Origin of the sequence: Streptomyces sp. NPDC051776, assembly GCF_040681345.1 — a bacterium.
In the GTDB taxonomy this organism is placed as follows: Bacteria; Actinomycetota; Actinomycetes; order Streptomycetales; family Streptomycetaceae; genus Streptomyces.
The window spans coordinates 73,314-123,716 of record NZ_JBFAYQ010000020.1 but is presented as its reverse complement, the minus strand read 5'-3'; the positions used below and the strand labels follow the sequence as shown (position 1 = coordinate 123,716).

Genomic DNA, 50,403 nt, shown 5'->3' with positions numbered 1-50,403 from the left:
CCACCCCCCAGGCCATGCACTCGACAGGGGGACCCAGTCATGCCAGCTCCAGAGGCCGGGAGCCCCATTGCGGGGCCACGAAGAAGGTAATGGGGGTGGCCGGCGCCGGGCGCGTACGAGGGGTCAGGTCGCGTACGGGCCCGGCGCCGTGTTCGGGGGCGGACCGCCGTGCCGGTTCGGGAGGTCGGACTGCCGTGCCGGTCAGGCCGGTCGGACCGCCGTGCCGGTCAGGCCGCGTACGGGTTCTGCCATCCGAAGGCCGGCCACCAGCCGATGCGGTACTCGGTGCCCCATGTGCCCGGGAAGCCGGTCGGGCTGTAGCGGAACCGGGCGTAGCAGGACGTCGCGCCGTACGGGCGCCAGGCGACCGCGGTCCTGATCGGGTACTTCAGGTTGGTCGACGATGCGTTGTCGCACACGATCTGGGCCGTCACAGTGCCGCCGTTGAACTGCGACGCGCAGCTCGACGACGTGGCCGTCGCGTCCGTGACCGCATTGAGGACCTCACCCCCGCCGTCGTACGAACTCCAGGCGCTGACCGTGTAGTTGCATCCGTGGACGTAGTCCCACACCGTCGCCGTGGTGCTCGACTCCGCTGCCTGCGAAGGCGTGGCGAAGAGCACGGTGCCGCCGAGCGCGACGAGTGCCGCGGCAGTGCCGCCGATCGCTCTCGCCCTCAGTTTTCTGGACAAGTGGCCCCCAGTATGAATGACGCGGCCTGTTCGCCGACGTCTGGAATGTCCGGTCGAGTCATCAGAGCACAGGACGTGGACGCGGAGCGTGAGCAGCAGATACTCCATGGCCGCCCCGGCCAGCGGGCCCAGGCCCGTTCCGGGCGAGGGCGGCGCCCGACGCGCGGCGGACGACCGGGCACCGCCGCCCGGTCGTCCGGTCCGCTCGTGGAAGCCCGTTCACCCCGTCGCGTAGACGTCCTCCACGTACCGCCCTTGCGTGATCAGGCCGTGCAGCCAGGCGGCTGCCGCATCGGGCGCCGCTCCTGTCCGCGCCGCGAAGAGGGCGCGAAACGCCTCGCGCACCCCGGGAGCCATGTGTGCCCCGTCACCGCACACGTACACCCGCGCGCCGCGCTCCAGCAGCGACCACACCTCCTCGCCCTCGCCCTCGATGCGGTGCTGCACGAACCGGTGGCCGCGCTCCGGCCGGGCGCTGAACACCGGGCGCAGCGAGACGGCGCCCAGGGCGTCCGCAACCCGCAGTTCGTCCGCGTGCAGGAAGTCACCGTCCGGGGCGTCGCAGCCGAAGTAGCAGAGTGCGGCCGCCAGTTGCTCTCCCCGTTCCGCACGGGCGCGCCGGTCGGCGATCGCCCCGCGGAACGGAGCCAGCCCCGTACCCGCCGAGACCAGGATCAGCGGGGTGGTCTCGTGCCCGGTCACCCGGAACGCCTCCCGGCACGGCTGGATCCGGGCGGCCACGGTGTCGCCGGGCACCAGCCCCGCGAGGAATCCCGATCCCGCACCGGTGAACTCACCGCGTCCCGAGCGCGCCGGGGCGCGCAGCACCGAGACCATCAGGTCCGCGTGGCGGGGATCGGCGGTCGGTGAGGAGGAGATCGAGTAGTGGCGAGGGCGCCGGGGCGGCAGCAGGTCCAGGAGCACCGGCCAGGTGAGGACCTCGCGCAGTGCCGGATGGTCCTCCACGATCTCCAGCAGGGTCCGGGGATCGGCTTCCCGCGCCTCCGGGTCGTCGGCCAGCGCCCGGAGGGCGACACGCTCCGGCGGGCACGGATCGATCTCCGCCAGCTCGGCCAACTGGCCCGCAGTCGGCCGGTCCTGGAGTTCGACGAAGTGGCCGAGCAGGGTTCGTACGGTTACGGGCCGGTCGACGGGGAGCGCACTCCGTGACGGGCGGCTCGCGCGGATGTCGAGGACCGCGTCCGGGTCCGCGCCGAACGCCGCCGCCGCACGGTCCACGAGAGCCGGATCGTTGACCGGCAGGACCGTCAGATGGTCGGCGGTGCGGTACGAGACCCCCTCCGGCAGGGCGACCCGCAGGAATTGCTTGACCCTCGGATACCCGGGCGCGGTGAGCGGACGGGCCTCGGTCACCGTCATCCGGGTCATGCCGTGGCGGGCGGCCAGGGCGTCGAGCGGCCCGCCCGTCAACTCCGTGACGGTGAAGGCCGGTTCGGCCTTCCGGAGCACGGCTGTCGGCACGCCTGAGGCCCTCCCGCCCGTCTCCCCACTGCCGTACCGCTCCAGCAGGGCGTGTGAGAGCCGCTGTGCGAATGCGTCGACCGCGCCGGCCAGATCGCCGGAGGCGTCCGCCGCGCCGCGCTCGGTCAGACGCGTGCCGCCCAGTTCCGCGAGCCGTTCGTCGATGAAGGTGGGCACGTGCTGATAGGTGGCGGCCCAGTTGCGGTCCCCGACGCCCAGTACCGCGTACGTGACTCCCTTAGCCGTGCCGGGCCCGGCCTCTTCGAGCCACTCCGCGAAGGCCGCCGCGTCGTCCGTGGGCCGGCCGTTGTAGGAGGCCGCCACGATCACCACCGCCCGGTCGGTGGGCAGCCGGCCGGCGTGGTCGTCCAGGGGCGCGGTCACGGGCGGGCGGAAGCCGAGGTCCTCGGCCTCATCGGCGAGTTGCTGAGCGAAGCCGCGGCAGGTGCCGTAGTTGGACCCGTGCAGGAGCAGCAGTTCGGTGCCCGGCGCGATCCGTACGGGCGGTGCGCTGCCCGGAACCGCACCCGCCGCCGGGGCCCCGCCCGGCTCCTGGGACGGTGCGGGTCGAGGCCCCGGGAGTGCCGTGCGGTCGGCGACGCGGTCGCCCGGGGTCCGCGGGGCGAGCATGATGGTGAAGCCGTCAGGCTTCAGGGTCAGTGTCTCCTTGATCTCCAGCCGGTAGTCCGTGTGGTCGAGCAGCCGGTAGCGGTGCACCAGCAGCCCCAGCAGCATGACCGCCTCGTGGAGCGCGAACTGCCGCCCGATACAGGCCCGTTCACCCGTACCGAAAGGCTTGTACGCGTGCGGGGACCGCGCCGCCTCCGCCTCGGGAGTGAAACGTGACGGGTCGAACAGCTCCGGATTGTCGCCCCAGGCCGGATCGCGGTGCAGCATCGGGGTCAGGACGATGGCGGGCTCTCCCGCGCGCAGCGGGATCCGCCCCCCGAGCAGGACGTCCTCGCGCGCCTCACGGCCGAACGCCGCGGCCGTCGGCCACAGGCGCAGCGCCTCGCTGACGACCTGACGGGTGTACCGCAGTCGTCCGACGTCCTCGAACGTCGGGTCCGGGTCGGCCGCGTCGCCCCACAGCGCGTCCACCTCCCGCTGGACGAGGCGGAGCACCGTCGGGTCCTTGAGGAGGTGGTGGAGCGCGAACGAGAGCGCGCCCGAGGTCGTCTCATGACCGGCGATGAGGAACGTGATGACCTGGTTGCGGATGTTGGCCGTGTCCAGCGTGGTGCCGTGGGACGGGTGACCGGCGCCCAGCATGAGCCCGAGCAGATCGTCCCCGCCAGGTGCGCCACCCGGGCCGCCCCCGCCGGTCCGTGCGCCCACCACTTCGTCGACCACGCGTGCGAGATAGTCCGCGTCCACGCGGAACGCAGCGTCCTGCACCTCGTAGTCGCCGTCCGGGGAGCTGCCCAGCCGGGTCATGGCCCACTCCAGGCAGCGGACCATCGCCGCGACGAACGGGTGCGCCTCGCTGCGGGCGAAGGACCCGAAATCGTAGCCGAATCCGGCCAGTCCGATCGTGTCGAGCGTCATCCGCGTCATGTCGTCCGGCACGTCGACGGGCCGGCCCGAGGCAGCTGCCGTGTCCCACGAGGCGATGAGCCGCCGGGCGACGCGCAGCATCACCGGGTGGTAGGCCCTCATCGAGCCGAGGGCGAAGGCGGGCATCAACACCCCGTGCGCCTTCGCCCAGTTGGGTTCGTCGTTGTAAGCGGTGAACAGCCCGTCCGCCGTGAACTCACGGACATTCTCCAGCGCGGGGCCCACGTACTTGGCGAACCGGGCCTCGTCCGACAGCTCCGTGACGAGGTCGAGCGAGCTGACGAACAGGGTCTCCATTCCGTGCAACCGGCGCCGGAACACCGGACCGTGACGGCGGGCCAGATCCATGGCCTGCTGCAACGGCTTGCTCGTGGGACCGGTCCTGGAGATGTCCACGACGGGGACGGCGTCGTGGTGCGGGAGGACTGTCGTGTCGGTCGTCATCACCAGTACTTCTTCCGGTGGGGGCTCGATGCGGCGGCGCCCGCCCCGGCCGCCGGGCACCGCGTCGTACTCCGTGCGGTCCGGCCGGCCCGAGGGCGCCTGACTCCACCCTGTCCCCGGTGGCGTACGGTTCCGTGTGCGCCGACTGCAGGAACGTGTAGCGGTTCCCCGCGGTAGGGACTTGCGCGGCGGCCTGCGTACTGATCCGCGCGGGCCGTTCGGCGGGCGGTACCGGGAGATGGGGGCCGGAGCAAGTGGCGGGCAGGGACCGGGAGAAGCGGTGGACGTGGGCCGGGCGAAGGGGAGCGGCGCTGGACCGGGGTGCACGGGCATGCCCGAGGAGCCGGAGGAGGCCGCAGCGGACCTGAGGGCGGCCACCGCGGAGGCGGGTGCAGCGGAGAGGACCCGCTGCGCCGAGGCCATCGCCTGGCGCAACCGCTTCCTCATGCTGTTCGACCGCATGCCCCTGGCCATGGCTCTGTGCCGGACGGACGGCGAGATCCTGCTGGCCAATCCGGCCCTGGGCGCCGAGTGGGGGCTGCCCGCGGGGCGGCTCACCGGCCGCAATGTGCTGGACCTCTTCCATCCGCGGGCCTCGGCCCAGTTGGAGCGGATCGCCGACGCGCTCCGGGTGGGCCGGCGCTCGCGCTACCCGCTGGCGGTGGGCTGGACGTCCGGGGGAGCGGACCGGCGCGGCGAGCTGACCGTCGACCCGGTGAGCGAGGGCACCCACGCGGTGCCCGCGCTGCTCGTCGTGCTCCGGTCCGTCGACGCCGCGCCGCGCGAGGCGGCGGAGCGGGGCAGCCGCCCCCGGGATGACGGCGAGGTCGGCCCGGTGGGACGAAGGGTGCTGTCCCTGGCCGCCGCGGGGCTCACCACCGCGGCGATCGCGAAGGCGACGGGCCTGACCGTGGACGGGGTCAACTACCACGTCACCCGGCTGTCGCGACGCTGGCGGACCCCGAACCGTACGGCGCTGGTGGCCAAGGCGTACGCCCTCGGTGTTCTGTCACCGGGCCACTGGCCGCCCGCGGCCGGACCTGTGGACGCCTGATCGCGGCACAATTACCGGACCTCTGCGCGCATCCCTTTTCGCGTGCTTGCTGTCATGAAGTCATCACTCCACGTGACCGCCCGTACGGCCCGACCGCGACGTCCCGCGCGACCCCTCGACTCGCCTCCCGTGCGCGCTCCCGGCCGGTGGTGATGGCCCCCACTGCCGTTTCCGCCCCATTTGAACCGGGCCTGCTCGAAGAGCATGCTGAAGGCGTAGGGCTTGGCGTCGGCCCAGGGATGTGCAGGCCATCCGGGTTCCATCGGACTGAGGCAGGGCGGTATGAACACCGAAGACGCCCTTCTCCATGGCCGGGAATCTCGGGGAGGGGACTTGTCCCGCTGGGCCTCGTTCATGATCGACGAGGACGGGGTCGTCACCGGATGGAGCCCGGACGCCCAGCGGCTTCTCGGCCACGCCGGGCGGGAGGTCATCGGGCGGCCCGCGACGGACCTCTTCGTACCGGGCAGCGACCCGCCCTTCTGGATCCCGCCACGCACCCAGGACGACTGGGTGGGCGAGGTGACCGCGCGACATGCCAGCGGCCGCCTCCTGCACCTGGCGGCACAGGGCTACCGCTTCCTCCCCGACGGCAGCACGCAGCGTCAGTGGCTTGTGACCGCGGCGTTCCCCGGGGACTCCCTGCTCCTGGGGGAGGAGCAGGCCATGCTGGACTGGCTCTACAGACGCTCCCCGGTCGCGATGACGGTCTACGACACGGACCTGAAGTGCGTGCGCCAGAACGAGACGATGGCGCGGCTGACGGGCGTATCGGAGGCCGACCGGCTGGGGAAGCGCCTGCCGGAGATCCTCTCCGGCCCGGATGCCGTGGTCTGGGAGCGGCGCATGCGGCGGGTCCTGGAGACGGGCGAACCGGTCTATTCGGGGGAGATGCGCGGCCGCATGCCTTCCGATCCCGAGCACGACATGATCTTCTCGGCCGCCGCCTCCCCGCTCCAGGACCGCGGCGGACGGATGCTCGGCATCTGCGCGACCGTCGTGGACATCACGGAACAGGTCCGCAGCCGCGCGCGGCTGAACCTGCTGAACGAGGCCAGTACCCACATAGGAAGCACCCTGGACGTGACGCGCACCGCCCAGGAACTCGCGGAGATGGCCGTTCCCAGGCTCGCCGACTGGGTCCATGTGGATCTGCTGGAGACGTTGCTGCAAGGGGAGGAACCGGGCCCGTTCACCGGTGGTGTGGCCCTGCGGCGGGTGGCGAACCAGTCCGTCAACCCCGGCGCACCGGAAGCCCTGTTGCAGCCGGGGGACGTGGACGTCTACCCGGCGCAGTCGGCCCCCGTGCGCTGTATGGCGACGGGGCGTTCCGTGCTGCAACTGGTGGAGGATCCGGCCACGCAGGCATGGCTGGCCGACGACCCCGTGCGAACGCTCGGCTTCGCGAAGTCCGGCTTCCAGGCGATCATGGGTGTTCCCATCCGTGCGCGGGGCACGACGCTGGGCGTCACGCTCTTCCTCAGGCGGGCCAAGGTGCCGTTCAGCGACGACGACCGGCTCCTGGCCGAGGAGTTGGTGGCGCGGGCCGCCGTATGCCTGGACAATGCGCGCCGCTTCATGCGTGAGCACACCGCCGCCCTGACCCTGCAGCAGACCCTGCTGCCGCAGCGGCTCCCCACGCAGACCGCGGTCGAGGTCGCTTCGCGCTATCTGCCGGCCGGAGGGCGCTCCGGGGTCGGGGGCGACTGGTTCGATGTGATTCCCCTGTCGGGCAAGCGCGTCGCACTGGTCGTGGGTGATGTCGTCGGGCACGGCATCCACGCCGCCGCCACCATGGGCCGCCTCCGTACGGCCGTCCGTACGCTGGCCGACGTGGACCTGCCCCCGGACGAACTGCTGACGCACCTCGACGACTTGGTGATCCGTCTCGCCGCCGAGGACGAGCTCGTCGACACCCAGGCCACGGATCTGGGCGCCACCTGTACCTACGCGATCTACGATCCGGTTTCGCAGATCTGCTCCATCGCCCGCGCCGGACAGCCGCCTCCGGCCGTCGTCCACCCGGACGGGGCGGTGGAGATTCTTCAGCTGCCGGCCGGGCCCCCGCTCGGGCTCGGCCATCTGCCGTTCGAATCGGCCGAGGTGATCCTGCCCGAGGGCACCCTGCTGGCCCTTTACACCAACGGCCTGCTCAACTACCGGGAGCGCGGCATCGACGAGGGCCTGGACAGCCTGCGCCGGGCGTTCGAGAAGCCCGCGTCGTCGCTGAGCGACCGGTGCGAGGCCGTGCTCGACGACCTGCTGCCGACCCGTCCCCCGGCCGATGACGTCGCCCTCCTCATCGCCCACATGCGATCCCTGGACTCCGACCACGTCGCCGTCCTCGATGTGCCGGTCGAACCCGAGTCCGTCGGATACGTACGGTCCTGGGTCATCGACCAGCTCCACGACTGGGGACTCCAGCACGCGGTCCACATCACCGAACTGGTCGCCAGCGAGCTGGTCACCAACGCCATCCGCCATGCCCAAGGCCCCATCCAGCTACGGCTGCTGCGGGACCATACGCTCATCTGCGAGGTGTCCGACGCCAGCAGCACCGCCCCGCACATGCGCCGGGCCCGCCTCTCCGACGAGGGAGGACGCGGGCTCCTCCTGGTCGCCCAGCTCACCCAGCGCTGGGGCACACGCCACTCGCGCGTGGGCAAGACGATCTGGTGCGAGCAGCTCCTGGCCGAGCGATGAAGCGCATCCCTCACGGCATCGGTCTCGGCGTGCCAGAATTCGCCCGTGCTGACCATGGGATCCGTCGTGATGGGCGCCGCCGATGTACGGCGGGCCGCGGTGTTCTGGATGCGCGCGCTCGGCTACGTTCCGCGTGACGGGGACGTCGAGGACGGCTGGACCGTTCTCGTACCGGCCGAGGGGCCCGGGACCGCGCTGTCGCTCGGCCTGAGCGAGACCCCGGTGCAGGAACACCCCCGGTTGCATCTGGACCTGTACGCCACGGACCAGGCCGCGGAGGTCGAGCGGCTGGTCGCACTCGGGGCGGAGCGGGTCGACTGGGACCTCTACGAGGACGACTCCGACTTCGTCGTGCTCGCCGATACCGAGGGGAACCGGTTCTGCGTGATCGACAAGACGTGATCGACAAGAGCTGACGCGTGCGCGTTCGCCGTCGCGCCGGGGTCCGGTGGCGTGGGGGCGCGCCGGGTCAGTGGGCGCGGCCGGGTTCGGCCTGCCGGCCTGGGTCTGCGCGCGCGGCGGGCGCCGGGAGGCCGGGCGCGTCGTGGCCGGGGGCGACCCGCGGGAGCAGGAGATCGACGTCCTGGCCATGGCCGTCTGCGACGGCGTTCTCACCGTCGTGCTCGGGGTATGGCTGATCGCCGCACTGGCCACGGGAGGCCCGTCCTGGATTCCGGGCGGCCTGCTGCTGGTGTCGGCGGTCACCTATCTCGTCGCCATCGAGGTTCTGCGCCGCCGGATCTGACCGGCGCGACGGTCCTACGCGACCGCCGGCGTACGGCTGCCGTCGAGGATCACCCGCGCCACGAGCGCCGGGTCGTCGCTCATCGGCACATGGCCGCAGCCCGGAAGCCGTACGAGACGCGCGCCGGGGATGGTCTCCTTGGCGCGGACGCCCTGACGGGGAATCAGCAGCCGGTCGCGGGTGCCCCAGGCGATCGTGACCGGTACGCCGGGCACGTCATCACTGAACACGACGGGTCGGCCCGCGGCGAGTGTGGGCCAGAAGGCGCTCGCCTCGCGCAGCGCCAGCGTCTCGGCCGCCGCGCCCTCCGGTGAACGCCGCCCGGGCCGCGCGTAGATGGAGCTGACGAGCACCGCGCGGCCCGCAGTGGAGCGGGACAGCCGCTCCACCATGGGCGGTGGCAGAATCCGGGCGCCCGCGCGCATGCCGCGGAGCAGCGCGAAGGCGTAGCGCCGCTCGGCCTCGGACCAGAATCCGGCGGGGGCAAGGGCGGTCACGGACCGTGCGAGCCGGTCGCGGCCCATCGCCAGCGCCAGCAGCCCGCCCAGCGAGTTCCCCACGACGTGCGGCCGGTCGAGCTCCAGCGCCTCGCAGAGTGCGCCGAGCACCGGCACCACTGTGGGGAGATCGTGCGATACGCCCTCGGGCAGTGCGGGGGACTCCCCGAAGCCCGGCAGGTCGATGGCGATCACGTCGCGTTCCGCGGCGAGGATGTGCAGCACCGGGTCCCACCCCTGGCGGTGGTGGCCGATACCGTGCAGGAGCAGCAGCGGCTCACCGGAGCCGCGTCGCTCGTACACCACCGAGACCGGGTACGCGCCGGTGGGTGAGTCGACCGTGAAGGAAACCGTTGCGGACATGTGGTGCTCCTGACCGTCGCCGTGCGACGCCGGTGAACGCGGGGATGGGCGGGTAGACAGGATGTCAGGAACAATTACCGTTCGGTAGCCCCGAGTTCGCGGACCTTTCCGTGAACGCCCCCCGAATCAGGTCAAAACGGTCCCCGCGCGCCGCTGTCGGCTGGACACAGGCCCCGCGGTCGGGTGGGATCGAGACCGTGGCGAGCGATAGTGCAACCGACGTCTTCGAGGAGCACCGACCCGTCCTGACCGGCGTCGCGTACCGCATGCTCGGTCGCGTCGCCGACGCCGAGGACATCGTCCAGGAGGCGTGGCTGCGCTGGTCGGGCGCGGACCACGCGACCGTTCGCGAGCCACGCGCCTTCCTCGTACGGATCACGACCCGCCTCGCCATCGACCGGCTGCGGCAGTTGCAGTCGCGCCGCGAATCCTATGTCGGCCCGTGGCTGCCCGAGCCCATCGCAACCGACTTCGCCGTTACGGTCCCCGATGCCGCCGAACGGGCCGTGCTCGCCGAGTCGGTGTCCTTCGCCGTGCTCGTCCTGCTGGAGTCCCTCTCGCCCCTGGAACGCGCGGTGTTCGTGCTCCGGGACGCCTTCGGCTTCCCGTACGCGGAAATCGCCGGGGTACTCGTCGGCGGGAAGCCGGACAGCGTTCTGTCCCTGGACCTGACCGAAGACGGCCGGATCGCCTGCGTCTACATCGTGCGGAACCCGACAAGCTCGGCGCCGTCACCCCGTGACCGGCCGCGCGGGCGGTCCCGTGCGCTGTCCCGGGCCCGTACCGGCCGGCCCCCGGTACGGCGGCCCCGACTCACAGACCGCCCGAGACGCGCAGCATCGCGCCCGTCGTGTACGACGCCTCTGGGGGAGAGAAGCCAGGCAACCGCGGCCGCGACCTCCTCCGGCTCTCCGGGGCGGCGCATCGGCACCCGCTCCGGGTTGCGCCACGGCCGCTCCGGATCGCCCATCGCGGCATGGATGTCCGTGAGGATCATGCCGGGCTGCACGGAGTTGACCCTGACCCCCTCCGGGCCGAGTTCCTTGGCCAGGCCGACCGTCATCGCGTCCACGGCGGCCTTGGCGGCCGCGTAGTGCACGTACTCGCCGGGGCTGCCCAGCGTCGCCGCGGCCGACGAGACGTTGACGATCGCTCCACCGCTGCCGCCGTACCGCGTCGACATCTCCCGTACGGCGCGGCGGGCGCAGAGCATGGCGCCCGTCACGTTCACCTCCACCACGCGGCGCATCACCTCGGGGGAGGTGTCCCCGAAGTGCCCGAGCGGTCCGGTGATCCCGGCGTTGTTGACGAGTGCGGTGACCTGTCCGAGAGCCTTCCTCACCTCGTCGAAGAGAGCGTCGACCTGCTCCTCGGCGCCGGCGTCCACCCGGACGACGACGCAGTCCGAGCCCACGTCGCGTACGGCGGCGGCCGTCTCCTCGGCGGAGTCCAGGTCCCGCTCGTAGCCGATGGCGATCCGGTGCCCGGCGCGGGCCAGCCGTACGGCCACGGCTGCCCCGATCCCCCGGCTGCCGCCGGTGACCACGGTGATCCGGTCCACGGTGGGTCGCCTCCCGTTCCGCCGGTGACACCTGCTCCGGCGGTGATCGCCGACGGTACACCGCGCCCCGCGGTGGTCACCGGACCCGGGGTTCGAGAACGTCGTGTGAACGCTGGGCGGCGGGGCCGCGGGAGCCGGACGACGGGCCGAGGATTGGTCTTGACCAAGGCTGGGGCCCGCCCTATGGTCGCAGGGATAGTGCAAGAACCTTTAATAAACAAGGGCTTTAATATCCCTGCCCCCGGCCGGGGGCCCCGGGGACACGGAGATCGCGGAGGACAGGGTGGGGACCACGCAGCTCGAATCAGTGCCGGAGCCCAAGTACTGGCACCTGAAGACCGTGCTCAGCGACGCACTGGACTCCGAATTCGAGGTGGGCGAGATCCTGCCCAACGAGCGCGAACTCGCGGCCCGGTTCGGCGTCGCGCGTGCCACCCTGCGCCAGGCGCTCGAGCAGCTGGAACTGGAAGGCCGTCTCCAGCGGCGCCGCGGCGTCGGCACCACCGTCGCCCCGCCCCGTATGGGCGTCAATGTCGGCCCCGAGGATCACGCCTGGCCGGGCTCGGGCACCGACGCCTGGCAGCCGGTCGACAGCGAGACGACCACGCCCCCCGCCTCCGTCGGACGCCTGCTCGGCATCGATCCGGAGGAGCAGGTCCACAGCGTTCGCCGCACCCGCGGGACGCAAGGACAGCAGGTCGCCGCCGAGCTGTTCTACGTCCCCGCCGCATCGGTACCCGGACTCACGGCCATCGACCAACTCGGCGCTGCGGCGCGGGCGCGGGCGGTACTGCGCGAGCTGCAGCGCCTGGAGCTGGAGGGGCAGGACCGCTCCGTGGAACTGGGATCGGCCCGGGCAGACGACGCCAAGCAGCTCGACCGTCTGCCGGGAGCGCCGGTACTGGTCGTCACGGCACGCTACTTCGCGGAGGGCCGTACGGTCGCGGTCGGCGTGGCGACTTACCGCGCGGACACCTGCCGGCTGACGTTCGGCGAGACGGGGTCGGTGCAGATCGGCGACCCCGGCGAGGATCGCCGGGCCTCCTGAGGCCGGAGGACACGTGATCGCGGGCGGGCCCTGCCGTCGCCGGGTCCGGCGGTGACAGGGCCTTTTGCGATGGGGCGCCGGGATCCGGCCCAGCCTTCGTCGTCCGGCCCCCTCCCCGTGTCCCGGTGACCGAGGGCAGGGCCCCGGTCCGGGCGGGGACTTTGCGTCACACGCCGGCCTCGCGAGCCCGGCCCCGTGAGTCCGGCGTCGTGAGTCCGGCCCGTGACCCGGCCTCGCGAGCCCGGCCCCGTGAGTCCGGCGTCGTGAGTCCGGCGTCGTGAGTCCGGCCCGTGACCCGGCCTCGCGAGCCTGGCCCCGTGAGTCCGGCGTCGTGACCCCGCGTCAGGAGCCCGGCCCGTGACCCGGCCTCGCGAGCCCGGCGTCACGAGCCCCTCGTGAGTCCGGCGTCTCGACATCTGCGGGCAGGTGCCCCGAAGCGTGCGGCAGCAGCGGGTCGGAGGCAGAAGAAGAGGCGGGCAGGATGCCGCCGGAAACCGGTGACGTACGGTGCGCCGATCCGGGGTGGGGTTCAGCCGCGTGCGGTCACCGTGCGCTCGACCGCGAAGAGCTGCTCCTCGACGTGGTCCAGGGCCAGGCGCAGCGCGCCCGTCGAGACGGCCGCCTCGCCCAGCACCGACAACTCCACCCGCGGCGGCCGCAGGCAGTAGCGGGCGAGTTCGCTCCGAAGCGGGCCGAGGACCCCGTCGAGCCCGGCCGCCCAGCCGCCCACGACCACCAGCTCCGGGTCGAGGGCGAGCACAAGAGCGGCGACGTCGTGCACCAGCCGCCGGATGAACCGGTCCACGGCCTGCACCGCCCGCTCGTCCCCGCCGCGGGCCTGCGCGAACACCCGTGTCACGGCGGCCTCGTCGAGCGGAGGCAGCGGATCGCCGGTCGGCGACAGCACCTGCTCCGGAGTCGCTTCCCGCCCCAGCAGATGCAGCGCGCCGATCTCTCCGGCCGCACCGCCGTAGCCCCGGTGCAGCCGGCCGCCGATGAGCGAGCCCGCTCCGGGACTGAGTCCGGCCAGAACGAAAACGATGTCATCGGAAGCGGCGCCCGCGCCCTTCCAGTGCTCGGCGACCGCGGCCGCGTTGGCGTCGTTCTCCACCAGCACCGGGCAGCGGAAGGAGCGCTGGAGCCGTTCGCCGAGCCGGAGTTCGGTCCACCCCGGCAGTGCCGTGCACAGCCGTACGGTGCCGTCCGCCTCGACGATCCCGGGCGAGCCCACACCGACGGCGCGCAGCGAGCTGCGCACCACGCCGGTCCTCCGCAGCAGTTCGGCGACCACCGCCCGGACACGCTCCAGCCGCTCGTCGGCCGATGCCGCCTCCGGCACCTCGCGCACCGCCGATCCCGCCACGCTCCCGCTCAGATCGGCGATCACGGCCGCGACCCGGTGCGGCCCGATTTCGATTCCGAGGAGATGCCCGGCCTCGGAGTGGAAGCGGAAGCGGCGCGCGGGGCGGCCCTGGCGCCGCGTCCCGCCTTCGACGGCGGGCGCCTCGCGCACGAGCCCGGTCTCGATCAGCCCCTCGACGATTCCCTCGACGGTCGGCCGCGAGAGGCCGGTGATCTGGACGAGATGCGTCAGCGTGGCCGCTTCGGCGTCCCGCAGCGCGTACAGCACCACCGCCGAATTGATCCGTCGCAGCAGGGACGGATCCCCGCCGGTGAGCCGCGCCAAGACCCGGCCTCCCTCCAGCCCGTGTGAGCCGGATCGTAGCCGCTGAGCTGCGGGGCGGCGAGCCGCCCGGTGACAGCGGCGGGGACCGCCGCGACGGCCCGTACCGGCGTTGCGGGCGGCACCGGCACCGGCGTGCGGGCGGCGGTACCACCGAGTGTGGGCACCGGCACCACCGCGTACGGGTGGGGGCGTCATCGCGTGCGGGACCGCCTGGTCAGCGCGCCCATGACCATTGGCGCGGCACACCCGCGTCAGGTGTGGTTCGTCCTGACGCTTCGCCAATTGTCGGCTGCGCCGGGTTTACTGACGTCATGGACAGCACGACCGCTCACCTGGGCGCCATCGACCGCCTGCGCGCCCTTCCCTTCCCGGCGCGGCGGCGGACCGAGCGCGGCGTCGAGAGCGGGCCGGGCTTCCACGTTGCCCAACTCGAGTACAGCGACCGGTTCGGCGACGACGACTTCACCCTCGTCCGGGACGCGCGGGAGGAGTTCGAGGCCGAATTGCAGGTGCTCGTCCAGGTGCTCACCTACCGGTGGGGCAATCCCGAACTCATGGGCCTGGACGGTCACTTGGAGCGCTCGGCGATGGGTGAGCCGGTCCGGGAGCCGTGGTGCACGCTGAGTGCGTTCGTCGGGGAGGTGCACGCCTGGAGCGTGGACGGCCGCTGGGTCGCGCTCGGCATCAGCCGGGACGAGCCGCAGTCGCCCCAGAGCGTCCAACTGGTCGCCGCCATAGGGGACGAGGCCTTCGTCGATGGTGGGGCGACTCCCTGATGCGACACCCTGGTCAGCGCGGGAGGCCGGAGCGGGCGTCCGGCAGACCGGCGGCCTCACGGAGCCGGGCGAACTCCTCGGCCATGGCGGACAGTGTCCAATGGGCGTTCAGGCCACTGGGGTTGGGCAGTACCCAGATGTGCGTTCCGCCGATCACCGCTTCCTGACGGCCGATTCGCGCCCTGCGGTCGCCGAAGGTGATGCGATACGCGGTCACGCCGACCACCGCGAGCCACTGCGGCTCGTATCGCTCCACCTTCTCCCGGAGGACACGGCCGCCCTCGCGCAGTTCCTCGTCGGTGAGTTCGCCGGCCCGTGCCGTCGTTCGCGCAGCGACATTGGTGATGCCGAGCCGGTGGGTGAGCAGTTCGCGCTGTTCCGCGGGGGCCAGTTGGCGCGGGGTGAAGCCCGAGGCGTGAAGCGCGGGCCAGAACCGGTTGCCGGGACGGGCGAAGTGATGACCCGTCGCGCCCGACATCAGCCCCGGATTGATGCCGCAGAAGAGCACCCGCAGTCCGCCCGCGAGCACGTCGCCGATCGTCCGGCCCCGGGCGGCCTCCAGCTCCTCGGGCGTCGGCCGGGTCAGAGGATCGCCCCGGGTGCGTATCCGGCCGCCACCGGGTGCTGCTCCGCGATCTGCTCGATACGGCGTACGACGGCGGCCACCTGACCGGCCGCGGCGCCGGTGAAGGACAGGCGGTCGGCCATCAGCGCGTCGAGCTGCGCCCGGTCCAGCGGGATGCGCTCGTCGTCGGCGAGGCGGTCGAGCAGCTCGTTGCGGTCGACGCCCTTCTCGCGCATGGAGAGTGCGGACGCCACGGCGTGCTCCTTGATCACCTCGTGTGCGATCTCCCGGCCGACGCCGGCCCGCACAGCGCCCATCAGAACCTTGGTCGTCGCGAGGAACGGCAGGTAGCGGTCGAGTTCGCGGGCGATGACCGCGGGGAAGGCACCGAACTCGTCCAGCACGGTCAGGAAGGTCTCCAGCAGGCCGTCGAAGGCGAAGAAGGCGTCGGGGAGGGCGACGCGGCGCACCACCGAGCAGGAGACGTCGCCCTCGTTCCACTGGTCGCCCGCGAGTTCGCCGGTCATCGAGGCGTAGCCGCGGAGGATGACCGCGAGACCGTTCACGCGCTCGCAGGAGCGGGTGTTCATCTTGTGCGGCATCGCGGAGGAGCCGACCTGGCCGGGCTTGAAGCCTTCGGTCACCAGCTCGTGCCCGGCCATCAGGCGGATGGTCCTGGCGAGGGAGGACGGTGCGGCGGCGAGCTGCACGAGCGCGCTGACCACGTCGTAGTCCAGCGACCTCGGATAGACCTGGCCGACCGAGGTGAACGCCTGCGAGAAACCGAGGTGTTCGGCGATCCGGGCCTCCAGGTCCGCCAGCTTCTCCACGTCGCCGCCGAGCAGGTCGAGCATGTCCTGTGCGGTGCCGACGGGGCCCTTGATGCCGCGCAGCGGGTAGCGGGCGAGCAGCTCCTCCAGACGCCCGTACGCCACGAGCAGTTCGTCCGCCGCGGTCGCGAAGCGCTTCCCGAGGGTGGTGGCCTGCGCGGCCACATTGTGCGAGCGGCCCGCCATCACCAGCTCGGCGTGCTCGGCCGCCAGCCGGCCCAGGCGCGCCAGTACCGCCACCGTACGGTCCCGGACGTGCTCCAGGGAGAGCCGGACCTGGAGCTGCTCGACGTTCTCGGTGAGGTCCCGGGAGGTCATGCCCTTGTGTACGTGCTCGTGCCCCGCCAGTGCGTTGAACTCCTCGATACGGGCCTTCACATCGTGCCGCGTGACCTTCTCGCGCTCCGCGATCGAGGCGAGGTCGACCTGGTCGAGGGCGCGCTCGTAGTCGGCGAGCGCCTGCTCGGGGACCTCGATGCCGAGATCCTTCTGCGCACGGAGCACGGCCAGCCAGAGCCGCCGCTCCAGGGTCACCTTGTACTCGGGGGACCACAGCACGGCGAGGTCCGCGGAAGCGTAGCGGCCGGCCAGGACATTGGGGATGCGGGGCTTGGAGGTCACGGGACCCGAGTCTACTGGGCGTTCCCGCAGGCCAGCGCCCCGGCCTGGGGCGCTGCTCCGACGCAGGCCCGGGCGCCGGTTCGTAGGTCCCCACAACCGCGGTACGGGATGCGGGACGGCCGGAGGCGCGGTGCTCGCGGGGCGCCCCGAGTCTCCCCTCGCGCCGCGACCTCGCTCACGCCTCGTACGGCAGGAGTTCCGCGCGCTTGGGCGGGCGGCCGTCACCGGAGGAGCGCCCGGTCAGCCGCCTGCCGATCCAGGGCACGAGGTGCTCGCGGGCGAAACGGGCGTGCCCGGCCTGCCGTACGTACCAGGGGGCCGGGGCGGCGGGCGGCAGCGGCGTACGCCAGTCCCACTCCGGGGTGTGACCCAGCCCCTGCCACACCGCCTCGGCCACCCGCCGGTGGCCCTCGGAGTTCAGGTGCAGGCGGTCGTCGGACCACATCCGGGGATCGCCGAGCGCCGTGCTGCCGAAGAGGTCCACGAGCACGGTGCCGTGCCGGTCGGCCAGATCCTCCAGGATGCCGAACAACTGGTGCATACGTGGCAGAAAGCGCGTGCCGACCGGTCCGCGCCGCGCCGGGCTGCGCATGAGGACGAGCCGGCGGCAGGCGGGGGCGAGTTCGGTGACGGCGTTCTCGAGGCGTTCCCGGATCATGCCGAAGTCGCAGGAGGGGCGCAGCGCGTCGTTGAGCCCGCCGACCAGAGTGATCACATCCGCGCCCATCGCGGCGGCGGGGTGCACCTGCTCGTCGACGATCTGCCCGATCAGCTTGCCGCGTACCGCGAGGTTGGCGTACCGGAACCCGGGGGAGCGCGCCGCGAGCCTCCCCGCGAGGAGGTCGGCCCAACCGCGGTGGCTGCCGTCGGGCAGCACGTCCGACATGCCTTCGGTGAAGGAGTCGCCGACCGCGACAAGACTGGTGTATGGGGCATTCGTCTCCATGGCGCGGGGATCCTATCCGGCGCGGTTGTGCGGACTGCAGGCGCATCCCCTGGCCGCGTCGTGGCCGCCGTCCCGCGGCGGACGGTTTCGGGCCGGCTGCCGGCCGCCTGCGGAACTCGGCCCGCATGAGGCCGACTTGGGTGCAGGAATCGACGGAGAACCGGCACGGCCGGGTCGGATGACGTAAACGGAATCAGCCGGATTCCGCCGCCGGTGCCGCTACGTCGATTTCCTCGGCATGTGCCGGATCGATGTGCCGCAGAGCGGACACCGTGAACGCCGTGGCGAACTCTCCCGCCGTCGAAGCGTCGAGAGAAGCATTCGCGAGTGCATAGCGCGCGCCCTCGAGCGTCAGTCCCACGATCATCGAAGCGCACAGTTCGGCACTCACACCCCAGCGACCTCTCCCATGGCGTTCTGTGAAGTCGCGAATGCGTACGGCGATTTCCTCGGTGGTGATGCCCGCAAGTCGGTCACGGGTCGTGGTGACGGGTCCGGCGGGGTCGGTTCCGAAGAGCAGCAGGAATTTCGGAGAGTGCTCGGCCGCGTAGCCGAAAAGGGTGGTCATGCCCGCACGGATCTGGCCTTCCAACGGGAGCTCCACGGCTGAGGCGAAGGCCTCGGAGAGATCGGCGCCGAGCGTTTCCGCGGACCACTCCGCGCATCTCCGATAGAGATCGTCCTTGCTGCCCAAGTGGGCATAGAGCGTCGGCTTGGTCGTCCCTGCTCTTGCCGCGATGTCATCCATAGTGGCTGCACGGAAGCCGAGTTCGGCGAATACCGTGCAGGCAGCATCGAGCATGTCCTCGTCACTCGGTCTACCGATCATGTAGTGCACTTTACTTCTCGGTAAAGCCTAATTAGGGTTTACCGGGCAGTAGACCAGTGACAGTGATACGTGTCATTTTCCCGATACGGGGAGCGCCTCACCGTTGGTCGCACCGGGAGCCGGCGTCTCCGCGCCGCCGGCCAAGGCCGCAATGGAGACCCGCGATGCACCACCCACCCATATCCGGGGCCCCGGAGGAGGCCCCTCCGCACAGAGCGGAGGGCAGCGTCCTCGCGGGAGTGCCCCGCCAGGACGGCCGCAAGGCCGGCCCCTGGCATCTGCCCAGTGACCCAGCCGCATGCCGGAGCGCCCGGCGGGCCTTGCGCGCCGTACTCACCGACTGGGAGCTCGAACATCTCGCCCACACCGCGGAGTTGCTGGTGAGCGAGCTCGTGGGAAACGCCCTTCTGCACACCGACGGCCCCCTCAGGCTCACGGTCGAGCGCCACGAGAACCTGCGGTGCCGCGTCGAGGACGGGAGCCGGGAGCTGCCGCACCGGCGAGCGGCCGCTCCGGACGACGAGGGCGGCCGCGGGCTGGAGCTCGTCCACCGCATGTCCACCGACTGGGGCGTGGAGCAGACCGCCGACGGCAAGTCGGTCTGGTTCGAACTCGACTGACCCGGCCCCGCGCCCTTGAGCCACGAGCTGGGACCTCGGATCCCGAGCCCCGGCTCCGGTCTCTGAGCCTCTCCTCGGAGCCGAGTTCTGACCTCGGACCCCGAGCTCTGACCACGGACCCGGGTTCTGACCTCGGAGCCAAGTTCTGACCCCGGACCCGACTTCTTATCTCGGGCTCCGAGCCCTGAGTTCGTCGCGGGGCGAGCCGCATGCCGACGCCGCACCCGGCCCCCGCGCACCGTGGCCCCATGAGCGCGTTCCCCCGGCGCGCACAGCCGAGTGGCCCCGAGCCCTCCACGATCCCCGCACACCCCGGCCCGCACACCCCGGGGGCCGCAGGCCCACCCCCGGGTCCGTCAGACCTCCAGGGGCAGCAGCCGCCCCTCTGCCATCTCCCGCCGCGTGCCCGTGAACCGGGCCCGCAGTCGGCGGTCGTGCGACGCCACCACGAGCGTCCCCGCGTACCCCGCGAGTGCCTGCTCCAGCTCCTCCACCAGCCCCAGCGACAGGTGGTTCGTCGGCTCGTCCAGCAGCAGCATCTCCACCGGCCGGGTCAGCAGCCGTGCCAGCGTCAGCCGCCGCCGCTGGCCCACCGACAGCCCGCTGACCGGTACCTGGAAGTCCTCCTCGCGGAAGAGGCCCAGCGCGGCCAGGGTGTCGGCGTGCTCCTCCGGATCGCCGGCCAGCCCCTCGGCGAACGCGGCCAGCAGCGGACGCCGTGAGGCGATGGCAGGCACCTCCTGCGGCAGCCTGCCGATCCGCTCCGGCAGCCGGACACCGCCCCGGTCGGGTGCCAGCTCACCCGAGAGCACACGGAGCAGGGTCGTCTTGCCCGCGCCGTTCGGGCCCATCACCAGCAGGCGCTCGCCCGCGCCCAGCGCGAGCCGTTCCACCGACAGCCGGCCGGCGACGGCAACCTCCACCAGTTCGGCCACCGGCTGCTCGGCCGCCGCCCCGTCACCGTTCTCCGACTGCCCGCCGCCGATGGCCACGGTGAAGTGCAGCGGGTCCGGCGGGCGGGGCACCGGCTCGGCGTGCAGCCGCTTCAGCCGCTCGCGGGCATTGCGTACCCGACCCGAGAGCTGGCCCTCCGCCGACCGCTGATGCTTGGTCCACGCGGGCCGCTCGCTCATCCGCCAGCCCGTCGTCATCCGTGCCGAAGCCGCCGACGCCAGCTCCTCCTGCCGCGCGACCTCCTCCCGCCACTCGCGGTAGCGCTGCTCCCAGCGGTGCCGCTCCGCGGCCTTCTGCCGGAGGAAACCGGTCCAGCCGCCGCCGTAGCGGGCGAGCGACCGCCGGTCGCCGTCCACCTCCACCACCGTGTCGGCAACGCGGTCCAGAAACTCCCGGTCGTGCGTGACCGCCACGAGCGTGCCCTTGTGCGCCCGCAGCCGCTCTTCCAGCCAGGCGACGGCCTCCTCGTCCAGGTGGTTCGTCGGCTCGTCCAGCAGCAGCAGTTCGGGAGATGAGGTCAGGACGCAGGCCAGCGCGAGCCGGGACTGCTCGCCGCCCGACAGCGTGCCGAGCATCCGGCCACGGTCCAGACCTGGCAGGCCGAGGGCGTGCAGGGCCGCGTCCAGTCGGGTCTCGGCGAGATAGCCGTCCCGCGCCTCGTACGCCGTGACCAGGTCGCCGTACGCCGCGACCTCCTGTCCATCGGCGCTGCCGAGCGCTGCCTCCGCCTCGCGCATCCGCCGCTCCAGGTCGCGCAGGTCGGCGAGGGACTCGTCGATCACCTCGCGCACCGTGGAGCGGGCGGGCAGTTCGAGGCTCTGCGGGAGGTAGCCGGTGCCGCCGTCGGCGGTGACGGTGACCCGGCCTTCGTCGGGGGCCAGGCGGCCGGCGATGAGCCGCAGCAGTGTCGACTTCCCCGAGCCGTTGTCGCCGATGACCCCCACGTGGTCGCCGGGAGGGATGCGCAGTGACACATGCTCCAGCACGGGCCGACCGGGGTAGCCGACCGAGACCGCGTCGATCACGAGCTGGGACGTCATCCGCGATCCTTCCTCCGGTGATGCTCGGTGATGCTCGGTGATGCTCGGTGATGTCGGTCCGAACGTCCGGTGCCCGGCTCCGTACGGCCGATGTTCCGTACGGCCGGGTGCCGGGGGCCGACCGGCCCCGGGGGCCCCGGGGTCGTTCGGCCCGGGGGTCCGGGTGCCGCTGGGCCCGGGGGCCCGGGGGCCCGGGGGCCCGTACGGCCTGGGGGTTCGGGGGCCGTACGGCCAGGGGCCCCGGGTCGTACGGCCTGAGGGTCCCGGGCCCTGCCCCGCGAGCCGGGCGTTCAGGCCGTGGGGGCCTTGCCGACCAGTTCCCGCAGTACGTCCTCCATGGTGACCATTCCGTCCAGACGCCCGTCGTCTCCGATCACCACCGCGACGTGCGTGCCGCTGCTCCGCAGTGCGCCCAGGGCGTCGTCCAGCGGCATCGACGCCGTGATCCGCGCGATCGGCCGCAGCGCACCCCTGGGGAACGGCTTGTCCGGGGGCCGGACGTCCAGTGCGTCCTTGACGTGCATGTAGCCCAGGATCCGGTCGCCGTCGACGACGGGGAACCGGGAGAATCCGGAGTCGGCCGACAGCCGCTCCAGACCCTCCGGCGTCACCGCGACCGGGGCCGTGACCACGCGCTCGACGGGGACCACCACCTGGCGCACCGGGCGGCGCCCCAGCTCCAGGGCGTCGCGCAGCCGCTCCGTGGCCCGGTCGTCGAGCAGTCCCGCCTGGCTGGAGTCGGCCACGATCCGGGCCAGCTCGTCGTCCGAGAACGTCGCGGGCACCTCGTCGCGCGGCTGCACGCGCAGGAGCTTCAGCAGGGCGTTCGCGAAGGCGTTGACGGCGAAGATCACCGGACGCACCGCGCGCGTCACCGCCACCATCGGCGGACCCAGGACCAACGCCGTACGGACGGGCTCCGCGAGCGCCACGTTCTTCGGCACCATTTCGCCGAGGAGCATGTGCAGATAGGTCGCGGCCGAGATGGCGATGACGAACGAAACCGGGTGGATCAGCCCGACCGGCAGACCCGCCACGTGGAACAGCGGCTCCAGCAGATGCGCGATCGCCGGTTCCGCGACCACACCGAGCACCAGCGTGCTCAGTGTGATGCCGAGCTGAGCCGCGGCCATCACGACGGTGATGTGCTGCAGACCCCACAGCGCGCTGTGCGCCCGGCGGTCGCCCCGGTCGGCGAGCGGCTCGACCTGGCTGCGGCGGACGGAGATCAGCGAGAACTCGGCGCCGACGAAGAAGGCGTTGGTGACCAGGCTCAGCAGGCCGACGAAGAGCTGCACCAGGATCATCGGTCGGCGCCTTCCTCGTGAGCCGGTTCGGACGTGTCGCCCGGCGGTTGGTGCAGCCGTACCCGCGCGGCCCGGTGGCCGGTCGCGTCCACGACCTCGATCCGCCATCCGTCCACCTCCACGACGTCCCCCTCCTCCGGGATACGGCCGACCTCCGTCGCCACCAGGCCGGCGAGCGTCTCGTACGGCCCCTCGGGCGCATGCAGGCCGATGTCCTCCATCTGGTCCGTACGGATGGCGCCGTCCGCGTCGTACATCGCCCACCCCGCGGCGTCGATGCCCGCGGGCGCCAGGTCCGGAACTTCGAGCGGGTCGTGCTCGTCGCGGACCTCGCCGACCACCTCCTCGACGATGTCCTCGAGCGTGACCACGCCCGCCGTACCGCCGTACTCGTCGATGACGACGGCCATGGCGTGCTTGGGGGAGAGCCGGTCCAGCAGCCGGTCCACGGCCAGCGACTCGGGGACGAGGACGGGCTCCCGGATGATCTCCGAGACCGGGCGCCAGGGGCGTTCGTCGTCCGGAATGGCCACGACGTCCTTGATGTGCGCGGTGCCGATCACGGTGTCGAGGTTGTCGCGGTAGACGGGGAAGCGGGAGAGGCCCGTGGCCCGGGCCGCGTTCGCGACGTCCTCCGCCGTCGTCCGCGTGTCGAGGGCGACGACCTGGACCCGCGGGGTCATGACGTTCTCCGCCGTCAGCTCCGAGAGGTTCAGCATCCGGACGAACAGCTCCGCGGTGTCCGCCTCGAGGGAGCCCTCCTTGGCCGAATGCCGTGCCAGAGCGACCAGTTCCCGCGGTCCGCGCGCGGAGGCCAGTTCCTCGGCGGGCTCCAGCCCCATGCGGCTCACCAGGCGGTTGGCGGTCGAGTTCAGATGGCCGATCAGCGGACGGAACGTGGTGCTGAACGCGCGCTGGATGCCCGCCACATGGCGGGCCACCGACAGCGGGCGGGAGATCGCCCAGTTCTTGGGCACCAGTTCGCCGACGACCATGAGGACGACCGTGGAGACCGCCGTACCGAGGACCAGGGCTGCGGAGGAGGCGGCGGAGCCGGGAAGACCTGCGGCCTTCAACGGGCCGGTGAGCAGCCTGCCGAGCGACGGTTCGGCGAGCATGCCGATGACCAGTCCGGTGACGGTAATGCCGAGTTGCGCCCCGGAGAGCTGGAAGGTGAGGCTGCGTACGGCCTTGAGAGCCGAGTCCGCGCCACGCTCGCCGTCGGTTGCAGCCTTCTCCAGGACACTGCGCTCGACCGTGGTCAGCGAGAACTCGGCCGCCACGAAGACGCCGCAGGCAAGCGTCAGCAGGAGGGCGACCACCAGCAGCAGCACTTCGGTCATCGGAACACCTCCCATCCATGTTCCGGCAGGGGAGGAAGGACCGCGGAACGATCTGTTCGACGGGGACTGCAGGGAGGCTCGCCCATCGGCGGACGCTCACACCTTTCACGTCATGAGGAATGGACCACCCATGGTAAAGGACAGGCAAAGGGGGGCGGTGCGGGGCCGGACAGCCGGACGTGAGGGACAGCGTGCCAGAGGCCCGGCGCCCGGCCCATGAGGCGCGTCAGCCGGCGAGCAGCTCGACCCAGCGGCTCCACTGCGGCTGCGGGGCATATCCGGCGGCGCTCCAGGCGTGGTGAGCCGGCTCGTTCGGATCGAGTACCATCGCGTCGCCCCGCCGGCCGCCGATAGGGATGAACCGCTCCTCCGCGGCGCGCAGCAGCGCGTTCGCCACACCCTGGCTGCGGTGGCCGGGTTGCACCGCGAGCCGGTGGATGTGGCAGGGCCGGCCGTCGAAGCCGGCGATGGCCCGTGCCCGCGAGAGCGCCCGCGCGTTCGGCCGGCAGGAGCGCCTCCGGGCCACGGCCCGACGCCATCGGAGCAGTCCTCCGGTTGACAGGCGAACGTGCGGAGGATGGGGTCGCCACGTATGGACCGGGGCCTCATTCATGGGCGATCGCCAAGAGCACGTTCATCCGCGAAGCGCGCAGCGCCGGGAGCAGCGCCGCCGCAAGACCCACCACGACGGAACCGGCCACCACCGCCGCCACCGTCAGCCAGGGAACCGCCAGCGCCTTCATGGCCTCGAGGGCCAGCACCTGCTGGACCGCCAGCCCCCAGACGAAGCCGAGCCCCAGTCCCAGCACCGCGCCGAAGACCGCGATGACCACGGACTCCAGCCGGATCATGCGCCGCAGTTGGATGCGTGAGAGGCCGATGGCCCGTAGCAGTCCGATCTCCCGTGTGCGTTCGACGACCGACAGCGCGAGGGTGTTGACGACCCCCAGCACCGCGATGACGATCGCCAGACCCAGCAGTGCGTAGACCAGCTGGAGCAGCACGCCGATCTGGCCGCGGACCAGGTCCTTGTAGTCGGCCTGGTCCCGCACCTGGACCTGTGGGAAGGGCGCGAGGGCGCGTTCGAGCCGGTCGCGCAGCTGCGCCGGATCGGTGCCGGGCGCCGCATTGGCGTACACCGCGGCGTCCTCCGCGCCCGGGAGGTACTTCTCCAGCGTGGCCATGCGGAGGAAGAAGCCGCCCTGGGTGCCGAATCCCTCGCCCGTCTCCATGTCGGTGAGGGCGCCCACGGTCAGGGCCGCCTTGCGCCCGTCTGCGAACTGCGCGTCGATCCTGCTGCCGATGCGGATTCGGTGATCGTCCGCGTACGCCTTCTGCAGGGCGATCCGGCCGGGCGCGAGCGCGGATGCGGTGTTCCCGGCGGCGTACTCCATGTTCACCACCCGGTCCACGCCGGGGTCGAAGCCGGCGCCGGTGGTCCGGACCGTCTTGCCGTCGGGCAGCGTCAGCCGCATCGGCGCGAACCGCTCACGTACGAGCGTGCCGACGCCCTCCGTCCTCCGCATCCGGTCCGTGATCTCCTGCGGGAAGGGTTTGAAGTTACGGTTCTGCACGACGAAGTCGGAGCCCAGCTGCCGGTCGATCTGCTGGTCGAAGGACTTGGTCATCGATTCCCCGGCCACCGACAGGCCGGTGACGAGGGCGAGTCCGACCATCAGGGCCGCCGCGGTCGCTCCCGTACGACGGGGGTTGCGCAGCGCGTTGCGCTGGCTCATCCGGCCCACCGGGCCGAACATCCGAGGGAAGGCGCTGCCCAGCACCCGGATCACCGGCCGTACGAGCAGCGGGCCCGCCACGACCATCGCGACCAGCGTGAGGACGAGCCCCATCAGCAGGAGCAGCGAGGCGTCCGCGGTCACCGTCGCCCGTGCGCAGCCCGCCAGCGCGGCCGCCCCGCCCGCCCCGAGGACCGTGCCCACAATGGCGCGGACCCGCAACGGCCGTCCCACACCCGCCACTTCGACGTCGGCGAGCGCGGCCATGGGGGGGACGCGGGAGGCGCGCCGCGCGGGCAGATACGCGGCGACGAAGGTGACGCCCACGCCCACCACGTAGGCGGAGACCGGTGTCTCCCACCCGAACGCTATCTCGGCCGCGTCCAGGTTCATCCCCAGCAGCGACATCAGCGAGATGAGCCCGGCGGCGAGTCCGATGCCTGCGACGAAGCCGAGCGTCGAACCGACGAGGCCGAGCAGCAGGGCTTCGGTGAGGACGGAGCGCCGTACCTGGCGGCGGTCGGCACCCAGCGCCCGCAACAGGCCGAGTTCGCGGGTGCGTTGCGCGATGAGCATGGAGAACGTGTTGACGATCAGGAAGACGCCGACGAGGACCGCGATGCCGGCGAAGCCCAGCATCACGTACTTGATCACGTCCAGGAAGCCGCCCAGCTCTGCGGCCTGGGACTCCGCCCGTTCGTCACGCGTGGTCAGGTCGTAGCCGGAACCGAGCGCGTCGGCGATGCGCTGTTTCAGCACCTGGTCGCTGAGCCCCGGAACGCCCTCGGTCAAGATCGCCGTTGCGGTTCCGGGCTTGCCGAGGAGCTTCGTCTGCGCGGTCGGGGTGTCGAGGGCGAGGAGAGCGGCCCCCGGATTGGTCGTGGTGAAGGTCATGATGCCGACGACCTCCACCGGGAACGTGCCGGGCTTCGCCACCACGCGGAGGGTGTCGCCGATCCGGACGCCCGCCCGGTCGGCGGTGTCGGCGTCGAGGAGGGCCTGGTGGGGGCCGCGGGGAAGGTGGCCGCTGGTCAGCTCGACCGGACTGCGCTCCGTGTCGTTCCAGTTGGTGGCGATGGTGGGCGCACCGGTCGTCGGACCGACCGGATCGTTGCGCCTGTCGACGAGCGTGACGTTCTCCACCCGTACGTCGACCTGGGCGTCCGCGACCCCTTCGACCGCGGCCACGCGCCGGCGCAGATCGGCGGGAAGAGTCTGCACCCGGCCAGAGGACAGCCCGCCCGCCTCGTCGAACTCCGAGGGCGGGCCCACGGTCACATCGGACGAGGTGGAGGCGAAAAGCTGGTCGAAGGTCCGGTTGACCGTGTCGGAGAAGATCAGGCTCCCCACGACGAAGGCCACCGACAGCACCACGGCGAGGGCGGACAGCAGCAGCCGTCCCTTGTGGGCGAGGAAGCTGCGGAGCGTGGCCCGAAGCACCCGGACTCAGCTCTTCCCGGCGGAACTGATCGTGTCGAAGCGCTTCATCCGCTCCAGCACCGCTTCCGCTGTCGGCCCCGGCATTTCGTCCACGATCCGCCCATCGGCGAGGAAAAGGACCAGGTCCGCGTGGGCGGCGGCGCCCGGGTCGTGGGTCACCATGACGACTGTCTGCCCCAGGTCGTCCACCGCCTCGCGCAGGAAGCGCAGCACCTCCAGGCCCGAGCGCGAGTCGAGATTGCCGGTCGGCTCGTCGGCGAAGATCAGCTCGGGGCGGGAGGCGAGCGCGCGGGCGCACGCCACACGCTGCTGCTGGCCGCCGGAGAGCTGTGCGGGCCGGTGATTCAGCCGGTCCCGCAGGCCCAGGGTGTCGATGACCCGCTCCAGCCACTCCCGGTCGGGTTTGCGGCCCGCGATGTCCATCGGCAGCGTGATGTTCTCCGCGGCGTTGAGCGTGGGCAGCAGGTTGAAGGACTGGAACATGAAGCCGACGCGGTCGCGGCGCAGCCGCGTCAGCTCGCGCTCGCTCAGGCCGGTGATCTCCGTGTCGCCCAGCCACACCTGGCCCGCCGAGACCGTGTCCAGACCGGCGAGACAGTGCATGAGGGTGGACTTGCCGGAGCCGGAGGGGCCCATGACGGCCGTGAAGCGCCGGCGGGCCAGGGCCACGTCGACCGCGTCGAGGGCGAGGACAGCGGTCTCGCCCGAGCCGTAGGCCTTGGTGAGTGCCGAGGCGCGGGCGGCGATGTCCGTCCCCTCCGCCACGCCGAATGGATTCTGTGTCGCGGGTGTGGACAAGGCCGCCTCCCTGGACCGGGCTCACGAACGTCTGTGACCGAGGGTAAGGCGGTGCGGCACGGACCGGCATCCCCCTCGGTACGGTCTGCGGCCGGTCCGCGGGCCGTCCGTACGGCGCCCGCGGGCGCGTCCCCCGGTTCTGTGCCGGCGCGCGAGCCCCGGCCCCCTTGTGTTTCCGCCGCGCGCCCTTGCGAGTGCTAGCGGAAGACCGCTAGCTTAGTGGGGTGGCGAAAACACAGCTGAACGTCCGCGTGGACGAATCGACCGCCGAGACCGCGAGACAGCGAGCGCTCCAGCGGGGCCTCAGCATGAACCGGTACATCGAAGAACTGGTCCGCCAGGACGCGGGCGAAGCCGGGCACGCGTTCGTGGAAGCCGCCTCCGATTTCATGAAGCAGTACGAGCACGTGTTCGCCGACGAGTTCGGCGAGGAGCGCAAGAACCGTTGAGCCTGCGCATCGACCTCTCCTGGCTCCTCATGATCGCCGAACAGCACACCCCGGGGGACCCGCCGGTCACCGACTGGGGCGCTCTCGTCGCCGCCGTCAGCCGGCACGAGGCGGAGATATTCGGCGTTCCCGTCTACACCGACCCGCAGGACCGCGCGGCCTCACTGCTGCAACTGCTGCTGCACGTACCGGCGCTGGAACGGTCCAACGCCATGTTCGCCTCCGCCGTCGCCTACGCGTATCTCGTCGCCAGCGGGGTCAAGGTGACCATCTCGCCGGAGCAGGTACGGGACCTCGCGCGTCTGGTGAAGGACGGCTCGGCGGACGTCCGCGCCATCGCCGACGAACTGCGCACCTGGAGTTTCTGAGGATCCGGTGGCGGGGTGCCCGGTGGGCGGGATATCCGTCCCGACCTCCGCGCGGGTCCCGCGGCGCCCAGGGGGTACGGTTCGCGCCGCCGGCGGTACGGGATCCGACGTACGGCTCCGAGCGGAGAGGCACTGGTCGAATGGCGTCGACGTCCACCTCGACGAGCCAGTCAGGGTCGATGAACCGCGAGACCTCCACGAACGTGCAGGCCGGCCGCACCGACGCGAACCGCTCTCCATGAGCTTGCGCGGCTTCCCGCCAACGCCTCACGTCCGTGAGCATGATGCGGGTCCGGACGACGTCCTCCAGCGAAGCTCCTGCCTCCCGGAGCGCGGCCTCTGCGATGTCCAGGCACCGGACGGTCTGGGCGCGGACGTCGCCCTGACCCACGGTGGTCCCGTCATCCCCGATGGGAGCAGTGCCGGAAACCGCAACATGAGCGCCTTCGCGGACCGCCCGTGAGAAACCGATGCGCGGTTCGAGCGGCGACCCGGATTCGACCGTCTTGCGTACGCGTTCCATCGAGCCAGGCTCCCACAGCACACGCACCGCCCTCCTAGGGAGCCGGTGCCGCCCCCCGCCGAGGTCTGCCCGGTAGCGAGGGGCCCGATCGCATGCACGGACGCCGCGGGGCCCGCCCTTCGGGCGGACGACCCTACTTCGAAACCGGGGCCTGGGGCCGCCGCGCCGTGCCCAGGACATGGAAGGAGGACGGCAGTCGTGGTCCCTGCTCCGGGACGCGAAGCCGCCGGTACGGACCGATCTCGAAGCCGGCTCCCTCCAGTGCGGCCAGCGTGTCCCGGCCCGTGTGACAGCCGCCGAACAGCAGCGGCCACACCGTACGGTCCAGCGCCTGCTGGGTGACCGCCATGGCCCGTCCCTCGGCGCGCCCGTGCTCGTAGAACCGCAGCTCACCGCCCGGCCGCAGGACACGGCGGATCTCCCGCAGGGCCCGCGGCAGGTCACGTACGCTGCACAGCACCAGCGACACGACGGCGGCGTCGAACGCCTCGCTCTTCACCGGCAGCGCCTCCGCGGCCCCCGGCGCGACGTCGACCGGTACTTCGGCCCGCAGCGCGGCCGTCGTCGCCATGCGCCGCAGATTCCGCTCCGGTTCAATGGCCACGACCTCGGAGACCTGCGCGGGGTAATGGGCGAAGTTCAGCCCGTTACCGGCACCGATCTCGATGACGCGCCCGGACAGCCCGGCGAGCAACTCGGCGCGGTGGGCGCCGATTCCGGCCCGCGTCTCGGCGGAGACGCTCAGCCGGGCGTAGAAGCGGGCGAACAGCGGATGGTGCACGGTGTCCTTCGGAGACCTGCCGCTGCGCAGCGCCATGGCGTCACCCCTCGTCCTCCGGTGTGCGGGACAGGAGGATTCTCCCCCGTGTGAGGCCGCTTTCCACCGTGCGCGCGGCTCCCGTCCCGCAAAGTGTGTCCCGGGAAGCGCGGCCGCGAGCATGGACCCGCCGCTCGTATCGGCAGTCCTGGCTGGGCAGTCCCGGCCGGAAAGGCCCGACCGATCCTGAACGCGGCGCTGCCGGGCCACTACCCGGCACCGGCCGGGCGCAAGGGCGGGCACGGACCGGGGCGTGCGGATCGGGCGTGCGGGCAGGGCGTGCGGATCGGGCGTGCGGGCAGGGCGCGCGGATCGGGGCATGCGGGCAGGGGCGAGCGGATCGGGGCATGCGGGCAGGGACGTATGGCCTGCGGCTAACGGGTTCCCGCCTCCGCCGCCGTCCGCGCCGTGAAAGCCGCGGCGTCCCATGCGCCGCCCAGGCGAGGCGCCAGCCATGAGCCCGCGGAAGCGCGGAAGTCGGCGGGGGAGAGAGCCCCCGCGCCCTCCGGGATCGCGCCGAGCAGAGGCGCGTCCGCCGCGGCCGGGAGGTCGGCGAGGTTGCAGCGCTCCGCCAGGCCCGGCGCCGCGGGCCAGCTTCCGATCACCACGCCCGCGCACTCCACGTGCCGGGCCCGCAGCGCCTCCGCCGTGAGCGCCGTGACGTTGAGCGTGCCGAGCCCGGCCTGGACGACGACCAGGACGGGGGCGCCCAGCAGACGGGCCGCGTCGGCGAGCGTGCCGCCGTCGTCGTCGAAGCGTACGAGCAGACCGCCCGCGCCCTCGACCAGGACCATGTCGTGGTCGGCGCCCAGCTTCTTCGCCGCCTCGGCGACCGCCTTCGGGCCCACAGGAGGAAGCCCCGCCCGTCGGGCTGCCGTTTCGGGTGCCAACGGCTCGGGAAACCGGGCGAGTTCGGCCGTCGTCACCTGTCCGGCGAGCCGCGCGACCTCCGCCGCGTCCCCCGGCTCGGCGGCGCCCACGCCCGTCTGCGCGGGCTTGAGGACGGCCACCGACCGGCCCTGGCGGGCCGCGAGCGCCGCCACCGCCGCGGTGGTGACCGTCTTGCCGATCTCCGTGCCCGTCCCCGTGACGACAACAACCGTCATGACCGCTCGCGTGCCTTTCCTCGTTGCCGTTGCCGGTGCCGTGCGGAGTCGCGAGGTGCCGTGACCCGACCTGCCGTGACCCGACCTGCAGTGCCGGGTCTTCAGCCCGCCGTCGCGGCCGACCGTACCGCCGCGCAGATGCGGGCCACGTCGTCGTCACCGGTGATGTACGGCGGCATGGTGTAGAGCAGGTCGCGGAACGGCCGCAGCCACACCCCCTCGCACACCGCCGCCCGTGTCGCCGCCTCCATGTCCGCCTCGTGGTCGAGCTGGACGACGCCGATCGCGCCCAGCACGCGTACGTCCCGGACGCCCGGCAGCTCCAACGCCCCCGCCAGCCCGTCCCGCAGGCCCGCCTCGATCCGCTTGACCTCCTGCTGCCAGTCGTGGGCCAGCAGCAGATCGATCGAGGCCTCGGAGACGGCCGCGGCCAGCGGATTGCCCATGAACGTCGGGCCGTGGGCGAGCATGGGGACCTCGCCGCGCGAGATCCCCTCGGCCACCCGTGAAGTGCACAGGGTCGCCGCCATCGTCAGATAGCCGCCGGTGAGAGCTTTGCCGAGGCACATCACATCGGGCGAGATCCCGGCGTGCTCGGCCGCGAACAGCGCGCCCGTACGCCCGAAGCCGGTCGCGATCTCGTCCAGGACGAGCAGCACGCCGTGTTCGTCGCACGCCTCCCGCAGCACCCGCAGATAGCCGGGGGAGTGGAAGCGCATGCCTCCCGCGCCCTGGACCACCGGTTCGACGATGACCGCGGCGAGTTCGTCGGCGTGACGCCCGATCAGCTCCCGCAGGTGGGCCTCGTACGCCGCGTCCGGCTCGGCCCCGAAGCCGGCTGGAGGTGCGTCGGCGAAGATCTGTTGCGGCAGGACACCGGACCAGAGCCGGTGCATCCCGCCGTCCGGGTCGCACACGGCCATCGGCTGCCAGGTGTCGCCGTGATAGCCGCCGCGCCAGGTCAGCAGCCGCTGCTTGCCGGGCCGTCCGGCCGACCGCCAGTACTGCAGGCACATCTTGACCGCGACCTCGACGGACACCGAGCCGGAGTCGGCAAGGAAGACGTGCTGCAGCGGTTCGGGCGTGATCTCCACGAGTCGGGCGGCGAGCCGGACGGCGGGCTCGTGCGTGAGACCGCCGAACATCACATGGCTCATCCGGCCGAGCTGTGCCTGCGCGGCCTCGTTGAGGACTGGGTGGTTGTAGCCGTGGATCGCCGACCACCACGAGGCCATGCCGTCGACGAGTTCGGTGTGGCCCTCCGCCGGTTCGGCCAGCCGCAGTCGTACGCCCGACGCCGACGCGATGACGAGCGGCTCCTGACGCCCGGGCATCGGACCGTACGGGTGCCACACGTGCTGCCGGTCGAGGGCGAGCACCTCGCCGGTGGTCAGCGTCCGGGGGGCGGGCACGTTCGCAGGCACCGCGTCCGCACCCCCCGACGGCGCCGCTCCCGCGAGGCGGTCAGGCATTGGGGGCGAGGTCAGTGCCCGCGCCACGACGGCGCACCGTCACCAGGTCCGTACGGGCCGCTCCGGCCGCTGCCGCGGGTGCCGGCTCTGGTGCATGCCCGGATGCCGACTCTGGTGCGTGCCCGGGCGCCTGCTCGGGCGTCTCCGTCCCGCCACTGTCGCCGCACGGCCCGCAGCCGCCGCCTCCGCCGTGCGAACCGCATCCGCCACCGACCGCCGCCAGGGATTCGGCCAGAGCCTCCGCCCGGTGCCGGGGAAGCGTGGTCGTACCAGCGCCCTCCACCTCGAAGCCCGCGTCCGCGATCATCTCGAGATCGGCCTTGCCCGCCTGGCCCTCACTCGTCAGATAGTCGCCGAGGAAGATCGAGTTGACGAGGTGCAGTGCCAGCGGCTGGAGCGAGCGCAGGTGCACTTCGCGCCCGCCCGCGAGCCGTACCTCGACGTCCGGGCAGACGAACCGGACCATCGCCAGGATGCGCAGCGCCCTCTGCGGGGTGAGGTTCCACTCCTTCGCCAGCGGCGTGCCGTCGAAGGGGATGAGGAAGTTCACCGGCACCGAGTCCGGGTCCAGCTCGCGCAGCGAGAAGACCACGTCCACCAGGTCCTCGTCCGTCTCGCCCATGCCGGCGATGAGCCCGGAGCAGGCGGACAGCCCGGCGGCCTGGGCCTGCTGCACGGTCGAGACGCGGTCCGCGTAGGTGTGGGTGGTCGTGATGTCCCCGTATGTGGCTTCAGAGGTGTTGAGGTTGTGGTTGTACGCGTCGGCGCCCGCCTCGCGCAGCCGGCCGGCCTGCCCCTCGGAGAGCAGTCCCAGACATGCGCACACCTCGATGCCCTCGTTCTGCTCCTTGATGGCCTCGATGGTCTTCGAGACCCGGTCCACGTCACGGTCGGTCGGACCGCGTCCGCTGGCGACCAGGCATACGCGCTTGGCGCCGCCCGCGACACCTGCGCCCGCGGCGGCCGCCGCCTCGTCCGGCTTCAGCCATGTGTACTTGAGGATCTCGGCCTTCGAGCCGAGCCGCTGGGAACAGTACGAGCAGTCCTCCGGGCACAGACCGGACTTGAGGTTGACGAGGTAGTTGAGCTTCACCCGCCGCCCGAACCACTGGCGGCGCACCTTCCCGGCGGCCGCCACCACATCGAGCAGGTCGTCGTCCGACGTGGCCAGTACGGCCAGGGCCTCGTCCCGGGTGGGCAGCTCGCGTCGCAGCCCCTTGTCCACCAGCGTGTTCAGCAGCTCCATGGCGCTGATCCTCGCCTACGGCACGGCTCCCGGCCAAGGAGGGACCGCACAACAGGCCCCGAATGAGGTGTGTGTATCGCCACACCATGACCAGCGCGTCCGCCCATTACGGTTTGGGGCGCAGCCCAATTCCGGGACCGCCCGGGCTCCTGTGACCGACGCGAGGGACGGCCGATGCCCCACGACCCGTTCGACTGGATCGACGAGCAGGCGCAGGCGCGCCGCCGTGCCGGGCTCGTACGCGCCCTGCGCCCGCGCGCCGCCGACTCGCCGCTTCTCGACCTGGCGAGCAACGACTATCTGGGCCTCTCCCGCCACCCCGAGGTCACCAGCGCCGCCGCCCATGCCGCCCGGCGGTGGGGGGCGGGCTCCACCGGCTCGCGTCTGGTCACCGGCAGCACCGAACTCCACGCCGAGCTGGAGAGCGAGCTGGCGGCCTTCTGCGGATTCGAGGCCGCACTCGTCCTGTCCTCGGGCTACGCCGCCAACCTCGCCGCCGTCACCGCGCTGAGCGGCCGGGACACGCTCGTCGTCTCCGACGCGGCGAACCACGCCTCGCTCATCGACGGCTGCCGGCTCTCCCGCGCCGAGACCGCCGTCGTCCCGCACTCCGATCCGGGGGCGGTGGCCAAGTCCCTGGACGGTCACGACGGGAGGGCCCTGGCCGTCACCGATTCGGTCTTCTCCGTCGACGGCGACGCCGCACCACTGCGGGAACTGGCCGCCGCCTGCCGAACGGGCGGCGCGGCGCTGCTCGTCGACGACGCCCACGGGCTGGGCGTGCTGGGCGAGGGCGGGCGAGGCGCGCTGCACGCGGCCGGACTTGCGGGCGCGCCGGACGTCGTCACCACGGTCACGCTGTCGAAGTCCCTGGGAAGCCAGGGCGGAGCCGTCCTCGGGCCGGCGCGTGTCATCGAGCATCTGGTGAACACGGCCAGGACCTTCATCTTCGACACCGGGCTCGCCCCGGCCGCGGCGGGCGCCGCACTCGCGAGCCTGCGGATGCTGGCCCGCGAGCCGGAGCGTGCGACGCGGGCCCGCGAGGTCGCCTCCGAGCTGTACCGCCTGCTCACGGGGGCGGGGCTGGCCGCTGCCCGGCCGGACGCGTCCGTGGTCTCCGTACGGGCTCCCTCTCCCGACGCGGCGGTCCGCTGGGCCGCCGACTGCCGGGCCGCCGGGCTGGTGGTGGGCTGCTTCCGCCCCCCGTCCGTGCCCGACGGCATCTCGCGGCTGCGGCTGACCGCCCGCGCCGACCTCACCGACGGTCAGATCGCGGACGCGGTCGCGGTGATCACCGCGGCGGCACCGGCGGCCTGAGGGATCGTGCCGGAGCTGGGCACCGGCCCGTTGCGGGGGTCGTCAACTCAGGCCGCCGAACCGCCCCACGCGCACGTCCCGTAAGAACAACTCCCAGGCGGCGGGGGAGAAGAGGAGCGCGGGCCCCGCGGTGTCCTTCGAATCGCGCACGGCCACCCGGAGGCCGGACCGGCCGGAGCCGTCGGCGGATCCGGTGGGGACGGCTGTGCCGACGACGGCAGTCTCCACGCAGTTGTTCATGCCGGTGCTGTGGCTGCTGCGCCGCCAACTCAGGCCCGGCAGGCGGTCAGTGGAGGGTGGACAGGGGGTGTGGGGGACGGGGTGTTCGTGGGGGGTGGGCATTGCGCCTCCTCAGGGAATCGCCGATCGCGGCGATGAAGGCCAACGATTCGTCACACGGGAGGGCGCGCCCCCTCAGCGTGTCGAATGCCTCGCTGTACGCCCTGAGATCCTCATTCCGTTCGAGGTAGAGACTACTTGTCAAATGGTCAAGTACGACCACATCTAGATCATCGCTGAGCGGGAATGAGAAAATAACGAAAGGGCCGGTGACTCCGATGTGCATGCCGTGGGCGAACGGCAGGACCTGGACCCGGACTTGGGGCAGCGATCCGACCGTGACCAGATGTTCGAGCTGCTCGGCCATCACTTCGGGAGACTCGACCTCCCGCCGCAACACCGCCTCGTCCAGCACCGCGTGGAGCTCCAGCGGGGGGTTCGCCCGCAGAACGTCCTGCCGAGCGATCCGTACGTCCACCAGCTCGTCGATGCGCCGCGCAGGCAGCGCCCCGAGCGCGGCCCGCGTCACCGCGCGGGCGTAGCGGGCCGTCTGCAGCAGTCCCGGCACCACCAGCGTCTCCAGCGTTCTGGCGCGTACGGCCTCCGCCTCCAGACTGATGAAGTCCCGGTAGGCGGACGGCAGAAGCTCGCGATAGGCGTGCCACCACGCCCGCTGACCGCCGTTGGCGTCGGAGTTCGCGAGAGCCACGAGCAGCGACCGCAGTTCGGGGTCGGTCACCCCGTACACATCGAGCAGCCGGGTCACGTCCTCGGCCTTGACACCGCTGCGCCCGGTCTCGATCCGGCTCACCTTCGACTGGTGCCACCCGGCGAGGCGACCGGCTTCGCCGCTGGTCAGACCGGCGATGTCGCGCTGGCGCCGCAGCTCCTCGCCGAGCTTGCGGCGGCGCACCGCGGGACCGTACTGCATGGGGCTCCCCCGCTCCTCCAAGCGCCGCTGTCGGGCGGCAGCGTGCACCCGCCCGTGCGTCAGTGTGAGCCCAAATGCGGGTTTCCGGCGCAGAGTTCACCGCATCGAGCGACAGATATGTGCACATCCCGGTGGATCGCACCCCGCACCGGGCGCATCGGTGGCAGTCTGGCCGAAGGAGTCGTCGGAGGGCGGCTCCGGCGTCGTTTCCGTATGCGTACAACGCGTCGGACCACGGCCTCGGCGGGAAAGGGACCGCGTCCGCGATGGCAGACCATCATGAAGCATCCATCACCTACCCGAGCGACCCTGCCTCCGTCACGGCGGCCCGCCGGTATGTCAGCGCCGTGCTCGCGGAGTGGGGTCTGCCGGAGAGCGCGGAGTGCGCCGACACCGTACGGCTCATCGTGTCCGAACTCGCCACCAACGCCGTGGTCCACACGCTCGGCCTTTCGCCCACCTTCACCGTGGACATCCAGCTCGACCGCGACGAGCAGCTGCGCATCGGTGTCACGGACAGTCACCCGCGAAGACCGAGGCGGCTGCCCGCCGCCGTCCAGCAGGACAACGGCCGGGGGATGGTGATCATCCGAAGCCTCACGGCCGAGTCCGGTGGCAAGCTCTCGGTCACGCCGACGGCTGAGGGCGGCAAGACCGTCTGGATCGCCCTCCCCTGGCCGGTCCCGGCTCCGTGACCGACGGCCGTACGTGCCTGTGCGTGTGATCGACGCCGTGCGCGACCGGCTCCTGGGTGCGCTGGCTCCGAGCCTCTTCGGCCCGTGATCCGCCCGGCTCCGTGATCCGCCCGGCTCGGGGCGTCCCCGGCTCCGGGGCGTCCTCGGCTCCGTGATCCGCCCGGCTCCGGCGGTGACAGCGGCCCGTGCCGAACGGTGCCCGTGTGCGACCGGTCCGCAAGCGCCCGCCCGGGCCGCGGCCCGGGCACGTACAGGGCCGCGTGCCCGGGCAGCCGCCCGATGACCGGGCTCCCGCCGAACGTTCCGTCCGCCGGGCTCGTGTGAGGGAGTCTCAGTCCACCCGGCCGTAGGCGACGTCGTTCGACCAGATCGGATCGACCCTCACCACCGAACCGGCCTTGGGGGAGTGCACGACCTTCCCGTCGCCCGCGTAGATGCCCACGTGGTAGACGCCGCGACCGGCACCGAAGAAGACGAGATCGCCGGGGCGCCGGCCGGCTGCCGCAACGCGGCGGGTCGAGTTGTACTGGGCCGAGGCGGTCCGGGGCAGCTGCTTGCCCACGGATTTGTACGCGTAGACGGTCAGGCCCGAACAGTCGAAGCTCTCCGGGCCCGAGGCACCGTAGCGGTAGGGAGCGCCGCGCTTGGAGTTGGCGATCCGGAGGGCCCGGGACCCGAGGTGCTGCGCGTGGCCCGGCTTGGCGGGCTTCTCGGCCTTGGGAGCCTTGGGGCGGTCAGCGGCCGGCTTCCCGTCCCTCGCGGGCCGGTCCGGCTTCGCGTGCTTCGCGGGGCGGTCCGGCTTCGCCGCTTCCTTCTCGGGCGGGTGGTACTGAGTCTGCGGCGCGCTCGGCCGGCCCGGTTCCGCGGAGGGGCGTGCACCCTCCAGTCCGATGCCGGGCGTACCCGGCAGGGATTCCGGTGGTCTACCGGCGGCAGGTCCGCTGAAGGACGGCTCGTCCTCCATGAACTCGAACTGATCGCCGTCGGGCATCCGCTGATCGAATCCGGACGCTTGCGCCCCGAGCATTCCGCTCTGGATCTGGGACGAGTCCGGGCCGGGCGGCGGCACTGCGTACGCCTTCGTGGCGGACCCCGGCGTGAGAAGCGCGCCGCCGACGGCTGCCAGGGTGAGCGCCGATGCGGCGCCGGCCCGGCCGAGGAGGGACGGGACTTGTGCATGCGCGGTCATGCGCACCCCTTCGTCAGCCGCCTGTGAAGGGTGACCTGTCGGGTTCGGGCAGGCGAAGAATGCCCGGCCGCCGAAGCGGCTTCACCCCAAGGAGCGGCCGGTCTCCCGGCGCCCCGGACTGCTCGGGTCCTCCACTCCTGCCGATCCACTGGTGTCGACCGGACGTCCGTGCGGCGGCAGGATTCGGCGTCCGCGCGGACCGCCCCACCGCCGTGGCAGGGGCTTGTCGTCTAACGGATCGTCACGCAACAACCGGCAGATTTCCGATCGAAACGACCTCTTGTTGCCTTAGTCACATTTGACGCATTTAGCCGTCGGAAGGGTTTCCTCGTCGCCGTATCCGACACATCGGCAGGCTCCGTACCAGCGGGAGAGCGGTGTGGGGCGCGTCTCACCCCGTGGTCCGATCGCAAGTCGATCAATGTCATGCGGGACCTGACGGTCCGTCGATCGGGCGAACACGTTCGGCCGTACCGAGCCCCCCGGTCCGGGCGACGGGTCGTCAACTCTCCCCTGCCGGAGGGAGGGTGACCCGGGCCGCCCGCCGCTCGCCGTCAAGCACCCGCAGTGCGCGCGCCAGCGTCGTCGCGTGGATCGAACTCTCCCCCCGCTCATGCATCAGGGTCAGGGCGTCCCGCAGCGCGGCCGCTCTGCCCACCAGGGCCTGGGCGGCGCGCAGCCCGCCGTACGTGTCGGAGGAGCGGGCCGGGTTGATGCGGCCCACGAGGTCGAGCACCTCCAGGAAACGGTCCACCAGATCGCTCTCGGCGTGCGTGAGGGCCGGCAGGGGTGGCAGTTCGGGCGGCAGCACGCCGTTCACCTCCCGCCGGACAGGAGGCCGGGCGCCTTCCTGCGGTTCTCCACGATGCGGTCGGCGAGCCCGTACGCCACGGCCGCTTCCGCGTCGAAGACGGTGTCCCGCTCGATGTCGGCGGTGATCCGCTCAGCCGGCTGCCCGGTGTGCCGTACGAGCAACTCCTCCAGCATCGCTCGTAGGCGCAGCATCTCCGCTGCCTGGATCTCCAGGTCCCTCACCTGCCCCTCGACGGGTTCCGGCAGCCGGGGCTGCTGAATGATCACGCGGGAGCCGGGGAGCATCAGGCGCTTCCCCGGGGTTCCGGCGGCCAGCAGCACCGCGGCCGACGAGGCGGCCTGGCCCAGGCACACGGTTTCGATGTCGCAGCCGACGAACCGCATCGTGTCGTGGACGGCCGACATCGCGGTCATCGAGCCGCCGGGGGAGTTGACGTAGAGCGAGATGTCCCGGTCGGGGGCGGCGTGTTCGAGCTGGATGAGCTGCGCCATCACCTCATTCGCCGTGGCGTCGTCGATCGGCGTGCCGAGAAGGACGATGCGCTCCTCGAGGAGCTCGGAGAACGGATCCGTCGTGCGGGTCCCGGAACCGGTGCGCTCTGTGAACCAGGGCGGGACGTAACGGGCGGTCGGACGGTCCATCGACGACACCTCATCCATCGAGTGGCTTCGAGCCTCTGTAAAGAATGTACAGGACGTACAGCTTGTTAGGATGGGGAGCATGGCGTACGAGATTCCGGTGACGCAAGCGCGCGCCGAGCTGGCCGACCTGATCAACCGCGTCGTCTACGGCGGGGAGCGGGTGGTCGTGACGCGCCACGGCAAACCGCTCGTCGCGCTGGTCTCCGCCGCTGACCTGCAGCGGCTCGAGGAGGCCGACGCCGGGGCCGAGGTCGGTGAGGAACAGGTGATCAGCACGGTCTCGGCGGTGCGGACCGGCGCGTCCGCCCCTGACGAACGGCGCCGCTTCGGCATCGCGGCGGAACACCGCGACCCGGCAGGCGACGACCGCCGTCGGGGGCGCACGGAGCGCTAGATCCGGCCCGCCGTGGAGAGGGACGGCAGGCGCGGGCGGCCACGCTCCGGGAAGCGCAGCGGCCTGCGCCGCACGAGCAGTGGCGCAAGAGCGCCGACGTGCACCCGGCGCACGAGCACCCGACGTGCACCCGGCGCACGAGCACCCGACGTGCACCCGGCGCACGAGCGCCGACGAGCAAAGGCGCAAGAGCGCCGACGGGGCCCGTTCACTCCCGCCCGCAGCGCCTTCGCCCTTCGGCCGGGCCTCCCGAAGACCCCGCGCCGCTGCCGGACGTGATCGCCGGACTCAGACGTCCGTGGACGCCCGTGACGGCAGCAGTTAACGCCACCGAAACGCTGCGGAACTAGGGTCATCCTCGCCAAGGTCTGCCCCGCCGCCGCCCTGGCAAGGCCGTCTGCTGCGTTGCCGGATCAGCCGAGTAGGCCCACTACGAGGCCGATCCGCCGCCCTGCAAACGACCGCACCGGGACGCCTCGCTACCGGGCAAACCTTCGACTGGGGGCGCACCGGCCTGCGCAACGGCGGCGCACACCGAGCGGAGCCGCATGTCGTGTTGGTGCACCGGACGGGCCCGGAGTGCGGTAGACCTGCTGGTCACACCGCACCGGCACCGCGGCCGGGCGGTGCCGCACCGGCGTACGGGAGGTCGACGACAGTGAGGTGCCAAGCGTGCAACTGACCCCGCACGAGCAGGAACGGCTGCTGATCCATGTGGCCGCCGACGTGGCCGAGAAGCGCAGGGCCCGCGGTGTGAAGCTCAACCACCCCGAGGCCGTCGCCCTCATCACCGTGCACATCCTCGAAGGCGCGCGCGACGGCCGTACCGTCGCCGAGCTGATGTCCTCGGGGCGCAAGGTGCTCACCCGTGACGAGGTCATGGACGGCATCCCCGAGATGATCCACGACGTCCAGGTGGAGGCGACCTTCCCCGACGGCACCAAGCTCGTCACCGTCCACGACCCGATCGCCTGAGGGGTGTGTGCGCATGATCCCCGGAGAAGTGCTGTACGCGGCCGGGCCCGTCGTCCAGGGCGACGGCCGCCCCGTCACCCGCCTCACCGTCCTCAACGCCGCCGACCGCCCCGTACAGGTCGGTTCCCACTATCACTTCGCCGAGGCCAACCCGGGTCTGGAGTTCGACCGCGCGGCCGCCCGTGGGCTGCGGCTGAACATCCCAGCCGGCACCGCGGCCCGCTTCGAACCCGGCATCCCCGCCGAGGTGGAACTCGTGCCGATCGGAGGCCGGCGGATCGTGGCCGGCCTGCGCGGCGAGACCGGAGGTCCGCTCGATGCCTGAACTGTCCCGTGCCGCCTACGCCGACCTCTTCGGGCCCACGACCGGCGACCGCATCCGCCTCGCAGACACCGACCTCCTCGTGGAGATCGAACGCGACCTGGCCGGAGGGCCCGGCACCGCGGGCGACGAAGCGGTCTTCGGAGGCGGCAAGGTGATCCGCGAGTCGATGGGCCAGGCCCGTACGACCCGGGCCGAGGGCGCACCCGACACCGTCATCACCGGTGCCGTCGTGATCGACCACTGGGGTGTGATCAAGGCGGACATCGGTGTCCGCGACGGCCGCATCAGCGGCATCGGCAAGGCCGGCAACCCCGACACCATGGACGGGGTGGATTCCGGTCTCGTCATCGGGCCGGAGACCGAAGTCATCGCCGGCAACGGGAAGATCCTCACCGCGGGTGCCATCGACGCACACGTCCACTTCATCTGCCCGCGGATCGCCGACGAGGCCCTCGCCGCCGGGATCACCACGCTCATCGGCGGGGGTACGGGGCCGGCCGAAGGCACCAAGGCGACCACCGTCACCCCGGGGCCGTGGCACCTTGCCCGGATGTTCGAGGCGCTGGAGGCATACCCGCTCAACATCGGGCTGCTGGGAAAGGGGAACACGGTCTCCCGCGACGCCATGCACAGCCAACTCCGCGGCGGCGCCCTGGGATTCAAGATTCACGAGGACTGGGGTGCCACCCCGGCCGCCATCGCCGCCTGCCTGGACGTGTGCGAGGAGACGGGCGCGCAGCTCGCCATCCACACCGACACGCTGAACGAGGCAGGCTTCGTCGGCGACACCCTCGCCGCCATCGACGGCCGCTCCATCCACGCGTACCACACCGAAGGTGCCGGGGGCGGGCACGCGCCGGACATCATCACCGTGGTCGCCGAGCCCAACGTCCTTCCCAGCTCGACCAATCCGACCCGGCCGCACACCGTCAACACCGTCGAGGAACACCTCGACATGCTGATGGTCTGTCATCACCTCAACCCGGCCGTGCCGGAGGACCTCGCCTTCGCCGAGTCCCGTATCCGCCCCAGCACCATCGCCGCCGAGGACGTCCTGCACGACCTCGGTGCCATCTCGATCATCTCCTCCGATTCCCAGGCGATGGGGCGCGTCGGTGAAGTCGTGCTGCGCACCTGGCAGACCGCGCATGTGATGAAGCGGCGCCGGGGCGCGCTGCCCGGGGACGGGCGCGCGGACAACCACCGCGCTCGGCGATACGTCGCCAAGTACACGATCAATCCGGCCACGGCCCAGGGGCTCGACCACGAGATCGGCTCGGTGGAGACCGGCAAGCTGGCCGATCTCGTGCTGTGGGACCCGGCGTTCTTCGGGGTCAAGCCCCAACTCGTCATCAAGGGCGGTCAGATCGCGTACGCGCAGATGGGCGATGCCAACGCGTCCATCCCCACGCCGCAGCCGGTGATGCCCCGGCCGATGTTCGGCGGGATCGGCCGCGCCCCGGCCGCCAACTCGTTCAACTTCGTGGCCCCCGCGGCGATCGAGGACGATCTGCCCGAACGGCTCGGGCTGGGCAAGCGGTTCGCCCCGATCCGCAGCACGCGGGGTGTCGGCAAGACCGACATGCGGGAGAACGATGCCTGCCCGAGCGTCACCGTCGACCCCGACACGTTCACGGTCACGGTCGACGGCGAGCCGGTCGACCCGGAACCCGCGGCCGAACTGCCCATGGCGCAGCGGTACTTCCTCTTCTGAGCCGGGAGCGTACGACCATGAGCAGCACCGTGGACAGCATCACGTGGGAGGCGCCCGGCCCTCCCGGATCCTCCCGTGCGGAACCCGGACCCGCGCCCGGGACGACAGCCGGGCCGGCCGCGGCCCCGCGCCCCGCACGCGCCGCCCTGCTCGTGCTCGCCGACGGCCGTTTCCCCGCCGGGGGGCACGCCCACTCGGGCGGAGTCGAGGCCGCCGTCGCCGCCGGCCGGATCAGGGACGCGGCGACGCTGGAGGCGTTCTGCCGCGGCAGGTTGCACACCGCGGGCCTGACCGCGGCCGGGCTCGCGGCCGCCGCGGCGGCCGGTGTCGATCCACTGCTGGTGGACGACGCGGCCGACGCCCGTACGCCCGTACCCGCGCTCCGTACGACCGCCCGGCGGCTCGGACGGCAGATGATGCGCGCCGCCCGGGCAGCCTGGCCGTCGCCCCTCCTCGACGCGCTGGCCGCGGCGCGGCCACGCGGTGCGCACCAGCCCGTGGTCCTCGGTGTCGCCGCGCGCGCCGCCGGGCTGTCGCCGCTCGACGCCGCGCACGTGGCGGCGTACGAGTCCGTCGGTGGTCCGGCGACCGCCGCCGTACGACTCCTTGGGCTCGATCCCTTCCAGGCCACTGCCGTGTCGGCACGGCTCGCCCCGGAAATGGACGGCGTCACCACGCGGGCCGCCCACGCCGCCGAACGGGCGCGCAGCGAGGGCGTCGACGCACTGCCCGCCGGCTCCGGCCCGCTGTCCGACATCGCCGCCGAGCGCCACGCCGCCTGGTCCGTACGCCTCTTCGCCTCCTAGGGCCCGCCTTCAGGGTCCCGTCCGCCCCCCTCGGGCGGGCGACGCTACTTTGAACACGGGCCCGGGCCCCGACCGTACGGACGCCTGCGAACGGCCCACACCGTCCGTCGCCCCCCAATCCACCGGAGCCGTCATGCATCTCGACCACGCGGAGACCTTTCCCCAGCGGCACACCTACAGCGCCCCGGCCGCCACGCGCCCCGACGGCACACGCCGCGCCCTGCGCATCGGTCTCGGCGGTCCGGTCGGCTCCGGCAAGACCGCGACCGTGGCGGCGCTGTGCCGGACCCTGCGCGAGGAGTTCTCCGTCGCCGTCGTCACCAACGACATCTACACGCGCGAGGACGCCGAGTTCCTGCTCCGCAACGCCGTGCTCCCCGCCGAGCGCATCACCGCCGTCGAGACCGGAGCCTGCCCGCACACCGCCATCCGCGACGACATCTCCGCGAATCTGGAGGCGGTCGAGGACCTCGAGGACGCGGTCGGGCCGCTGGACCTCGTCCTCGTCGAGTCCGGAGGCGACAACTTGACCGCCACCTTTTCCCGGGGCCTGGTCGACGCGCAGATCTTCGTCATCGACGTCGCGGGCGGCGACGACATCCCGCGCAAGGGCGGCCCGGGAGTGACCACGGCCGACCTGCTCGTCGTCAACAAGACCGACCTCGCCCCGTACGTGGGCTCCGACCTCGACCGCATGGCGCGGGACGCCGGGACCCAGCGTGGCGAACTCCCCGTCGTCCTCACCTCGCTCGTCGGCGAGGACGGGGTGAAGCCGGTCGCCGACTGGGTGCGCGAGCGGCTCGCCGCCTGGACCGCGGACCCGGCGGCGTGAGCCCCACGAGCGTACGGGCCGCGGCGCGCATCACGGCCGCGGCCGACGGACGCGGTGGCACCGCCCTCCCCGTGCTCGACAGCGAAGCCCCGCTGGCGCTGCGCCGCGTCCGTGCGCAGAGGGGCGAAGCCGCGGTGTGCGTCATCGGGGCCATGAGCGCCCCGCTGGGCGGCGACCGCCTACGGATCGACGCGACCGTGGAGCCGGGTGCCGCCCTGCGCGTCACGGCGGCCGCGGCGACGGTCGCCCTCCCCGGACGCGACCCGGCGTCTGCGTCCTACGACGTCGGGCTGACCGTGGGGGAGGAGGCCGTCCTGCGCTGGCTGCCCGAACCGTTGATCTCCGCGCGGGGCAGCGATCTGCGCATGACGACGCGTGTCGAACTCGCGCCCTCAGCCCGGTTGGTCCTGCGCGAGGAACAGGTGCTCGGGCGCACCGGCGAGGTTCCGGGACGGCTCGCCACCCGGATCACCGTACGCAGAGACGGCCGTCCCCTTCTGGACCAGGAGACCGCGTACGGTCCCGGGGTACCCGGATGGGACGGCCCGGCCGTGCTGGGAGATCATCGCGCCGTGGGCCAACTCCTCATTGTGGCACCGGAGTTCGAGGACAGGCCGCGCGAGGCGCGGGTGCTCGGGGGCGGTGCGGAGACCGGCGAAGCCGTCCTCGCGCCGCTGGCCGGACCCGCCGTCCTGGCGACCGCCGTTGCCCCCGACGCCCTCGGCCTGCGCCGACTGCTGGAGGAAGCATGGAAGTTGTCGGCTTGGTAAAGAACAACCGTACGATCTATCGCTCAGAGGTAAGAAGACGAAAGGATCCCCCTGCAAGTCTGTGATCATTGCCGCATGACCACGCGGCGGACCTAGCAGGGGGAAAGATTGTGAGACGCAGTGCGGTGCTCGGCTCCGCCGGCACTCTGATAGCGGGAACGCTGATCGCGGGCGCCATGGCGGCTCCGAGTGCCAGCGCCGGACAGCAGAAGTCCCGCGACGCCGAAGCCCGAGGCGTCCGGATCGCGGCGGAAAGGGCCGCGCAGAAGGGCATCGACTGGAAGGACTGTCCCAAGGACTGGGGGCTCGAGAAGCCCGTCCAGTGCGGCTGGGTCACCGTTCCCGTCGACTACGCGAAGCCCAACGGCAAGACCATCAAGATCGCCGTGGACCGGGCCCGTTCGACCGGCAGGGCCGGTGAGCGTCAGGGCTCCCTGGTCTACAACCCCGGCGGCCCCGGCGGTTCGGGGATGCGCTTCCCGCTCCGGGTCACGACCAAGAACCCGCTGTGGGAGAAGACCGCCAAGGCCTACGACTTCGTGGGCTTCGACCCGCGCGGCGTGGGGCACTCGGCGCCCATCTCCTGCATGGACCCACAGGAGTTCGTGAAGGCCCCGAAGCTCGACCCGGTGCCCGACACCGAGGCGGACAAGCTGGCGCAGCGCAAACTCGCCCGGGAGTACGCCGACGGCTGCAAGGAGCGCAGCGGTTCGATACTGCGGCACATGACCACCCCGAACACCGCCCGCGACCTGGACGTCATCCGGGCCGCCCTCGGTGACAGGAAGCTCAACTTCCTCGGGGTCTCCTACGGCACCTACCTCGGAGCCGCGTACGCCACGCTCTTCCCGGACCACGTCCGCCGCATGGTGGTGGACAGCGTGGTCAACCCGTCGCGGGAGAAGATCTGGTACCAGGCCAACCTGGACCAGGACGTGGCCTTCGAGATGCGGTGGGACGACTGGAAGGCGTGGGTCGCGAAGAACGACGCCGCCTACCACATCGGCAATACCCCGGAGAAGGTCCAGAAGCAGTGGGAGAAGCTGCGGGCCGCCGCCAAGAAGAGCCCGATCGGCGGGGTCGTCGGCCCGGCCGAGTTGCTCGGTCTCTTCCAGAGCGCCCCGTACTACGACTCGGCCTGGACCGAGGTCGCGGGGGTGTGGAGCAAGTACCTCGGCGGTGACGAGAAGGCACTCGTCGAGGCTGCTGCACCCGACATGTCCGATACTGCGGGGAACATCTCCTCGGAGAACGGCAATGCCGTCTACACCGCCGTCGAGTGCGCCGACGCCAAGTGGCCCACCAGCTGGAAGCGGTGGGACCGGGACAACACCCGGCTCCACAAGGACTACCCCTTCCTCACCTGGTCCAACGCCTGGCTGAACCTGCCGTGCGCCACCTGGCCCGATCGCCAGCAGACCCCGCTGAACGTCAAGTCCGGCAAGGGTCTTCCGCCGGTGCTCATCGTGCAGTCCACCCGTGACGCCGCCACTCCTTACGACGGCGCCGTCGAACTGCACAAGCGCCTGGAGCGCTCGCGCCTCATCACCGAGAAGGACGCCGGATCCCACGGGGTCACCGGCCTGGTCAACTCCTGCATCAACGACCGGGTGGACGGCTACCTGCTGAAGGGCAACGTCGACCGCAAGGACGTCACGTGCAAACCGCACGAGACGCCGAAGCCGGAGGCCGGCGGGTCCGCCGCGAGGATGAAGGCGGCCGCATCGGATCTGCCCACCGTGCACTGACCTCGGTCGCGGCGCGGGCGGCACTCGAAGCGGGGACGGCCGGAACTCGGCCGTCCCCGCTTCATGCATGAAGGGGGCGCCTTGCGTGCGGGGGGCCTTGCGTGAGGGGAGTGCCTGGCGTGAGGAGTGCCTTGCGTAATGGGGCCTTGCGTAATGGGGCCTTGCGTGACCGCGGCACGCGCTACTGGCGGCGGAGCCGCGGTCTGCGCCGCTGCTGCGCCTGGGCCGCGGCCTCGGCTTCCTGCTCGGCCTTGACCTCCGGGGCGTACCGGTCGACGTACTCCTGACCGGAGAGCTGCATGATCTCGTACATGATCTCGTCCGTGACCGCACGTACCGCCGTACGCTCCTCGGACATGCCGTCGTAGCGCGAGAAGTCCATGGGCTTGCCGAAGCGGATGGTCACCCGGCCGATGCCGAAGCGGGGGATGACGCGGCCGGGGGGCTGGAGTTCGAAGGTGCCCACCATGGCGCACGGCACGACCTTGACTCCCGCCTTGAGCGCCATGGCCGCCACGCCCACGCGGCCCTTGTAGAGGCGCCCGTCGTGGGAGCGGGTGCCCTCCGGATAGATACCGAGCAACTCGTCCTTGGCGAGGACGCCGAGACCTTCGGTGATCGCGGCCTGGGCGGCGTTCCGGCCCGAGCGGTCGACGGGGATCTGGCCCGCGCTGCGGAAGAAGAACGCGGTGAGCCGGCCCTTGATGCCGGGGCCGGTGAAGTACTCCGCCTTCGCGAGGAAGGTGATCCGGCGCTTGAGCATCGTCGGCATCAGGAAGTGGTCGGAGAACGACAGATGGTTGCCCGCGATGATCGCCGGGCCCTCCTCCGGCACATGTTCCAAGCCCTCGATCCTGGGGCGGAACACCAGTCGCAGCATTGGCCCGATGAGCACGTACTTGAGCACGTAGTAGAACACGCAGGCGTTCCTCACGCTTCCGGATCGGCTCAGACCTGGGTCTTGCCAGGTCAACGGCGTTTTTCGGGGGCTCAGTCTATGTGTATGCGCCGTCCGGTGTAAGAACCTCTCCTTGTATCAATCCTGTCCTGATGCCCTTCATTGCTGACAAGCCATCAGGAAGCATGAGATCGCGGCCGATCGGATGCCCGTGGGTGTCGCGCGGCGCGCCGGATACGTGCCGGGTGCGGCGCGCCGGTACGGGTGGCCCTCGGACGGACGGGCGCGCCCGGGCGGGCGAGCTCCGCTGGGCGCCGTGTCCGAGCGGCCCGCCCGAGGGCGTGTCTGCGAGTGAACGCCCTCCGGTGAGAGTTGAGGGCGGGCTGTCCGATTCTGACCATAGCGGCTCGGGAATCCACCTCGTCGGGGGGTTCGGAACGGGCGAGGGTGGAGGGGCAGCCGGCGGACCACCGGTGCGCCGCCCCACCTAGCCACCCCCACCTATGGGCGGTGCCCTGCTCGCCGGTGCCGTCCGTACCGCCCGTGAGGAAACCAGCAATCATGGCCGCATCCATGACCGAAGAGGAATGGCGCGCCTTCCTCGGTGAAGGCACCCGGACCGCGAAGATCGCCACGACCCGCGCCGACGGCGGCCCGCATGTGGCGCCTGTCTGGTTCCTGCTGGACGGCGGTGATCTCGTCTTCAACACCAGCAGGACCTCCGTGAAGGGCCGCAGCATCACCCGTGACGGCCGGCTCGCACTCTGCGTGGACGACGACCGGCCGCCGTACTCCTTCGTCGTCGTCAACGGCGTCGCGAAGGTGAGCGACGACCGGCCGGAGGTACGCCACTGGGCCACGCGGATCGCGGCACGCTACGTGAGCGAGGACCAAGCGCAGGCGTACGGGGCCCGCAACAGCACGCCCGAGATCCTGCTGGTGCGGTGGCGATCGAGAAGGTCCTGGCCATCCGCGGTGTCGCGGACTGACCTGTTACGCGCTGTGCGTGTGGTCCGTCGCCACCACACCGATCGTGATCAGGCCCAGCACGACCCAGCCGAACCAGAGCCAGCCGCTGCTTCCGAGCGCCACGGTGTAGGCGGTCACGAGGACCAGAGCCGTCACCGTCAGCACCGTCATGGTCTTCGCAGATCCGGGCATCCCGCATCCTCCTCCCGGCAGCCCGGGCGCGAGATGCGCCGGGCGCGGCCAGAGGACCATCGTCCCCCCAGAGGGGCACGTGCCGCTACTGTCCGGCCGGACTGCCCAGGGGTGAGCGGCGACCGCCCTGGTGAGCGGCTCGGGCGCCACGAGGACGGCCCTCCGGGTCAGTACATCTAGCGGCCGCGCGCCTGCAGGGACGCGAGGTAGGCGTTGTACGCCTCCAACTCCTTGTCCCCGTCCCGGTCCGCGGCCCGGTCCTTGCGCCGCGCCTGCCGCTGCTCGGACTGATACCACTGGAACACCAGCGCCACCAGCACCACCACGGACGGGATCTCGCTGAAGGCCCAGGCGATGCCGCCGGCCCACTGCTGATCGTCCAGGGCGTCGATGCCCAGCGACGCCGGAGGGTGCTCGTAGGTGCCCACCATTGGCGAGGTCGCCATCATCAGCGCGATCCCGAAGAAGGCGTGGAACGGCATCCCGGAGAAGAGCTCCAGCATCCGCATCACGTACCCCGGGCGGTGCGGGCCGGGGTCCACGCCCATGATCGGCCAGAAGAAGGCGAGTCCCACGGCGAGAAAGTGCACCATCATCGCGATGTGCCCCGGCTTGCTGCCCATGAGGAGGTCGAAGAGCCGGGTGAAGTAGAGCGCGTAGAGGCTGGCGATGAACAGCGGGATGGTGAAGGCCGGATGGGAGACGACCCGGACGTACCTGCTGTGCAGCAGGGCCACCAGCAGCTCGCGCGGTCCCTTGCGTCCCCGCGGCGCCGACGGCAGGGCCCGGAGGGCCAGCGTGATGGGTGCGCCCAGGAGCAGCAGGATCGGCGACAGCATGCTGATCACCATGTGCTGCACCATGTGCACGCTGAACATGACCATGCCGTAGTCGTTGAGCGCGGTGCACATCACTACGGCGATCGTGAGCACTCCGAGGACGAACGAGACTGTACGGCCCGCCGGCCAGGCGTCACCGCGCCGCCGCAGCCTGACGACCGCCCACCCGTACAGACCGAGCGCGAGCAGAGAACCGACCAGGAAGAACGGCTCTCCGGTGAACGCAAGGCCCCGCCCCAGCGTGAACGGCGGCAGATCCATCGTCATGCCGTGCCCGCCGTGATCCATCCACTCGCTCCTGTTTCGCGCCGATGCGTCCGCCCCAGAGTAGAACCGCCCCCGGCCGGGGCTCCGGCCGGGGGCGGTGCATCTGCGGTGCATCTGCGGTGCATCTGCGGTGCATCTGCGGTGCATCTGCGGTGCATCTGCGGTGCATCTGCGGTGCATCTGCGGTGC

At 71.8% G+C, this 50,403-nt stretch carries 44 protein-coding genes, 6 pseudogenes and 1 riboswitch; of the genes and pseudogenes, 21 read left to right on the top strand and 29 right to left on the bottom strand.

The features are described 5' to 3' along the window. Positions 1 to 227: 227 nt before the first annotated feature. Positions 228 to 692, bottom strand: coding sequence for a hypothetical protein (locus AB0M26_RS17765; RefSeq protein WP_365261611.1), 465 nt, complete (start codon positions 690 to 692; stop codon positions 228 to 230). 219 nt (positions 693 to 911) lie between these two features. Next, positions 912 to 4,175 (bottom strand): cytochrome P450, encoded by a 3,264-nt coding sequence (locus AB0M26_RS17760; protein WP_365261608.1) that lies wholly within the window; start codon positions 4,173 to 4,175, stop codon positions 912 to 914. Positions 4,176 to 4,506: 331 nt separating this feature from the next. Between AB0M26_RS17760 and AB0M26_RS17755 the strand changes: the two genes are divergently transcribed. The 4 genes from AB0M26_RS17755 (at position 4,507) to AB0M26_RS17740 (ending at position 8,677) form a co-directional block, all read left to right on the top strand. Beyond that, positions 4,507 to 5,229, top strand: a complete 723-nt coding sequence (locus AB0M26_RS17755; RefSeq protein WP_365261605.1) for a PAS domain-containing protein — start codon at positions 4,507 to 4,509, stop codon at positions 5,227 to 5,229. Between the two features lie 333 nt (positions 5,230 to 5,562). Further along, entirely contained in the window at positions 5,563 to 7,932 is a 2,370-nt protein-coding gene (locus AB0M26_RS17750; protein ID WP_365261601.1) for a SpoIIE family protein phosphatase, read from the top strand. Between the two features lie 45 nt (positions 7,933 to 7,977). After that, complete coding sequence (locus AB0M26_RS17745) at positions 7,978 to 8,334, top strand: VOC family protein (protein WP_365261598.1); 357 nt, start codon at positions 7,978 to 7,980, stop codon at positions 8,332 to 8,334. A gap of 70 nt (positions 8,335 to 8,404) precedes the next feature. Continuing rightward, on the top strand, positions 8,405 to 8,677 hold the full coding sequence (locus tag AB0M26_RS17740) for a hypothetical protein (RefSeq protein WP_365261595.1): 273 nt from the start codon (positions 8,405 to 8,407) through the stop codon (positions 8,675 to 8,677). A gap of 14 nt (positions 8,678 to 8,691) precedes the next feature. Here the strand turns inward: AB0M26_RS17740 and AB0M26_RS17735 are convergent, their stop codons facing one another. Next, on the bottom strand, positions 8,692 to 9,537 hold the full coding sequence (locus tag AB0M26_RS17735) for an alpha/beta hydrolase (protein ID WP_365261592.1): 846 nt from the start codon (positions 9,535 to 9,537) through the stop codon (positions 8,692 to 8,694). 197 nt (positions 9,538 to 9,734) lie between these two features. Between AB0M26_RS17735 and AB0M26_RS17730 the strand changes: the two are divergent. Continuing rightward, a pseudogene (locus AB0M26_RS17730) lies at positions 9,735 to 10,169 on the top strand (sigma-70 family RNA polymerase sigma factor); the annotation flags it as partial. Between the two features lie 181 nt (positions 10,170 to 10,350). Here the strand turns inward: AB0M26_RS17730 and AB0M26_RS17725 are convergent. Next, positions 10,351 to 11,098: pseudogene (locus AB0M26_RS17725) on the bottom strand (SDR family oxidoreductase). Positions 11,099 to 11,381: 283 nt separating this feature from the next. Between AB0M26_RS17725 and AB0M26_RS17720 the strand changes: the two are divergent. Further along, positions 11,382 to 12,146, top strand: a complete 765-nt coding sequence (locus tag AB0M26_RS17720; protein WP_365261589.1) for a GntR family transcriptional regulator — start codon at positions 11,382 to 11,384, stop codon at positions 12,144 to 12,146. A 529-nt stretch (positions 12,147 to 12,675) separates the two neighbouring features. Here the strand turns inward: AB0M26_RS17720 and AB0M26_RS17715 are convergent. Continuing rightward, positions 12,676 to 13,833, bottom strand: a complete 1,158-nt coding sequence (locus AB0M26_RS17715; RefSeq protein WP_365261586.1) for an ROK family transcriptional regulator — start codon at positions 13,831 to 13,833, stop codon at positions 12,676 to 12,678. 311 nt (positions 13,834 to 14,144) lie between these two features. Here AB0M26_RS17715 and AB0M26_RS17710 point away from each other — a divergent pair, with 311 nt between their 5' ends. Next, positions 14,145 to 14,609 (top strand): hypothetical protein, encoded by a 465-nt coding sequence (locus AB0M26_RS17710; RefSeq protein ID WP_365261583.1) that lies wholly within the window; start codon positions 14,145 to 14,147, stop codon positions 14,607 to 14,609. A 13-nt stretch (positions 14,610 to 14,622) separates the two neighbouring features. Here AB0M26_RS17710 and mug read toward each other — a convergent pair whose 3' ends face one another. The 4 genes from mug to AB0M26_RS17690 form a co-directional block, all read right to left on the bottom strand. Continuing rightward, positions 14,623 to 15,195: a G/U mismatch-specific DNA glycosylase gene (gene mug, locus AB0M26_RS17705; protein ID WP_365261626.1), complete on the bottom strand. Its 573-nt coding sequence runs from the start codon at positions 15,193 to 15,195 to the stop codon at positions 14,623 to 14,625. Beyond that, positions 15,192 to 16,625: an adenylosuccinate lyase gene (gene purB, locus AB0M26_RS17700; protein WP_365261580.1), complete on the bottom strand. Its 1,434-nt coding sequence runs from the start codon at positions 16,623 to 16,625 to the stop codon at positions 15,192 to 15,194. Before purB ends, mug begins: the two co-directional genes overlap by 4 nt. 175 nt (positions 16,626 to 16,800) lie before the next feature. Further along, positions 16,801 to 17,571, bottom strand: a complete 771-nt coding sequence (locus AB0M26_RS17695; RefSeq protein ID WP_365261577.1) for an SGNH/GDSL hydrolase family protein — start codon at positions 17,569 to 17,571, stop codon at positions 16,801 to 16,803. A gap of 193 nt (positions 17,572 to 17,764) precedes the next feature. Then, positions 17,765 to 18,400, bottom strand: a complete 636-nt coding sequence (locus tag AB0M26_RS17690) for a TetR/AcrR family transcriptional regulator (protein WP_365261623.1) — start codon at positions 18,398 to 18,400, stop codon at positions 17,765 to 17,767. Positions 18,401 to 18,564: 164 nt separating this feature from the next. Between AB0M26_RS17690 and AB0M26_RS17685 the strand changes: the two genes are divergently transcribed. Next, positions 18,565 to 19,020 (top strand): ATP-binding protein, encoded by a 456-nt coding sequence (locus AB0M26_RS17685; protein ID WP_365261574.1) that lies wholly within the window; start codon positions 18,565 to 18,567, stop codon positions 19,018 to 19,020. Positions 19,021 to 19,376: 356 nt separating this feature from the next. Here the strand turns inward: AB0M26_RS17685 and abc-f are convergent, their stop codons facing one another. The 6 genes and pseudogenes from abc-f to AB0M26_RS17655 all read right to left on the bottom strand — a co-directional run bounded on the left by abc-f (position 19,377) and on the right by AB0M26_RS17655 (position 27,638). Further along, positions 19,377 to 21,014, bottom strand: coding sequence for a ribosomal protection-like ABC-F family protein (gene abc-f, locus AB0M26_RS17680; RefSeq protein ID WP_365261571.1), 1,638 nt, complete (start codon positions 21,012 to 21,014; stop codon positions 19,377 to 19,379). Between the two features lie 290 nt (positions 21,015 to 21,304). After that, complete coding sequence (locus AB0M26_RS17675; RefSeq protein WP_365261568.1) at positions 21,305 to 22,321, bottom strand: hemolysin family protein; 1,017 nt, start codon at positions 22,319 to 22,321, stop codon at positions 21,305 to 21,307. Further along, entirely contained in the window at positions 22,318 to 23,664 is a 1,347-nt protein-coding gene (locus tag AB0M26_RS17670) for a hemolysin family protein (RefSeq protein ID WP_365261566.1), read from the bottom strand. Before AB0M26_RS17670 ends, AB0M26_RS17675 begins: the two co-directional genes overlap by 4 nt. Before the next feature lie 226 nt (positions 23,665 to 23,890). Next, positions 23,891 to 24,191 (bottom strand): annotated as a pseudogene (locus AB0M26_RS17665) (GNAT family N-acetyltransferase); the annotation flags it as partial. Between the two features lie 78 nt (positions 24,192 to 24,269). After that, positions 24,270 to 26,840, bottom strand: coding sequence for an ABC transporter permease (locus AB0M26_RS17660; RefSeq protein WP_365261563.1), 2,571 nt, complete (start codon positions 26,838 to 26,840; stop codon positions 24,270 to 24,272). A gap of 6 nt (positions 26,841 to 26,846) precedes the next feature. Then, complete coding sequence (locus AB0M26_RS17655) at positions 26,847 to 27,638, bottom strand: ABC transporter ATP-binding protein (protein WP_365261560.1); 792 nt, start codon at positions 27,636 to 27,638, stop codon at positions 26,847 to 26,849. Between the two features lie 224 nt (positions 27,639 to 27,862). Here AB0M26_RS17655 and AB0M26_RS17650 point away from each other — a divergent pair, with 224 nt between their 5' ends. Together AB0M26_RS17650 and AB0M26_RS17645 are read left to right on the top strand one after the other, a co-directional pair. Further along, positions 27,863 to 28,087 (top strand): antitoxin, encoded by a 225-nt coding sequence (locus tag AB0M26_RS17650; RefSeq protein ID WP_365261557.1) that lies wholly within the window; start codon positions 27,863 to 27,865, stop codon positions 28,085 to 28,087. Next, positions 28,084 to 28,455, top strand: a complete 372-nt coding sequence (locus AB0M26_RS17645; RefSeq protein ID WP_365261554.1) for a fic family toxin-antitoxin system, toxin component — start codon at positions 28,084 to 28,086, stop codon at positions 28,453 to 28,455. Before AB0M26_RS17650 ends, AB0M26_RS17645 begins: the two co-directional genes overlap by 4 nt. Here the strand turns inward: AB0M26_RS17645 and AB0M26_RS17640 are convergent. The 5 genes from AB0M26_RS17640 to bioB all read right to left on the bottom strand — a co-directional run bounded on the left by AB0M26_RS17640 (position 28,346) and on the right by bioB (position 33,619). Beyond that, positions 28,346 to 28,978 (bottom strand): RidA family protein, encoded by a 633-nt coding sequence (locus AB0M26_RS17640; protein WP_365261551.1) that lies wholly within the window; start codon positions 28,976 to 28,978, stop codon positions 28,346 to 28,348. The genes AB0M26_RS17645 and AB0M26_RS17640 overlap by 110 nt on opposite strands. 133 nt (positions 28,979 to 29,111) lie before the next feature. Next, positions 29,112 to 29,795, bottom strand: coding sequence for a class I SAM-dependent methyltransferase (locus tag AB0M26_RS17635; RefSeq protein ID WP_365261548.1), 684 nt, complete (start codon positions 29,793 to 29,795; stop codon positions 29,112 to 29,114). 374 nt (positions 29,796 to 30,169) lie between these two features. Then, a complete protein-coding gene (gene bioD, locus AB0M26_RS17630; RefSeq protein WP_365261545.1) occupies positions 30,170 to 30,901 on the bottom strand; it encodes a dethiobiotin synthase in 732 nt (243 codons plus the stop codon). Positions 30,902 to 31,002: 101 nt separating this feature from the next. Next, entirely contained in the window at positions 31,003 to 32,373 is a 1,371-nt protein-coding gene (locus AB0M26_RS17625; RefSeq protein WP_365261542.1) for an adenosylmethionine--8-amino-7-oxononanoate transaminase, read from the bottom strand. Beyond that, a complete protein-coding gene (gene bioB / locus AB0M26_RS17620) occupies positions 32,366 to 33,619 on the bottom strand; it encodes a biotin synthase BioB (RefSeq protein ID WP_365261539.1) in 1,254 nt (417 codons plus the stop codon). Before bioB ends, AB0M26_RS17625 begins: the two co-directional genes overlap by 8 nt. A gap of 174 nt (positions 33,620 to 33,793) precedes the next feature. Between bioB and AB0M26_RS17615 the strand changes: the two genes are divergently transcribed. Next, positions 33,794 to 34,936, top strand: coding sequence for an 8-amino-7-oxononanoate synthase (locus AB0M26_RS17615; RefSeq protein WP_365261536.1), 1,143 nt, complete (start codon positions 33,794 to 33,796; stop codon positions 34,934 to 34,936). A gap of 42 nt (positions 34,937 to 34,978) precedes the next feature. Here the strand turns inward: AB0M26_RS17615 and AB0M26_RS17610 are convergent, their stop codons facing one another. After that, entirely contained in the window at positions 34,979 to 35,278 is a 300-nt protein-coding gene (locus AB0M26_RS17610; RefSeq protein ID WP_365261533.1) for a DUF397 domain-containing protein, read from the bottom strand. Then, positions 35,223 to 36,146, bottom strand: a complete 924-nt coding sequence (locus AB0M26_RS17605; protein WP_365261530.1) for a helix-turn-helix transcriptional regulator — start codon at positions 36,144 to 36,146, stop codon at positions 35,223 to 35,225. The genes AB0M26_RS17610 and AB0M26_RS17605 overlap by 56 nt, the downstream gene beginning before the upstream one ends. 266 nt (positions 36,147 to 36,412) lie before the next feature. Here AB0M26_RS17605 and AB0M26_RS17600 point away from each other — a divergent pair, with 266 nt between their 5' ends. Further along, positions 36,413 to 36,841 carry an ATP-binding protein gene (locus tag AB0M26_RS17600; protein ID WP_365261527.1) on the top strand — a complete coding sequence of 143 codons (429 nt, stop codon included), beginning with the start codon at positions 36,413 to 36,415 and terminating at the stop codon, positions 36,839 to 36,841. A 331-nt stretch (positions 36,842 to 37,172) separates the two neighbouring features. Here AB0M26_RS17600 and AB0M26_RS17595 read toward each other — a convergent pair. From AB0M26_RS17595 to AB0M26_RS17580, 4 genes and pseudogenes are all read right to left on the bottom strand, one after another. Beyond that, positions 37,173 to 37,514 (bottom strand): annotated as a pseudogene (locus AB0M26_RS17595) (NlpC/P60 family protein); the annotation flags it as partial. A 396-nt stretch (positions 37,515 to 37,910) separates the two neighbouring features. After that, positions 37,911 to 38,030 (bottom strand): annotated as a pseudogene (locus tag AB0M26_RS17590) (NlpC/P60 family protein); the annotation flags it as partial. 2 nt (positions 38,031 to 38,032) lie between these two features. Further along, a riboswitch (cyclic di-AMP (ydaO/yuaA leader) is annotated at positions 38,033 to 38,229 on the bottom strand. Positions 38,230 to 38,532: 303 nt separating this feature from the next. Then, positions 38,533 to 38,841: a hypothetical protein gene (locus AB0M26_RS17585; RefSeq protein WP_365261524.1), complete on the bottom strand. Its 309-nt coding sequence runs from the start codon at positions 38,839 to 38,841 to the stop codon at positions 38,533 to 38,535. A 5-nt stretch (positions 38,842 to 38,846) separates the two neighbouring features. After that, positions 38,847 to 39,485, bottom strand: a complete 639-nt coding sequence (locus AB0M26_RS17580; RefSeq protein ID WP_365261521.1) for an ATP-dependent Clp protease proteolytic subunit — start codon at positions 39,483 to 39,485, stop codon at positions 38,847 to 38,849. A gap of 79 nt (positions 39,486 to 39,564) precedes the next feature. Here AB0M26_RS17580 and AB0M26_RS17575 point away from each other — a divergent pair, with 79 nt between their 5' ends. The 8 genes from AB0M26_RS17575 to AB0M26_RS17540 all read left to right on the top strand — a co-directional run bounded on the left by AB0M26_RS17575 (position 39,565) and on the right by AB0M26_RS17540 (position 47,049). Next, a complete protein-coding gene (locus AB0M26_RS17575) occupies positions 39,565 to 39,879 on the top strand; it encodes a type II toxin-antitoxin system Phd/YefM family antitoxin (RefSeq protein WP_365261518.1) in 315 nt (104 codons plus the stop codon). A 672-nt stretch (positions 39,880 to 40,551) separates the two neighbouring features. Beyond that, on the top strand, positions 40,552 to 40,854 hold the full coding sequence (locus AB0M26_RS17570) for an urease subunit gamma (RefSeq protein WP_365261515.1): 303 nt from the start codon (positions 40,552 to 40,554) through the stop codon (positions 40,852 to 40,854). A 13-nt stretch (positions 40,855 to 40,867) separates the two neighbouring features. Continuing rightward, positions 40,868 to 41,179 (top strand): urease subunit beta, encoded by a 312-nt coding sequence (locus AB0M26_RS17565; RefSeq protein ID WP_365261512.1) that lies wholly within the window; start codon positions 40,868 to 40,870, stop codon positions 41,177 to 41,179. Further along, positions 41,172 to 42,893: an urease subunit alpha gene (locus AB0M26_RS17560; RefSeq protein ID WP_365261509.1), complete on the top strand. Its 1,722-nt coding sequence runs from the start codon at positions 41,172 to 41,174 to the stop codon at positions 42,891 to 42,893. Before AB0M26_RS17565 ends, AB0M26_RS17560 begins: the two co-directional genes overlap by 8 nt. A gap of 17 nt (positions 42,894 to 42,910) precedes the next feature. Next, the gene (locus AB0M26_RS17555; protein WP_365261506.1) at positions 42,911 to 43,699 is read left to right on the top strand and encodes an urease accessory UreF family protein; all 789 of its coding nucleotides are present in this window, start codon (positions 42,911 to 42,913) and stop codon (positions 43,697 to 43,699) included. A gap of 133 nt (positions 43,700 to 43,832) precedes the next feature. Next, positions 43,833 to 44,531, top strand: a complete 699-nt coding sequence (ureG, locus tag AB0M26_RS17550) for an urease accessory protein UreG (protein WP_365261503.1) — start codon at positions 43,833 to 43,835, stop codon at positions 44,529 to 44,531. After that, a complete protein-coding gene (locus tag AB0M26_RS17545; protein WP_365261500.1) occupies positions 44,528 to 45,301 on the top strand; it encodes an urease accessory protein UreD in 774 nt (257 codons plus the stop codon). The genes ureG and AB0M26_RS17545 overlap by 4 nt, the downstream gene beginning before the upstream one ends. 110 nt (positions 45,302 to 45,411) lie before the next feature. Next, on the top strand, positions 45,412 to 47,049 hold the full coding sequence (locus AB0M26_RS17540; RefSeq protein ID WP_365261497.1) for an alpha/beta hydrolase: 1,638 nt from the start codon (positions 45,412 to 45,414) through the stop codon (positions 47,047 to 47,049). Between the two features lie 181 nt (positions 47,050 to 47,230). Here the strand turns inward: AB0M26_RS17540 and AB0M26_RS17535 are convergent, their stop codons facing one another. Continuing rightward, a complete protein-coding gene (locus AB0M26_RS17535) occupies positions 47,231 to 47,968 on the bottom strand; it encodes a lysophospholipid acyltransferase family protein (RefSeq protein WP_365261494.1) in 738 nt (245 codons plus the stop codon). Positions 47,969 to 48,508: 540 nt separating this feature from the next. On the opposite strand from AB0M26_RS17535, the pseudogene AB0M26_RS17530 reads away from it, so the two are divergent. Continuing rightward, a pseudogene (locus AB0M26_RS17530) lies at positions 48,509 to 48,936 on the top strand (PPOX class F420-dependent oxidoreductase). Between the two features lie 4 nt (positions 48,937 to 48,940). Here AB0M26_RS17530 and AB0M26_RS17525 read toward each other — a convergent pair. Together AB0M26_RS17525 and AB0M26_RS17520 are read right to left on the bottom strand one after the other, a co-directional pair. Further along, on the bottom strand, positions 48,941 to 49,108 hold the full coding sequence (locus AB0M26_RS17525) for a hypothetical protein (RefSeq protein WP_365261491.1): 168 nt from the start codon (positions 49,106 to 49,108) through the stop codon (positions 48,941 to 48,943). Between the two features lie 176 nt (positions 49,109 to 49,284). Next, on the bottom strand, positions 49,285 to 50,235 hold the full coding sequence (locus tag AB0M26_RS17520) for a cytochrome c oxidase assembly protein (protein ID WP_365261488.1): 951 nt from the start codon (positions 50,233 to 50,235) through the stop codon (positions 49,285 to 49,287). Between the last annotated feature and the right edge of the window lie 168 nt (positions 50,236 to 50,403).

Excerpts from the sequence above, each read along its gene's own strand:
- AB0M26_RS17615 (WP_365261536.1), top strand. The coding sequence starts at position 33,794 with ATGCCCCACGACCCGTTCGACTGGATCGACGAGCAGGCGCAGGCGCGC.
- AB0M26_RS17625 (WP_365261542.1), bottom strand. The coding sequence starts at position 32,373 with ATGCCTGACCGCCTCGCGGGAGCGGCGCCGTCGGGGGGTGCGGACGCG.
- AB0M26_RS17575 (WP_365261518.1), top strand. The coding sequence starts at position 39,565 with ATGGCGTACGAGATTCCGGTGACGCAAGCGCGCGCCGAGCTGGCCGAC.
- AB0M26_RS17670 (WP_365261566.1), bottom strand. The coding sequence starts at position 23,664 with ATGACCGAAGTGCTGCTGCTGGTGGTCGCCCTCCTGCTGACGCTTGCC.
- AB0M26_RS17695 (WP_365261577.1), bottom strand. The coding sequence starts at position 17,571 with ATGGAGACGAATGCCCCATACACCAGTCTTGTCGCGGTCGGCGACTCC.
- AB0M26_RS17735 (WP_365261592.1), bottom strand. The coding sequence starts at position 9,537 with ATGTCCGCAACGGTTTCCTTCACGGTCGACTCACCCACCGGCGCGTAC.
- AB0M26_RS17755 (WP_365261605.1), top strand. The coding sequence starts at position 4,507 with ATGCCCGAGGAGCCGGAGGAGGCCGCAGCGGACCTGAGGGCGGCCACC.
- AB0M26_RS17710 (WP_365261583.1), top strand. The coding sequence starts at position 14,145 with ATGGACAGCACGACCGCTCACCTGGGCGCCATCGACCGCCTGCGCGCC.
- AB0M26_RS17690 (WP_365261623.1), bottom strand. The coding sequence starts at position 18,400 with ATGATCGGTAGACCGAGTGACGAGGACATGCTCGATGCTGCCTGCACG.
- AB0M26_RS17565 (WP_365261512.1), top strand. The coding sequence starts at position 40,868 with ATGATCCCCGGAGAAGTGCTGTACGCGGCCGGGCCCGTCGTCCAGGGC.
- AB0M26_RS17605 (WP_365261530.1), bottom strand. The coding sequence starts at position 36,146 with ATGCAGTACGGTCCCGCGGTGCGCCGCCGCAAGCTCGGCGAGGAGCTG.
- AB0M26_RS17675 (WP_365261568.1), bottom strand. The coding sequence starts at position 22,321 with ATGATCCTGGTGCAGCTCTTCGTCGGCCTGCTGAGCCTGGTCACCAAC.
- bioB (WP_365261539.1), bottom strand. The coding sequence starts at position 33,619 with ATGGAGCTGCTGAACACGCTGGTGGACAAGGGGCTGCGACGCGAGCTG.
- AB0M26_RS17685 (WP_365261574.1), top strand. The coding sequence starts at position 18,565 with ATGCACCACCCACCCATATCCGGGGCCCCGGAGGAGGCCCCTCCGCAC.
- AB0M26_RS17610 (WP_365261533.1), bottom strand. The coding sequence starts at position 35,278 with ATGCCCACCCCCCACGAACACCCCGTCCCCCACACCCCCTGTCCACCC.
- AB0M26_RS17640 (WP_365261551.1), bottom strand. The coding sequence starts at position 28,978 with ATGGAACGCGTACGCAAGACGGTCGAATCCGGGTCGCCGCTCGAACCG.
- ureG (WP_365261503.1), top strand. The coding sequence starts at position 43,833 with ATGCATCTCGACCACGCGGAGACCTTTCCCCAGCGGCACACCTACAGC.
- AB0M26_RS17555 (WP_365261506.1), top strand. The coding sequence starts at position 42,911 with ATGAGCAGCACCGTGGACAGCATCACGTGGGAGGCGCCCGGCCCTCCC.
- AB0M26_RS17580 (WP_365261521.1), bottom strand. The coding sequence starts at position 39,485 with ATGGACCGTCCGACCGCCCGTTACGTCCCGCCCTGGTTCACAGAGCGC.
- bioD (WP_365261545.1), bottom strand. The coding sequence starts at position 30,901 with ATGACGGTTGTTGTCGTCACGGGGACGGGCACGGAGATCGGCAAGACG.
- abc-f (WP_365261571.1), bottom strand. The coding sequence starts at position 21,014 with ATGACGTCCCAGCTCGTGATCGACGCGGTCTCGGTCGGCTACCCCGGT.
- AB0M26_RS17560 (WP_365261509.1), top strand. The coding sequence starts at position 41,172 with ATGCCTGAACTGTCCCGTGCCGCCTACGCCGACCTCTTCGGGCCCACG.
- AB0M26_RS17520 (WP_365261488.1), bottom strand. The coding sequence starts at position 50,235 with ATGGATCACGGCGGGCACGGCATGACGATGGATCTGCCGCCGTTCACG.
- AB0M26_RS17600 (WP_365261527.1), top strand. The coding sequence starts at position 36,413 with ATGGCAGACCATCATGAAGCATCCATCACCTACCCGAGCGACCCTGCC.
- AB0M26_RS17760 (WP_365261608.1), bottom strand. The coding sequence starts at position 4,175 with ATGACGACCGACACGACAGTCCTCCCGCACCACGACGCCGTCCCCGTC.
- AB0M26_RS17525 (WP_365261491.1), bottom strand. The coding sequence starts at position 49,108 with ATGCCCGGATCTGCGAAGACCATGACGGTGCTGACGGTGACGGCTCTG.
- AB0M26_RS17635 (WP_365261548.1), bottom strand. The coding sequence starts at position 29,795 with ATGGCGCTGCGCAGCGGCAGGTCTCCGAAGGACACCGTGCACCATCCG.